Below are 57,671 nucleotides of genomic sequence, written 5' to 3'. Positions count from 1 at the left end.
TGCCCTTGAGACGGCAAACGTTGTACTGCTCCGGGTCGAGCATCGCCTTCCATTCTTCCAGGGTTTTTTCCAACTTTTCCATTGTCACACCTCAGCAGCTGAAAAAGCCCGATCTGTACCTTTTCCACGGATCGGGCGGCACGTATGATTGCGCCTCGTCAAACGCCAGTCTGGCAGCCAGACCACGCGCATTCAAACGGATTTATGGGTGCTGCATCTCAAGGCGTCAGGCCTGTGTGAATACGCAGGATTCCCAGTACGGTAGTTCACAAGCCGCCTGGATCGTTCATTTTCGGGAACACATCGCCATGCAGGTCAGCAAATCGAACAAGCTCGCCAACGTCTGCTATGACATTCGCGGCCCAGTGCTCAAGCACGCCAAACGCCTGGAAGAGGAAGGCCATCGCATCCTCAAGCTGAACATCGGCAACCCGGCGCCTTTTGGTTTCGAAGCGCCGGACGAAATTCTTCAGGACGTGATCCGCAACTTGCCGACCGCCCAGGGCTACAGTGACTCCAAAGGGCTGTTCAGCGCGCGCAAGGCCGTCATGCAGTACTACCAGCAAAAGCAGGTGGAAGGCGTCGGTATAGAAGACATCTACCTGGGTAACGGCGTTTCCGAGCTGATCGTCATGTCGATGCAGGCTCTGTTGAACAACGGCGACGAAGTGCTGGTGCCGGCTCCGGATTACCCACTCTGGACCGCTGCGGTGAGCCTCTCCGGCGGTAACCCGGTGCATTACCTGTGTGACGAGCAAGCCAACTGGTGGCCGGATCTGGCTGACATCAAGGCCAAGATCACGCCTAACACAAAGGCGCTCGTGATCATCAACCCGAACAACCCGACGGGTGCGGTGTACTCCAGGGAAGTGTTGCTGGGGATGCTGGAGCTGGCTCGCCAGCACAACCTGGTGGTTTTTTCCGACGAGATCTACGACAAGATTCTGTACGACGATGCCGTGCACATCTGCACCGCGTCCCTGGCGCCAGACCTGCTGTGCCTTACCTTCAACGGTTTGTCCAAATCCTACCGGGTAGCCGGCTTCCGTTCTGGCTGGATCGCCATTTCGGGTCCGAAACAACACGCCCAGAGCTACATCGAAGGCATCGACATGCTGGCCAATATGCGCCTGTGCGCCAACGTGCCGAGCCAACATGCGATCCAGACGGCTCTCGGGGGTTATCAGAGCATCAACGACCTGGTATTGCCGCAAGGACGGCTTCTGGAACAGCGCAATCGTACCTGGGAGCTGCTCAACGACATCCCGGGCGTCAGCTGCGTCAAGCCGATGGGCGCGCTGTACGCGTTTCCGCGGATCGACCCGAAAGTGTGCCCGATCCACAACGATGAAAAGTTCGTCCTCGACCTGCTGCTGTCGGAAAAACTGCTGGTGGTTCAAGGCACAGCCTTCAACTGGCCATGGCCTGATCATTTCCGTGTGGTGACACTGCCGCGAGTTGATGACCTGGACATGGCCATCGGCCGCATCGGCAACTTCCTCAAGTCTTATCGCCAGTAATTGGCCTTCACCGTGCGATGCTGGTCGAGATCGCACGGTGATCAATTCAGCAACATATCTTTGCTTCCCGCCCTGCGCCGGTATCTACTTCGCTGACTGACGTCCGATTTCGGGCTCGCGTCTAATAACGACGGGGCCGCGACATGCAAAATGACGGACAACCACTTCCCCTGTCGTCCTCGGAAATGTCCTTCAAGCAGCTACTCTTTTGCTGTAGGACACAGTTTGAAATAGTCACCCGGTTGAATAGCCCGGTGCAGCACCTTATATACCCCGCAGTACGCTATATCTTTAGCTTGAGGAGATTTCTACAACCATGATGCGCATCCTGCTGTTCTTGGCCACTAACCTGGCGGTCGTGCTGATTGCCAGCATCACCCTGAGCCTTTTCGGCTTTAACGGGTTCATGGCGGCCAATGGGGTTGATCTCAACCTCAATCAGCTGCTGATTTTCTGTGCGGTCTTTGGTTTCGCCGGCTCGTTGTTCTCGCTGTTCATCTCCAAGTGGATGGCGAAGATGAGCACCAGCACCCAAATCATCACCCAGCCGCGCACACGTCACGAGCAATGGCTGCTGCAAACCGTTGAGCAACTGTCCCGCGAGGCCGGCATCAAGATGCCCGAAGTCGGTATTTTCCCGGCTTACGAGGCAAACGCCTTTGCCACTGGCTGGAACAAGAACGACGCACTGGTCGCGGTCAGCCAGGGTTTGCTCGAGCGCTTTTCGCCCGATGAAGTCAAGGCGGTGCTGGCCCACGAAATCGGTCACGTGGCCAACGGTGACATGGTCACGCTGGCGCTGATCCAGGGCGTGGTAAACACCTTCGTGATGTTCTTTGCACGGATCATTGGCAACTTCGTCGACAAAGTGATTTTCAAGAACGAAGAAGGCCAGGGCATTGCCTACTACATCGCGACCATCTTTGCTGAACTGGTCCTGGGCATTCTGGCCAGCTCCATCGTCATGTGGTTCTCGCGCAAACGTGAATTCCGTGCTGATGAAGCCGGTGCCCGCCTGGCCGGTACCGCCGCGATGATTGGTGCCCTGCAGCGCCTGCGTGCCGAGCAAGGGTTGCCGGTACACATGCCCGACACACTGAACGCCTTCGGCATCAACGGTGGCATCAAACAAGGGTTCGCTCGCATGTTCATGAGCCACCCGCCGCTGGAAGAGCGTATCGACGCATTGCGTCGTCGGGGCTGAAAGGCTTCGCAATACGCGCAATAAAAGAAAAGGCCCGCAGCGATGCGGGCCTTTTTTTGTCTGGCTGATAGGTGTGTTGTTCACACCCTAACGGCTGGAAATCCTGTAAACACGTTCTTCAAGCCGCGTAACACCTGCCTCCAGAAACCTCCCGCTCTCGCTCAGTACATCCTGGTCTTCCAGAATTTTCAGCGCCCAGAAATTCCCGAACAATTGCTGCACTTCATCATCCAGCACAGCAAATGGCGGTCCGTCCATCTGTGCCTGATCGTAATCCAGGGAGATCAGCAGGCCCATGGAATCTTTCGGCAAAATCCGGTTCAGGTGCGCAGCGTATTGCTGACGCATCGGCGGCGGCAAGGCAATTAAGGCAGCTCGGTCGTACAGCGCGGTGCAATCGGCAACATCGCCTGCTGTCAGCTCGAAGAAGTCACCACACCACAGCTCTATTGAGCCAGCGCGATAGACTTTGAACGGCCCCTGTTCACTGACGTTCGGGTCGAAATGATGCTCGTCGAAGAAATCCTCTACCGCTTTTTCCGACAGTTCGATACCGAGGACCTCATGACCTTGGTGAGCAAGCCACAACAAATCCAGACTTTTCCCACACAACGGCACCAGCACGCGCGCGCCTTCTTCCACACCCAGTTGTGGCCAGAACCGTTGCAGATAGGGATTAACCTCGGGCAAATGGAAGCCGATCTGATTCGCCTGCCACCGCTTGTGCCAAAAATCCGGCTGCATAAATAATCCTGATTATTCGATCAAAAGACCCTAAAACTTATATTAGATTTAGATCGATGATCTGACTGAAGATGGCCCATCTTAACTCTCAGGAGCTCATCCATGTTCCCCAGCCTCTATATATCCCATGGTTCTCCCATGTTGGCGTTGGAACCAGGCGCTAGCGGCCCGGCCCTGGCGCGGCTTGCCGCTGAGATGCCAAGGCCAAAAGCCATCGTGATTGTATCGGCGCATTGGGAAAGCAACGAGTTGCTGGTGGGTGGCGCTGCTCAGCCTGAGACCTGGCATGACTTCGGCGGCTTCCCCAAGGCCTTGTTCGAAGTGCAATATCCGGCTCCCGGGGATCCGCAACTGGCGCAAGAGGTCGCCCAATTACTGGTGTCCCATGGCCTCCCCGCACGCATCGATGCTGAGCGGCCATTCGACCATGGCGTCTGGGTACCACTGTCGTTGATGTACCCACAGGCGGATATTCCGGTGATCCAGGTCTCGTTACCCACCCGTGGCGGCCCCGCCCTGCAAACCCGAGTCGGTCACGCCCTCTCCAGCCTGCGCGAACACGGCGTGCTGCTGATTGGATCAGGCAGCATTACCCATAACTTGCGTGAGCTTGACTGGCATGCCGGTCCGGACAGTGTCGAGCCGTGGGCCAGGGCTTTTCGTGACTGGATGATCGAGAAGCTCGAGACGAACGATGAAACTGCGCTGCACGACTATCGCCAGCAAGCGCCAAATGCTGCGCGCAACCATCCGAGTGATGAACATTTGTTACCGCTGTTCTTCGCCCGCGGCGCCGGCGGTGACTTCAGCGTGAGCCATAAAGGTTTCACCCTGGGCGCCCTGGGCATGGACATTTATCGCTTCGGGTAAGACTTCAAGGACGCAGCAAGGAGGCTGCCCCATTTAAACCACATCGACGCCGACATGAATCGCGTCATGCCGCCAGAACTCCAGGTCGCAATCGATCAGCCGCCCATGCTGATCATAGTTGACCCTGGCAATGCGCAAGCCCGGACTGCCCACCGACACCCTTAAGGCAGCCGCCGCATCCACCGACAACGCTGTCGGCACGATCTCGAAGCGTACCCGGCCGTAGTGCAGGTCGTAATGACGCGCGTAGAGCTCAGTAATTGACTGGTTCAGATCGAAATCAAGAATCCCCGGAAAGAACTGCGGGTTCAAATAGTGTTCGACATACAGCACCAGACGCTCATCAATTCGTCGCGCCCGGCAAATCTGAATCACGCTCGACAACGCCGGCAACTGTAACCAGGCACAGACCGCCGCAGAGGCCGGCTGCAGCCTTGCAGAAATCACTTCGGTTGACGGCACTCGCCCTTGGGCACTCACCATCGCGTGAAAATGACTGCGCTGCATCAGGTTATAAGCCAGCCGCGGAGGCGAGACGAACCAGCCCCGGCGCTCTTCCCGATAGATCTGGCCTTGAGCCTCCAGCTGCAACAACGCTTCACGCACAGTGATTCGCGTAGTCCCGAACAGCTCACTGAGCTTGCGCTCGGCCGGTAGTTTGCTGCCTTGCGCCAGCAACCCATGATCGAGTTGATCCTGAAGCACCTGGCCGATGGCTGTCACCGCCTTTGTTGTCTCGATGCGCATCAACGTTACCTATCTGGACTAGACCAGCACTGTCTCGGGGCAGAACCACGATCAAATCGGCTCATTATTTTCCTGACAAGCCTAGGCACTGCAGATGACTGGCAGATGACAAAGCCGCCGAACGGTTAGATCAGCGGCGTGCAATATCATGGCCAAGTCCTTTCATATCAGCCCTTTAGCCATGGTCTACGCTTATCTCGCACCCAGAGTATTACCTCGCACCAAAATCAGGCCGCTGGCTCGTCGACATCAAAATGTCATCCAGGACGCCTAGATTGGCTCAGGTATTGCTGACCTAGACCAACATAACCGCAATCGCAGCGTTGAAAACGCCCAAAGGAGCTTCGGATGAAAAAGCTTTTCCTGGCATCACTGTTAGGCTCGACCATTGCCATGTGCACCGCTGCCATGGCAACTGATGATTTGAAAACCCTGGAAGCCGCAGCGAAAGCGGAAGGTGCGGTCAATAGCTTAGGCATGCCCGACAACTGGGCAAACTGGAAAGGCACTTGGGATGACCTGGCCAAAAACTACGGACTGAAACACATCGACACCGACATGAGCTCGGCGCAGGAAATTGCCAAGTTTGCTGCGGAAAAAGACAACGCCAGCGCGGATATCGGCGACGTCGGTGCTGCCTTCGGCCCTATCGCCGTGAAGCAAGGTGTAGTGCAACCCTACAAGCCAAGTACCTGGGATCAGGTTCCGGATTGGGCCAAGGACAAGGACGGTAACTGGGCATTGGCCTACACCGGCACCATTGCTTTTATCGTCAACAAGAAGCTGCTGCATGGTTCTGAGGCACCGACCAAGTGGGCCGACCTCAAGACGGGCAAATACAAAGTATCCATCGGTGACGTGAGTACCGCTGCCCAGGCTGCCAACGGTGTTCTGGCCGCAGCACTGGCCAACGGTGGTGATGAAAAAAATATCCAGCCTGCCCTGTTGCTGTTCTCGGACATCGCCAAGCAAGGTCGTTTGTCGATGGCCAACCCGACGATTGCCACCATGGAAAAGGGTGAGGTCGAAGTGGGCGTGGTCTGGGATTTCAACGGCTTGAGCTACAAGGCCAAGATGGCCAACCCGGATGACTACATCGTGTTGATTCCGTCGGATGGCTCGGTAATTTCCGGCTACACCACCATCATCAACAAGTACGCCAAGAATCCGAACGCCGCCAAGCTGACCCGCGAATACATCTTCAGCGATGCGGGCCAGATCAACCTGGCCCGCGGCAACGCCCGTCCGATCCGCGCCGAGCACGTGAAACTGCCTGACGACGTCAAAGCCCAGCTGCTGCCAAACGAGCAGTACAAAGGCGTGACACCAATCAAGGACGCGGATGCCTGGGAGAAGACCTCCAAAGGCTTGCCGCAGAAGTGGCAGGAAGAAGTCATTATCAATATGCAGTAATCCTGCATCTGCAGGAGCAAAGCTTGCTCGCGATGCAGCCAACACGGTCTGCAACTCGGTCCGCAACGCAGTCCGCAACCCGGTCTGTTTGATGACCAAGGTGATGCCATCGCGGGCAAGCCTTGCTGCTACAGGTTTTCGACGAAACCACAGGAGCTTCGCCCCCTATGAAGCACAACGTCATCCTTGTCGTGCTTGACGGCCTCAACTATGAAGTCGCACGCCATGCGATGGGGCACCTGCAGGCCTATGTCGGCGCGGGACGCGCAGCGCTCTACAAGCTGGAGTGCGAATTGCCGGCCCTGTCCCGACCACTTTACGAATGCATCCTGACCGGCGTTACCCCGATCGACAGTGGCATCGTCCACAACAACGTTTCGCGCCTGTCCAATCAGCGCAGCATCTATCACTACGCCACCGACGCGGGTCTTAAAACTGCCGCCGCGGCGTATCACTGGGTCAGCGAGCTCTATAACCGCTCGCCCTTCGTGGCCGCACGGGACCGTCACACTGACGACGCCGATCTGCCGATCCAGCACGGTCACTTCTACTGGAGCGATCATTATCCGGATTCGCACCTGTTCGCAGACGCCGAAAACCTGCGCCTGCGTCATGCGCCAAACTTCCTTCTGGTGCACCCCATGAACATTGATGACGCCGGGCACAAACACGGCCTCGACACCCCGCAATACCGAAACAGCGCTCGCTCCGCCGACATCATCCTGGCTGATTACCTGCAAGGCTGGCTCGATGCCGATTACCAGGTGCTGGTGACCGCCGACCACGGCATGAACAACGACCGATCCCACAATGGCCTGCTGCCGCAAGAGCGTGAAGTGCCACTGTTCGTCCTCGGTGACGCCTTCAGTTTGAATGCCGACGCCACGCCTAAACAGACGGACATCTGCGGCACTGTTTGCGAACTGCTCGGCGTAGCCCACGACAAACCTGTTTGCCGGGAGCTGTTCAAGTGAACGCCATGACCCGCGGCAAATGGTTGGCAGCGTTGTGCCTTATCCCTTTCGCCTTGTTCTTTATCGTCTTTCAGATCGCCCCGCTGTTCTGGGTGATGATCAACAGCCTGCAGTCGGAAGAGTTCGGTTGGGGCCTGGCCAACTTCACAAAAATCTTCAATTCGAAGTTTTATTTACAAGCGATCCAGTACAGCCTCGAGATCAGTTTCTGGTCCAGCGTATTCGGCATCATCATCGCGGTGCTCGGGGCCTATTCCCTGCGTCGGGTCGATTCGAAACTGCGCAACTTCGTGAATGCCTTTGCCAACATGACCAGCAACTTTGCCGGTGTGCCCCTGGCCTTTGCTTTCATCATCCTGCTCGGTTTCAACGGCAGCTTCACCATCATGCTGAAACAAGCAGGGATCATTCAGGATTTCAACCTGTACTCGAAAACCGGGCTGATCATCCTTTACACCTACTTCCAGATTCCGCTGGGGGTGTTGCTGCTGTACCCGGCGTTTGATGCCCTGCGCGAAGACTGGCGAGAATCCGCCGCGTTGCTCGGCGCCAACGGTTGGCAATTCTGGCGCCACATCGGTTTGCCGGTGCTGACCCCCGCGCTACTCGGCACCTTCGTAATCCTGTTGGCTAACGCGCTCGGCGCCTACGCCACGGTGTATGCACTGACGACCGGCAACTTCAACGTGCTGCCGATCCGCATCGCGGCAATGGTTTCCGGCGACATTTCCCTCGACCCGAACATGGCCAGTGCGTTGGCCGTCGTGCTCGTCGCGTTGATGACCCTGGTGACCATCGTGCATCAGCTGCTGTTGAAGAGGAGCTACCATGTCTCGCGCTGAATTGGGGCCCGTCGGTGTCTATCACCGCGTCGTGGTGTACCTGTTGTTTGCCATTCTGCTGCTGCCGCTGCTCGGAACGCTGATCTACTCGATCGCCAGCAGTTGGTCGGCAACGATTTTACCCAGCGGTTTCACGTTCAAATGGTATGTGCAACTGTGGAGCGACCCACGATTCCTGAATGCGTTCGGGCAGTCGCTGCTGGTGTGCGTCGGGGCGTTGATTCTGTCGGTGGTACTGATTCTGCCGCTGCTGTTCGTGGTGCATTACCACTTCCCGAAGCTCGACGCGCTGATGAACATTCTGATCCTGCTGCCCTTTGCGGTGCCGCCTGTGGTGTCCTCGGTAGGACTGTTGCAGCTCTACGGTTCCGGACCGTTCGCCATGGTCGGTACGCCGTGGATTCTGATTGGCTGTTACTTCACCGTGGCATTGCCTTTCATGTACCGCGCGATCACCAACAACCTGCAAGCGATCAATCTGCGCGACTTGATGGACGCGGCCCAACTGCTGGGCGCCAGCACATGGCAAGCCGCTTTTCTGGTGGTGCTGCCGAATTTGCGTAAAGGGCTGATGGTAGCGCTGCTGCTGTCGTTCTCATTCCTGTTCGGTGAGTTCGTGTTTGCCAACATCCTCGTCGGCACCCGCTATGAAACCTTGCAGGTTTACCTCAACAACATGCGTAACAGCAGCGGCCACTTCACCAGTGCGCTGGTAATTTCCTACTTTTTCTTCGTGCTGGTTCTGACCTGGGCGGCCAACATTTTGAACAGGGACAAAAGCGAATGAGCTATGTGAGCGTCCAACATCTTCAGAAAAGCTACCCCTCATTGAAGCAAGCCGGCACCCCAGTGTTCAGCGACATCAACTGCGAGATCCACAAAGGTGAATTCGTCACCCTCCTCGGCCCTTCCGGCTGCGGCAAGTCCACGTTGCTGCGCTGCATTGCGGGACTGACCTCGGTCGATGGCGGAAAGATTTTCCTCGATGGTCAGGATCTTGTGCCGTTGAGCCCGCAAAAGCGCGGGATCGGCATGGTATTCCAGAGTTATGCGCTGTTTCCGAACATGACTGTCGAGCAAAACGTGGCGTTCGGTTTGCGCATGCAGAAAGTCAATTCCGATGACAGCCACAAGCGGGTGGCCGAAGTGCTCAAGCTGGTGGAGCTCAACGACTTCGCCGCGCGCTATCCGCATCAGCTGTCCGGCGGACAGTGCCAGCGTGTCGCCCTCGCCCGGTCCCTCGTTACACGGCCACGCCTGTTGTTGCTGGATGAACCGTTATCAGCCTTGGATGCGCGGATCCGCAAACACCTGCGCGAACAGATCCGTCAGATTCAGCGTGAGCTCGGCTTGACCACCATTTTTGTCACACACGATCAGGAAGAAGCACTGACAATGTCTGACCGCATTTTCCTGATGAATCAGGGAAAAATCGTACAAAGCGGCGACGCCGAAACGCTGTATACCGCGCCGGTCGATGCCTTCGCCGCCGGCTTCATCGGCAACTACAACCTGCTGGATGCCGACAATGCTTCGAAGCTGCTGCAACGGCCGGTGACCGGACGCATCGCGATTCGCCCGGAAGCCATCGAGCTGAGCCTCAACGGCGAGCTCGATGCGCAGGTTCGAAGCCATAGCCTGTTGGGTAACGTGATTCGCTACCGGGTTGAAACCCGGGGCGTGGAACTGGTGGTCGATGTGCTGAACCGCTCGGCGGCCGATCTGCATCCCGACGGTCAGCGCCTGGCGCTTTCCATCGATCCGACGGCCCTGTGTGAGGTAGCCTGATGCCTTTGCTGACGTTGAAGAGAGAACTGCACTGATGGCCCTGGCAATTTTTGATCTGGACGAAACCCTGATCCATGGCGACTGCGCCACCCTCTGGAGCGAGCAAATGGGCCGCCTGGGATGGGTCGATCCCGAGTCGTTCATGCGTCAGAACAACGAACTGATGGACGCCTACAGTCACGGGAAATTACGGATGGAGGACTACATGACCTTCAGCCTGGAACCCATGATCGGGCGTACACCTGAAGAGATCGATCATTTGGTCGGGCCGTGGGTGGAAGACTTTATCGAGCCGATCATCTTCAGTGACGCCACCAAAACCATCGCCGCCCATCGCAAGGCTGGCGACCGGATTCTGGTGATCTCGGCCTCGGGCACGCACCTGGTCAGACCGATTGCCGATCGCCTGGGCATCGACGAGATACTTGGCATCGAGCTGGAAGTGGTACACGGGGTGTACAGCGGCCAAACCGTCGGCACCCTGACCTACCGCGAAGGCAAAATCACGCGCTTGCTGGAATGGCTGGATGCAGAGGAGGAAAATCTCGAAGGCGCGAGTTTCTATTCGGACTCACGCAACGATTTGCCGTTGCTGCTGAAGGTAGATTTCCCACACGTTGTGAATCCGGACCCGGTACTGCTCGAACATGCCGAGAAGGCTGGCTGGCCAATCCATAACTGGAAGTAACCGAGATCCCCTGTGGGAGCGTGGCTTGCCCGCGATGAACGATAACGCGGTTTGCCTGACACACCGCGCCGCCTGAATCGCGGGCAAGCCACGCTCCCACAAGGATTGCGCCGGACCAGGCTTCACGCCAGACTTTCGTCGATGACCAACACCAGCTTCCCCGCCACCTTATTGGTCGCCAATTCGGCAAACGCCGCTTCGGCATCCTTGATCTTGAACGTCTTCGCCAGCTGCGGGCTCAACCGACCTTCGGCGAATAGCGGCCAGACATGCTGGCTGAGATCACTGAACAGATCAGCCTTGAACTGATCGTCCCGGGCACGCAAGGTCGAACCCAGTAATTGCACGCGCTTGGCCAGCACCTGCGCCAGATCAAGCTTCGCCTCGCGGCCACCCATCAAGCCGATCAGCACCCAACGACCATCCCGGGCCAGCAGCTTGAGGTTCAGCGCGGCATAGTTGCCCCCGACCGGATCAAGAATCACGTCGAACGGCCCCAGGTCATTCAAGCTGTCCAGTTCCCCCGTGCGTACGACGCCGCCCTGCGCACCCAGCGCTTCGCAGTAAGCCAAACGCTCGGCAGAACCGACGCTGACCCAACACGGATTACCAAACGCCTTGCAAAGCTGAATAGCGGCTGAACCGATTCCACTTGCGCCGGCGTGCAGCAGAACTTTCTCACCGGGTTTTAGCCCGGCCAGCTGAAACAAATTCAGCCAAACGGTCGCATAGACTTCGGGCAACGCTGCGGCTTCGACCAGGGACAGACCTTCAGGAACCGGCAGCACATGCCGTCCGTCGACTACCACCTCCTCGGCCATGCCACCCCCGGCCAGCAAGGCGCAAACGCGATCTCCCACCTGCCAGGACGAGCCCGGGCCAACCTCGCTGATCACTCCGGAACACTCCAGACCCAGCACCTGACTGGCTCCCGGTGGTGGCGGATACAGACCCGCCTTCTGCAACAAATCGGCGCGATTGAGGCCCGCTGCCGCCACTCGGATGCGAACTTGTCCTACATCACACGTAGGACTCGGCTCATGCGCCCACTCCACTTGACCTTCAACGCCTTGCAATGCTTTCACAGTGCCTCCATAGTGAGTCTGGACTGAGCCCGTAGCTGTAGCGTCGGGCTTTCTTGCATTATGTGACCGGCCCTTTGTGGAACCGGCGACTTCAAAGACGGCCTAATATGCGTGATCAATTGTCCCCGCGTCGAATCAGCATGAAGCATCTGTTCCCCAGCACCGCCCTAGCCCTATTTATCGGGATCGGCTTGATGCCGATGTCGAGCAATACATTCGCAGCCAACAGCTGGGACAAGCTTCAGCCAGATCGTGACGAAGTGATCGCGAGCCTGAACGTTGTCGAATTGCTCAAGCGCCATCACTACAGCAAGCCGCCGCTCGATGACGCGCGCTCGGTGATTATCTACGACAGCTACCTCAAGCTGCTGGATCCGTCGCGCAGCTACTTCATGGCCAGCGACATCGCCGAATTCGACAAGTGGAAAACACAATTCGACGACTTCCTGAAAAGCGGCGACCTCAACGCCGGGTTCACCATCTACAAGCGCTACCTGGACCGCGTCAAATCGCGTCTGGACTTCGCCCTTGCCGAGCTGAACAAGGGCGTCGACAAGATCGACTTCAATACCAAGGAAACCTTGCTGATCGATCGCAAGGATGCGCCTTGGCTCAAATCCACCGCAGAGCTCGACGACCTGTGGCGCAAACGCGTCAAGGACGAAGTATTGCGGCAGAAGATCGCGGGCAAGGACTCCAAGCAGATTCAGGAGACCCTGACCAAGCGCTACAAGAATCAACTGGCGCGACTTGACCAGACCCGCGCGGAAGACATCTTCCAGGCGTACATCAATACCTTCGCCATGTCCTACGACCCGCACACCAACTATCTGTCGCCAGATAATGCGGAGAACTTCGATATCAACATGAGTCTGTCCCTTGAGGGCATCGGCGCCGTGTTGCAGAGCGACAACGACCAGGTGAAAGTCGTGCGTCTGGTGCCAGCAGGCCCTGCCGACAAAACCAAAATGGTCGCGCCGGCCGACAAGATCATCGGCGTTGCCCAAGGCAACAAAGAGATAGTTGACGTGGTTGGCTGGCGTCTGGATGAAGTGGTCAAGCTGATCCGCGGTCCGAAGGGCACTATCGTGCGCCTGGAAGTGATCCCGGCCAGCAATGCGCCAAACGACCAGACCAGCAAGATTGTCCCGATTACTCGCGAAGCGGTGAAGCTTGAAGACCAGGCGGTCAAGAAGTCGGTCCTCAACCTCAAGCAGGATGGCAAGGACTACAAGCTCGGCGTCATCGAGATCCCGGCCTTCTATCTGGACTTCAAGGCCTTCCGTGCCGGCGATCCTGACTACAAGAGCACCACTCGCGACGTCAAGAAGCTGCTGACCGAGTTGCAGAAAGAGAAGGTCGACGGCGTGGTCATCGACTTGCGCAACAACGGCGGCGGTTCCCTGCAGGAAGCCACCGAGCTGACGAGTCTGTTTATCGACAAAGGTCCCACCGTTCTCGTGCGTAACGCCGATGGCCGGGTCGATGTGCTGGAAGATGAAAACCCGGGCGCGTTCTACAAAGGCCCGATGGCGCTGTTGGTCAACCGCTTGTCTGCTTCGGCTTCGGAGATTTTTGCCGGCGCCATGCAGGACTACCATCGCGCGCTGATCATTGGCGGCCAGACTTTCGGCAAAGGCACGGTACAGACCATTCAGCCTCTGAATCACGGCGAGTTGAAATTGACCCTGGCCAAGTTCTATCGGGTTTCCGGCCAGAGCACCCAGCATCAGGGCGTACTGCCGGACATCGATTACCCGTCGATTATCGACACCAAGGAAATCGGCGAAAGCGCGCTGCCTGAAGCCATGCCATGGGACACCATCAAGGCCGCCATCAAGCCTGCGGTTGACCCCTTCAAACCTTACATTACGCAGCTCAAGTCCGAGCATGACGTGCGTACGGCCAAGGATGCTGAATTTGTCTTCATCCGCGACAAGCTGGCTCTGGCCCAGAAGCTGATGGAAGAAAAAACCGTCAGCCTGAACGAAGCCGAGCGTCGTGCGCAACATGCGGACATCGAAGCCAAACAGCTGGTGATGGAGAATATCCGTCGCAAGGCCAAAGGCGAAGAACCGCTCAAAGAGCTGAAGAAAGAAGACGAAGACGCCATTGCGGCTGAGCCGGACAAGACCAAACCGGAAGACGATGCTTACCTGAGCGAGACCGGTCGTATTCTTTTGGACTACCTGAAGCTCAACACGGCGGTGGCCAAGCACTAAGATGATGGCAATTTAACGGCGACGCTCTACGGAGCGTCATCAAACAGTCATCATTCTGTCGTGAAATAAAGGACCGGGCGGGCTCTATACCAAGAGCCCGCCCGGTCCTTTTTTTATCGCCAGAGATTGCCATGACCACGACAGAACAGCTGACCGCACTGAGCTCAATACTGACTCAAGGCGGGTTACACAGCCTGTTCCAGCCGATCATCTCGCTCTCGGAACGACGCATCATCGGCTACGAAGCCCTCAGCCGTGGCCCCTCCAACAGTCCGCTGCACTCCCCGATCGCACTGTTCGCCGTTGCCCGCCAGGCCGCTCGCCTGAGTGAACTGGAAATGGCCTGCCGCAAAAGTGCTTGCCGTCGTTTCAACGAACAGCAACTGCCTGGCAAACTATTCCTGAACGTCTCGCCGGAATCCTTGCTCGAAGCCGCCCACCAGCCCGGACGGACGTTACAGCTGCTGGAGGATTTCGGGATTGCCCCCAGCCAGGTAGTGATTGAACTCACTGAACAAACTCCGACCGATGATTTTCAGCTGCTGCAAACCGCGCTCCATCACTACCGTGCAATGGGGTTTTCCATTGCGCTGGACGATTTGGGAGCGGGTTATTCGAGCTTGCGGCTCTGGTCGGAATTGCGACCGGATTACGTGAAGATCGACCGACATTTCATCGATGGTATCCATCAGGATGCGCTCAAACGTGAGTTCGTCGGTTCGATCCTGCAAATCGCCAAGGCCTCACGTGCCCAGGTCATTGCCGAAGGGATTGAGCTACCGGAAGAGCTGGCGGTGCTCACCGAAATGGGCGTTGATCTGGTGCAGGGGTATTTGCTCTGCCGTCCTCAAGAACATCCCCCACGGGAAGCCCGAAACCTGATGCCCAGGCACGACAGCAATGCATTGGTGCTGAGTGAAGAAGGCAGTGACCTGAGCGCCCTGCTCAATGATCAGGCGGCCGTGCCCCGGGAAACGCCGACCGCTACCGTACTGGAAGCGTTTCGTCGCCAGGCCAACCTGAACTCCCTGGCGGTGCTGGACGAGCGAGGCCAGCCTTGCGGCATCGTCCATCGGCATTCGCTGTCGGACGTGCTCCTCAAGCCCTTCGCCACCGATCTTTTTGCCCGCAAGCCGATCAGCCGCTTGATGAGTGACGATTTTCTCGCGGTCGAGATGAGCCAATCCTTGCAGCAGGTCAGTCGCCTCATCACCAGCCGTGCGCGGCAGCGAATCGAGGAGGACTTCATCATCACCCTCAACGGCGAATACCTGGGACTGGGACGGGTGATCGATGTGCTCAAGCTGATTACCGAACTGAAGATCCAGCAGGCCCGCTACGCCAATCCTCTTACGCTGTTACCGGGGAACGTGCCGATCCAGCAATGCCTGACGCGCCTGCTGCAACAGAAACGGGAATCGGTGATCTGCTACGTCGATATCGACAGCTTCAAACCGTTCAACGACATTTACGGCTACGGGCGTGGCGACGAAGTACTGCTGTGCCTGGCGCAATGCCTGAATGATCGCGTCGACCCATCCCGCGACTTTGTCGGGCATATCGGCGGTGACGACTTCCTGCTGGTGCTCGGGCCGGAGGACTGGCGCAAGCGTTTGAACCAGTTGCTGGACGACTTCCAAAGTCAGTGCCGGCGCTTTTACCGTAGCGAGCACCTGGAAGCCGGTTGTTTCATCGGCCCGAACCGTCAGGGTTTACGCCAGGAGTTCGCATTGCTGTCACTGTCGATTGGCGTGGTGCATTTGTACCCAGAGGCTTGCGAGCAACTCGATGCCAGCCAGTTGGCCGAGATGGCATCGCAAGCCAAGCATCACGCAAAAAATGTGCCGGGGTATAGCTTGCATGTGATTGATAGCCTGGCGGTGCCGGTTGAGGATGCGCGCGTAGGCCAGCGATGAGTTCAGCTCAGATCGAGGGTGGAACCCCGGAGTCGCGGGACGCCAGCTCTTTTAGCTTCATCTCTGCCAACGGATGCCCCGCCTTTGCCGCCAGGTTCCACCATCGTGCCGCCTCGACTGGATCTGGCGCCTTGCCCAGCGTTCCGGCCAGACTGATCACACCCACCTGATACGCCGCCTTGCCATCGCCCGCCAACGCTGCCAGGCGCAACAATCTCACACCTTCTTCACGAGCCCCAAGGCCCACACCACGAAACGTCAGAATGTGGCCATAGAAGCTCTGGGCGCCAACGTCGCCGAGATTGGCCATGCGCGCAAACTGGCCTTCAAGCCAGCTCCAGCCTCGAGGCTGGCGAACAAACCATGACCAGTGAAACAACCGACGGGCCAGCCAATATCCGGCCCGCGCCTTGAGTTTTAAAAACACTCAGGCTTCCGCCGATTCGGGGTATTCGTATTCGAACACACGAACCACTTCTGACGCGTGCCAAGACGCAGCGGCGACACCATCGGACGGTCCGGAAAAACGTCCCAGTCGTTCCACACATTCGAAAAAACCGGTACGGGGCAGGCGGCTGGCGCCCTGGCTGATCACCAGCGAACTGCGCAAAGGCTGTTCGGCCTTGGCGTCCAGCGCGGCCAGATGCTCGAGAGCAGCCGTCAGGGTTTGCATGGCCGGCGTGGGTAGCTGCAATCGCTCCAGCAACGCGCGGTAAGTCAGCAGATGTCGCTGTCGGCGTGCCTGATCCAGTTCACCCAGCAATCCGTCCCAATGTTGACGACTGATGCGTACGCTCACGATTCATCCCTCCAACCTGGCACCGTCAATTCCCAGGCCAGGCTTCGGCGAATCGCCGCGTCGGGTAGACGCTCGCCACTTTCAATCAAGGCCAGATAAGACGGACTGATGCCTACCGTGCGGGCCAGCGCCTCAATGGCGATGCCCTTTCCTTCGCGCAAACTGCGTAGTTGATCCAGACCGGGAAGAATCTGGTCTGGCGTTGTCGCGGGACGCTCCGGAGCGACTCGCTTTGGTTGTTGATCAATGCCTGCTGCTTTCAATAAAGCCTGATACTGAGCCCATGGTACAACCGCATACTCGGGCTCGCCTTCGCGTGTGATTATCTGAATATCCATGACTTCCCCGTAGGACAACGACACTTAGCGAGTCGGCACTTTTCCCTAGAAGTGTAATCCTAACAGCGGCCAAGGTCGCGGGGGGTTTGAATATAAGGATGAACTTGAATCGGCTCAGGTTTTCTTCGGACCTTGCAGTTGAAGTTGTTCAGGGTTATCCGGAAGCCGCTCGACTACAGCAAGTTTCTCTGGCAATTGACGCTTGCGCCACGCGCGGAAGGCATTGAGCTCGTCATCGAGGACTTTCATTAACCAGGCCAGCACAGCAATGTCATCGAGCATGCCGAAAACCGGTATGAAATCGGGAATCGCATCCACCGGACTGAGGAAATACATCAACCCCGCCACCACCGAAATCAATGCTTTCGGGCTGATGGCACGGTACTCCCCGCGCCAGTAGGCCAGACAGAGTGCCTGCAACAGGCGGAGATCGTCTTTGAGCTTGCCGAGCCGGTTGCCTTGGCTCGCGCCTTTACTGGCGACAGCGAACAACAAGGTCGGCAAACGCCCTCGTGCGAGCAAACGCCCGGCCAGTGGCAGGAAACGAGCAAAATTCCAGGGTGCTTTCATCATTCCTCCCGCTGAAATGTTATCCACACAAATTGTGGATAACCTTGTGAACAGAGCTGCATTTCACGGCTGAGAGCCCCGTTTTATAAGGGCTGAACTCAGATCGGGCGTTTTTTACTCACATAAAAAAACCCAATATTTCATTGACTTGGCGAGTTCGCGCGGCTAGCACGTACGCCCTTACAGCCTATGACTTCAGCCTACAGCATCCGTTCGCTTTGTTTACCCTTGCCAAATGCCAGATGCAACAACGCCCCGCATGAGCGAGGCGTTGTTTCAAGGCAGACGCAAATTACTTGGCAGCGTCTTCTTGCTTGGCTGGATCCTTTATCGCCAGCAGTTCCAGGTCGAATACCAGCACCGAATTGGCTGGAATCGCCGGGCTTGGGCTTTGCGCGCCGTATGCGAGTTCGCTAGGGATGTACAGTTTGTACTTCTCGCCAACATGCATCAGCTGCAGACCTTCAACCCAGCCTGGAATCACACCGCTAACCGGCAGATCGATCGGGCTGCCACGCTCGACGGAGCTGTCGAAAACGGTGCCGTTAGTCAGGGTACCGGTGTAGTGAACGGTCACTACGTCGGTCGGCTTAGGCTGTGCGCCATCGGCCTTCTTGACCACTTCGTACTGCAGACCCGAAGCGGTGGTGGTTACGCCGGCTTTCTTGGCGTTGTCTTCGAGGAATTTCTTGCCAGCGGCTGCCGACTCTTCGCTCATCTTGGCCATGCGCTCTTCAGCACGCTTTTGCAGTGCGGCAAAAGCTTCGACCAGTTCGTCATCCTTCAGCTTTTGCTCTTTCTTGCCGACGGCATCTTCGATGCCTTGAGCTACGGCTTTGGAATCCAGATCATCCATGCCTTCCTGAGCCAGGCTTTTGCCCATGTTCAGGCCAATCCCGTAGGAAGCTTTTTGCGCCGGGGTTTTCAGCTCTACGCTGGTTTGCGAGTCACAACCCGCAAGTACCAGGCTAACCAGGGCCACCGCCGCCGCCAACCGATGCTGTTTCATGCTATTTCCTTGTTCATGCGCCTAAAGGGCAATCGAGTAAAGCCGCGAGCTTATCAGGCGGCCACGACCAATGGCTACCGGCATGAGAGCAGGAAACATCTGATAAGTTCAGGTGTTTTAACGCATTTCGGGATTCTGAGGATGAAGCTTCTGTCATCTGCTTCCGATAGAAGCGGATGACACACGCTGAGGTATTAAAGTTGGCGGTTGAAATGCCAAATTCCGGACAAAAAAAAGCCCGCTTTAAGCGGGCTTTTCCGTGGTTACCTGGCGTTCAGCGTTCCAGGTTACCGAATATGGCGCAGCGGACGGGACTCGAACCCGCGACCCCCGGCGTGACAGGCCGGTATTCTAACCGACTGAACTACCGCTGCGCGTAACAATGAAAGTAATGGTGGGTGATGACGGGATCGAACCGCCGACATTCTGCTTGTAAGGCAGACGCTCTCCCAGCTGAGCTAATCACCCTTTACCTTCGTTGCGGGGCGCATTATGCCACAGATTTTCATAACATGTTGATTTAATTGAAATATTTTTCAAATAAAATCTGAAAATCTGAAACTTCACACATCCTGCAGGAACTACGGACAGAAAAAAACCCGCGTAAGCGGGCTTTTCCGTGGTGACCTGGCGTTCAGCGTTCCAGGTTACCGAATATGGCGCAGCGGACGGGACTCGAACCCGCGACCCCCGGCGTGACAGGCCGGTATTCTAACCGACTGAACTACCGCTGCGCGTAACACTGAATGCGAATGGTGGGTGATGACGGGATCGAACCGCCGACATTCTGCTTGTAAGGCAGACGCTCTCCCAGCTGAGCTAATCACCCTTCACGTTCGGTGTGGCGCGCATTCTACGGAGCGACCCAACCTCTGGCAAGCACTTTTTTAAATAATTTTTGCAGGCCTTCCAAAGGCTTAGGGAAGGGTTGGCCTATGGCGCCGCGAAGAGAATAATGCCCCCCTTTGTATAAAGGAGAGACTCACACCATGTGGTTCAAAAACCTGCTTATCTATCGCCTGACCCAAGATCTGCCTTTTGATGCCGAGGCGCTGGAAACTGCACTGGCCACTAAACAGGCGCGTCCATGTGCAAGCCAGGAGTTGACCACCTACGGTTTCGTCGCGCCGTTCGGCAAGGGCGAAGATGCCCCTCTGGTTCACGTCAGTGGAGACTTCCTCCTGATCTCGGCTCGCAAGGAAGAACGCATTCTTCCGGGCAGCGTCGTTCGTGACGCGGTGAAGGAAAAAGTCGAAGAGATCGAAGCCGAGCAAATGCGCAAGGTCTATAAGAAGGAACGCGATCAGATCAAGGATGAAATCATCCAGGCCTTCCTGCCGCGCGCCTTTATCCGTCGCTCGTCGACCTTCGCGGCCATCGCACCGAAACAGGGTCTGATCCTGGTGAATTCGGCCAGCCCGAAACGCGCCGAAGACCTGCTGTCCACCCTGCGTGAAGTGATCGGCACACTGCCAGTGCGTCCGCTGACCGTTAAAATGTCGCCGACCGCGACCATGACCGAATGGGTCACCACCCAGAAAGCTGCGGACGATTTCTTCGTCCTGGACGAATGCGAGCTGCGTGATACCCACGAAGATGGCGGTATCGTGCGCTGCAAGCGTCAGGACCTGACCAGCGAAGAAATCCAGCTCCACCTGAGCACCGGTAAAGTAGTCACTCAGCTGTCGTTGGCATGGCAAGACAAACTGTCTTTCGTCCTTGACGACAAGATGGTGGTCAAGCGCCTGAAGTTCGAAGACCTGCTGCAGGATCAGGCGGAACAGGACGGTGGCGAAGAAGCCCTCGGCCAACTGGACGCCAGTTTCACCCTGATGATGCTGACCTTCGGTGATTTCCTTCCAGCGCTGGTGGAAGCGCTGGGTGGGGAAGAGACTCCGCAGGGCATCTAATCCCTGCCGGGCGCCGCCCCTGATGGGCGGCGCCAATCAGCCTATAAAGAGATCGCCGCCTTCGGCAGCCCCTGCAGTGTGGAATTCATTCCCCGCAGGAGCCACCGAAGGCTGCGATCTTTTTGCAGTCAACGTATGCTTAGGTCCCTAACGCTTTCATACAATAAGGATCAGGCCATGCGTGCACTGGCTGCATTGAGCCGCTTTGTCGGCAACACCTTCGCCTACTGGGTTTTGATTTTCGCCGTCGTGGCGTTCCTGCAACCGGCGTGGTTCATCGGCCTCAAGGGCGCCATCGTGCCACTGCTGGGCCTGGTGATGTTCGGCATGGGGCTGACGCTCAAGCTGGAAGATTTTGCGGAAGTCGCACGCCATCCCTGGCGTGTAGCGTTGGGCGTCGTCGCCCATTTCGTGATCATGCCCGGTGTGGCGTGGTTGCTCTGCCAGGCGTTCCACTTACCCCCGGAAATTGCCGTCGGCGTGATCCTGGTCGGTTGCTGCCCAAGCGGCACCTCGTCGAACGTGATGACCTGGCTCGCGCGTGGCGACCTGGCGTTGTCAGTCGCCATCGCGGCTGTCACCACCCTCCTCGCTCCGCTGCTGACACCCGCACTGATCTGGCTGTTGGCTTCGGCCTGGTTGCCGGTGTCCTTCATGGAGCTGTTCTGGTCGATCCTGCAAGTGGTGCTGTTACCGATCGTGCTTGGGGTAGCGGCCCAACGCGTGCTCGGTCACCGGGTGCGCCACGCCGTGGAAGTGCTGCCTTTGATCTCCGTGGTGAGCATCGTGATCATAGTTACGGCAGTGGTGGCGGCCAGTCAGGCAAAAATCGCCGAATCGGGCCTGTTGATCATGGCCGTCGTCATGTTGCACAACAGCTTTGGCTATCTGCTGGGCTATTTCACTGGCCGCCTGTTCAAGCTGCCATTGGCCCAGCGTAAATCGCTGGCACTGGAAGTGGGTATGCAAAACTCAGGTCTGGGTGCGGCGCTGGCCAGTGCGCAGTTCTCGCCTCTGGCGGCGGTGCCGAGCGCCTTGTTCAGCGTGTGGCACAACATCTCCGGGGCACTGCTCTCGACCTGGTTCCGCCGAATGAGTGAAAAAGAGGACCGGGAAACAGCCACTCAGCAGGCAATCGACTGATCTGAAAACTTGATCCCCGGGTTAATGATGGGCACTCTATGGCGCAACGCGAGGACGACCTCGCGGCTCGATCGAGTCATTAATCTGGGGACGACCCCGTCAATCGATGGAGGTCTTCAATGTCCTGGATCATTCTGTTTTTCGCCGGTCTGTTCGAAGTCGGCTGGGCTGTTGGCCTGAAATACACCGATGGCTTCAGTCGCCCTCTCCCCACCGCTCTAACCATTACCGCGATGGCCATCAGCCTGGGCCTGCTGGGCCTGGCCATGAAGGAATTGCCGCTGGGCACCGCCTACGCCATCTGGACAGGCGTGGGTGCGGTCGGAACCGTCATCGCCGGGATCATTCTGTTTGGTGAGTCCATGGCGCTATTCAGACTCGCCAGTGTCGCACTGATCATTGCCGGCCTCGTTGGCCTCAAGATCAGCGCCTGAATTCGCTGCCGGAACCAAAAAAGCCCGCCCTCCCTGAACAGGAGGTGCGGGCTTTTTCATTGCTGCGTAATAACGACTCAGCTTTCAGCGAAAGCCATGCGCTCACGCGGGACTTGAGCCTTTTCAGCGTGTTCCAACTGCATGCAACGCTCCAGGAAGAGGTACATGTAGTCGTAACTTTTACAAACGGCCTGGCGCAACTCTACCTGCAACGCTTTGCTCGGATTCATCCCCGCTAATGTGCAGATGATTTCCAGCGCTTCCCAGGGATGCGCATCATCATATTGCGCGTGCATCTTCAGCCACTTCATTGCCCGCTTGCGATCTTCCTCGGGGAACGATGCTGCGTAGATGCCATTGGAGCAAACCACCGCGGACCACTCCCCCGTTGCGCCCTCAATGGCGTAGTTGGTCGCGGCAATGGCGACGATCAGCGAGTCCGACGAACTGGTGTGCCAGCACCAATGGCTGAGGGCGTGAAGTTCTGGCGCAACAGGCTGCGCTTGCAGATCTTCCAGGCTGACACCATGAGCCCGACTCCAGTGCACCCAATAGTCGGCGTGATTGAGTTCAACGCGAATATTGCGCATCAACCAGCGACGCGCCATGTCTTCTCCGGGATGACGGGCGAAACGGGTCTTGGTCAAGTTCTGCGCCATATACAACGCAAACTGTTCAACCACCGGCCAGCCACCAATAAGGTAATGGCGCATGGTCTTTGCACTGAGCTTGTTATCGCGCAGCCGTTGATACAGCTCATGTTCGACGACCCTGCGTTTGCTCTCGCTGCAATCATGGATCAGGCGTTGGGCCCAGTCAGGATAACTTGCAGCTTCCATGAGTGGGCCGGTTCGAATAAATGTGTCGATCACTGTCGAGCTCCTTTTGATTGTGATTAAGGATCAGCAAGAGTTTCAGCGGAACGTGCCTGGCGCCTTGAACAACAAAGGCTGAGGCCTCGCAGGACGACTTTGTAAACTTTCGCAAGTAAACAGATGCGGGCGTTCTATGACATACCCTTGAGCGTAATCGACCCCAATCTCCAGCAGTGCCTGCTCGATCTGGGGTGTTTCTACAAACTCGGCAATCGTGCGCTTACCCATTACATGACCAATGTGATTAATCACTTCGACCATGGCGAGGTTAATCGGGTCGTCCAGCATATCCTTAACGAAACTCCCGTCGATCTTCAGGAAGTCTACAGGTAAATGTTTCAAGTAGGCGAACGAGGACATACCGGCACAAAAGTCATCTAATGAAAAATGACAACCTAAGCCTTTGAGTTCATTAATAAATCTGATTGCACTGCCTAAATTTGATATCGCACTGGTTTCAGTAATTTCAAAACAAATCATTTCAGGTGGTATGTCGTAAACAACAAACTGTTGACGCAGGAAGTCCAGGAACGCGTCATCTCCTATAGTAATGCCTGACAGATTAATCGCACACATCGCCAACGGACCTTTGTGTTTCTCCGATATGCACTGAGCAATGATCTTAAAAACGTTCTCCACTACCCAGCGATCTAACGAAGTCATAAGACCGTATCGTTCTGCTGCCGGAATGAAACTGTCCGGAAGAATCATGCGACCTGCTTCATCGTGCAGACGCAACAGGATTTCAATATGTCCGCCACCCTGTTCGATATGCCCCAGCGGCGCGATTTGCTGGGCATATAAACAAAAACGGTTATCTTCGAGTGCCATGTGCAGACGCTGAACCCAGGCCATCTCTCCAAAGCGCAGGGACAGTTCCGAATCGTCGGCGTGATAGACCTGAACCCGGTTACGGCCCTTTTCCTTGGCCATGTAGCAGGCCATATCAGCGGCGCGCAGGGAGACTTCGAGGGAGGTCGGGTTTTGCGCGATATGCACCAGGCCGATGCTCACAGTGGTGACAAACGGCCGGCCCTTCCAGACAAAGTGCAGGTTCTGCACGGTCTGGCGCAGACTGTCGGCAATCTTTTCCGCCGCATCGGGCGAGCAGTTTTCCAGGAGGATGCCAAATTCGTCACCGCCGAGCCTGGCCAAGGTGTCGCCTTCACGCAAACCTGATTGCAACAAGGCGCAGATGTGCCGCAACAGTTCGTCACCCGCCGCATGACCGCACGTGTCATTGACCAGCTTGAACTGGTCCAGATCGAGAAACATCAGCGCATGACGACCCGACTGCCGCGTCAGATTGTGCAAAGCCTGATCCAGGCGGAACTCGAATTCACGGCGGTTGGCCAGGCCGGTCAAGGCATCGTGGGTCGCCTGCCATGACAGGTTGGCAATGTACTGCCGCTCCTGAGTCATGTCGTGCAACACCAGGACCGCGCCACTGACCTTGCCGGCGTTACGAATCGGCGCCCCGACCAGGGTCACTGAAACGGTGCTGCCATCCAGGCGCTGGATCAGCTTGGAATGCTCGCTGCCACCACCCAACTGGCCACTTAAAATATGCTCGATGAGGGTAAAACCGTCAGCCTGGGCATTTTCGTCCAGCAAATTGAACAGGGCTGCCAACGGCACACCCGCTGCCTGCTCAGCCTTCCAGTGGGTCAAAGCCTCGGCAGCCGGGTTCATAAAGGCAATTTCGCCGTCGACGTTAGTGGTGATCACCCCATCGCCAATCGATTGCAGGGTGATTTGCGCCCGCTCCTTCTCCAGCTGAAGCGCATCGGCGAACGCGTGGCGCTGCTTGAGAAGTTTATGGGTACGCATCAACGCCAGTGCTATAAGGCCGAGCGCGGTCGCCAGGTTAATGACCAACAACAGCCGCAGGATGACCCTCGATCCCTCACCCAATGCATCACTGAACGCTCTGGCCGCCGGTGTCACGCCATCGTTGATGGCAAAGATCCGCTCTTTCCAGCGAGTAACGTCGTCGCTGGTCGCTCGATTTTCCTTAATGTACTGGTGCATTTCCCGGGCGACATTATCGAGTTGCACCAGGTAGGAATCGCCGACGGTCCACAGGTCGATGGCCTTCTCCAGGTAACTGAAATGGCGGAAATTGAGGTACAGCCAGATCACGCTTGAAACGTCGTCGGGGTGATTTCCACCTTTGAGGATGGCCCTTCTCGCCTCTTCCAGTTTCGGTGGTCTGGCATCCAGCGCAACACGCAGCTCATGGCCGCCTTGGGGTACGGCAATTGCGTTCTGGTACTTGAGAAAAATCGTCTCGTCGCGACTGTCGGCGTAGAGGTTGAGGTAATAGATGGCGTCTTTCTGGCCCTTGGACCATAGGCTTTCACCCGCCACGTATCCCCGCACAGCGGAAAGAACGTACAGACTCACGCCTCCCAGCAACGCTTGAAATAATACGACGGCAATAAAAGGCCATACGATGCCCAACAACCGTGGCGTTCCGAGAGTCCGCGTTTGATTCATGAGGTCCCTTGCATTAGCACTGCCAGATCATCATCCAACGTGATCGCTACAGCTAGACTAGGGTGCGTTCACTCTTCCGGCAAGTCAGCGTAAAAATTTCCGGTTTTTTCTGCGCCCCTCACGCACGGCGTAGTTATGTGCACAAAAAAGCATTGCATAACCTGTAAAAGAAAGTTCAGCAATGCCTGACAGCCACACACTAAGAATTTCAATCGCATTAACACCCACTCACTTAAATCAATATTTATTGCACTCTCCAACCTCGCCATCAGCAAAATAATTGATCTCTCCAAGTCTCCAGACTTACCGATAAACAACCAGAACTCACACCATGAGACATACATCAACATGAACTCACCGACATCGACACTTGACGTTTCACGCAACGACCAAGCCGCACTTGGTACTGTTGCAATGGAGCATGAAGGCATACTATCGGACTATGACGCGATGATCAGCCATCTGAACAGACCCGGCATTTCATCAACCGATTTATCCAGCACTTTCCTACAGCCTCATGCTCACTCCCCGCTCACTATTAACTCTACGATAACCGTGGACGGTGAAGCCCGCACGGATGGCAAGATCCAGCTTCTCGATATGATTAATTATTATGGCATTGCTCCCTGGGATCCGGACATCCTCAGCCAACACCGCACGGCCATTAAGACGATAAAAAAGAAACGCGCACGCCACTCCCTTCAACTGGACGGCGGCATCGACATTGTTGCCTTATACCGCTCACCCACTAGAAGCGATAGGAGTGCACTAAAAAAGATCAAGAGCACCCGCCCCAACGACTCCACAACTTTGAAAGATATTGTTGCCCAACTTACAACTCGCGACATGGTTGATATCGTAAACCGATTCTTGCCACAAACAGAAACCTCTCTTCTCTCTTACCTCGCGAATAATACTTCTCCACCGTTGCAAACCGATCAGTTTTCGTTAACGCCTATGATTGTCCTCGAAAAAATCCTGCGTTCCCCCGAAGCGCAAAGACTGGGGAACGCACTACTTAAAGGCTTGAACTGGTACGGCGGGCAACCTGATGAAAATGCCTCTCCAACGGTTAGTATCAAGCTCATCAGTAAGGCCATTCGTCTACAGGCAGATACAGCCAAAAGCAGCATGCCCAATGATATCGGTGGATATGCCTGGTACCAGCAGTCAAATTGGGGGAAGAGCTATCAGAACATTTGGGCCGCGTTCGAGCAGCACCTGGTCGATACAAATCGAGCCTCGTCACCAACTGAAGCCATCCTGCTGGCTCGTTTGTACCAACCCCAATTTCCGAGCGACTTTCAAATTTGCAACATTCCTTCTGGCCTTCCGTACAGAAGCTCAATGGTTTGGGTGAACTTTGCCCACGGTGTCTCGCTCGCCGATGCAATAGAACCCGGATTGCCCCAGCGGATGACTTTCCAACAACTGGTGGACTTTCCAATCAAGCTGGCTATGCAAGCGACTCAAAAACAACTGGAGCTTATCGGGCTAAGCAGAATACCCCCAACCCTTGAGTGGGCCATTACCAATGGCATCATTCCTGCGAGTGCCGATTCGGACTACTCACAAGAGGAAGTAGATCGCGCCATAAACGCGCTCGACGAGCAAGCAGATGCATTGAGTAACGCAATCCTTCAACTGGACGCCGATCCTCCGCAACGATCAGCTATCGCTGAACGGGAAATGGAAAAGTATTTCAAGGGGAGTCAAGTGCGAATCAATGGGGAGTGGAGAACCGTGTATGGAAACCCGACCCCCTTCATGGGGGATGGGCGAAAATTGATTGAGGATTTCTCGCACGTCAGGACAGGTGGATTAATAAAGGGACCACCGCTAGCAGACAAGATCTATTCTTTTCGGGATGTCTACATGTCGCACAGGCTGACCCAAAAGAAATCCTGGCACATCACGATGAAGGATGGCATTCGCAAAACCAGCTACACCCTCTGCATCAATGCTGATAGAACGATAACCACCACGGCAACCTGGCTTGATGGTACTACGACGCGAAAGCCCTTGCCCGATACGAACGAATTGTTCCGACTGGAGTTCGATAGTTACCTGAAAAAAACCAAAACCGCCTATGAAACAGTACTGAAAAACCTGTTCGCGTCACTTCCCTACGACGACCGGCAGGCCATCGAGCAAGGTGAAGTGAAGATCTATACGTTGAGGAAATCGACCGATGGGGTTGAACTGAGACAAGAGACACCAGCAATAACGCTACCACTTCGCCTTCGCATGGGTTTTTTATTGCAGATCACCTGCAATGCAAATACTTTTTACTACGAATGTTTACCTCGCGCAGGAACTATTCGAAGACGTGCTGACGTTTCATCTGACATGTTTAATGGTCAGGACTGTCCCGCGGATCGCGCACGGGGACTTGGCAAGAACCACTCCACCCGGGATCCGGACTTCATCATGCGCGTCGGAAAAGAAGTCCCTTTTGATTTTCAAGCGCATGAACAAGGCAGTATCCCGAAAGATAATGCAACGTGCGAAGCCATCATTGATCAGTTCGGCGAGAACTTCCCAGCCCCTCTGCGTCGTTTAAACAGTGAATACTCATCGCTCGCACCGCAAACATATTCTCGGGCCGCGGGCATTGCCCAGTACATTGCCAACAATTTTTTCTATTACGATGAAGAATTATTAACCGCCCAGGCCAGAGGCGACACAGAGATAGAACAAAAAGCCGCACGCCCACACTGGACAGATAAAATCAAAGGGTTTATTCCATTTTGGGGAAGTATCAGCGATCTGCTTTCGGGTAGCCCGGAAAAGAGAGTGTCGGCAATTTTTGGCTTGATTTTCGATGTGCTCTCATTTGCCCTACCACTTGGCAAGTTTGTATCGGGTTCGGTGAAGCTGATCTCAACAACGGTCCGATCCGGTATCCGGACGGCCCTTCCGCAATTTGGCAAACTTTCCCAAAAGCTGCTTATTTCATCAATACAGAACATGATTCCCTTCTATGGCCTCCCGACGTTAGCACTACGGCTCTCAGGTGGGCTTATAAGGGGCCTATATGCGGGGGTCAGGATTCTGGTGAGAACATCGTTAAATGGCATAAAGAACATAGTTCCAAGATTAAACAACTACGGCATTATCAGCGGCTTGCCTCAAGTCACTCATCCTGGTAGCTGGATTCCTTCCTCTCCTACTGACCGACTGGCTACCTGGCGGGGGCTCGAAGACGTTCCGGTACGCAATATCGGTTCGACCACCAAACCGATCCACCATCTAATCGATCCTTTTTCCGCCAAACCTTGCGGGCCTGTACTAAAAATCTCCGAGAATGGACTGTCCATTGGGCCTTCTTTGTATCCAGCCGTTGGAAAAAACAGCGACGATGCCTTGTTCTCCATCCCGGAAAAAATACGCGTCCGTGACATGCCTGAAGTGGATGGTCGAACAACGGTGTATCTCGATGACGTCGCCTATCGACTGGACGACGGCATCTTGCGCCGCGCCAACCTGATCGATGACAGCGAAGCCCTGAAACTTGTCCCTTGCCGTATCCGTGGAGTGATACCGGAAACCCTCTGCCTCAACAGTTTCGTCGGCGCAACTGCCGCTCCGACCCCCGCAATGGGTTCGGTCGACGAAACCAAGGGTTACGCACCTTGGTTTGGCGACATTCACTCGGTAGAGGAAATCTGGCAAAACAAGAAATACATCACACGCGACGGCGGGCTTTACGAGGTGATCAACAATAAACCTCGCCGCTTTCATGGTGATCTCAGAAATATGGGTTTTGCCGAACACACTCTGGTACCGCGCAGGAACTTCACCGCGACCATAGAGTTTCGAAAAGGTATTTACGCTCGCATTAACATTCCCGGTACCTATCAGGACGCCACCGATACACAGCGGGTCGGAGCTATCATGATTCCCTCCTTTGATGAAACGGCCGTTCATATTTTTACCCGGGTTAACACCGACAAGTACTATCTCGCGACGCTGCCCAAAGGCGGCAGTCTGAGTGGACCCTTGGTCTTCAATCGGCTGACGTCAGCCCAAATGGCCCAAGGTACACTCGGAAACGAACTATTACGGGTCTACACTGGCTCGCTGCATGCGAACAACACGACCCGTATCCACGGAATAGAGGCCGTCGAGCGCGCCATGAGAACCATGGAAGCTATCGCGATCCCGCTCGGCACAACGTCTAACCCTGCTGGCAACATGCGATGGCTGATGGTGGATACCAGTCCGGGAGAGGCCTTGATGTTCGATCATTCGACCCGAATGATTGTTACCCAACTACCAGCAGGTGCGACTAGCTGGACTCGCAGCAAAGAAGCATCCGAAGTTTTTCGGCGAAAAACAGTAGAAATATTCGATACGCTGTTTCTGTCACCCACCATCAAGCCCTCCTCGCCCAACACTGCATTGCAAATACAAGATTCAATGGACAAGCTGCAAAGACTGCTGCCCGCAAGTGAGCGCCCGGCCAATGCCAGAAACATTGCGTTCGCCGAAGTGACGACGACTACGGGGCATAGAGAAATCTACGTCAGCGTTTCCGGAGCTCAGGGCAGCACCACTCGTTTACCGTTGTTCCGGCATCTGGGCGCCAGTCACGTACGGATTGGCAAAACGACATACATCAACGTCGACTTCGATCAGTTTTACCCTAAAACGGGCCTCAACGTGACGCCCGAGGGTAAGATATTGGCCGTTCCGCTCACTATTAAAGACATCGGCACCTATACGCCAAGGCAGGTGACACGGCCGACGTCACTCGACAGCGAAAGCAAGTTGATCGGCATTATTCGTGAAAAGTATCCCGACTCTGCAGACATTCACTCCGTTGATATTGCGACGACCATGCGCCCTTGCGAGTCGTGCTCAGTGGTCATGAAACAGTTCGGACATGATGGAGGAACTGACGCACTGCAAGTGCTCTGGAACTGACCTACATTTGCTGCAAATGCCCATATAGCTTGGCGTATAAACCACCATCGGCAATCAGTTGCTGATGGTCGCCATCTTCGGCAATTTGCCCGCCATCGAACACCAGCACCCGGTCGGCCTGCTTCACCGCAGACAACCGGTGCGCAATGATCAAGGTAGTGCGCTGACTCAGGAAACGCGTCAGCGCCTGATGCAGGTTGTATTCAGTCGCGGCGTCAAGGGCAGAGGTTGCTTCGTCAAGAATGACTACTTTAGGGTCCGCCAGCACCATCCGGGCAATGGCCAGGCGTTGGCGTTGCCCACCCGACAACCGCACACCAGAACGCCCGACGATGCTGTCCAGACTATTGGGCAACTCACGAACCGTGGCATGCAGCTGTGCAATTTCCAGCGCTTGCCAACAGGCCTCGTCACTGCGTTCGCGCCCCATTGTCAGGTTGGCGCGTATGGTGTCGTTGAACAGCGCGGGGTGCTGCAGGACCACGGCGACGTTTTCCCGAACCGTTTCCAGGCCGATCTCCTGCTGTGTCGAACCGCCGAAGCGAATCGTCCCGGCCAGCGGCGTGTACAACCCCAGCAGCAACTGCACCAACGTACTTTTGCCGCCTCCGCTGGCGCCCACGATCGCAACTTTTTCACCCGGCGCAATGGACAGGTTCATCTGGTTCAGCACCAGCTCATCGCCATAGCTGAAGCTCAACCCCTGAACTTCAATACCCACCGTGTCGCGGCCCTGGAACGGGTCGACACCGCCTTCGTACTGGGGCTCATCCGCCCGGGCCAGCAACTCGTTGATCCGCGACAAGGCGCCGCCGGCAGCGTAGTAAGCGTATTGCAGGTTCAACAACTGTTCGACCGGACCGATCATGAACCACAAGTAACTGAAGACCGCGAGCATCTGGCCGATGGACAGGTCGGAAAACAGCACCGTGAGCATCGCGGCGGCGCGGAAGATATCGATACCGAACTGGAACAACAAGCCGCTGGCCCGGTTGGAGGCATCGGTTTTCCACTGGGAGGTGATCGCGTAATCGCGCACTTCCCGGGCTCGCTGGCCAAGGCGTCCGAGGAAAAAGCCCTGGCGGTTGCCGGCGCGCACTTCCTGAATTGAATCGAGGGTTTCGGTCAGTGCCTGGGTAAAGCGCGACGTGCTGTCATTCTCGAGTTTCTTCAGGTGTTTGACCCGCTTGCCCAGCAGCACCGTGGCATAGATCACCAACGGGTTGAACAGCATGATCAGCAGCGCGAGCTTCCAGTGCATCCACACCAGAATGCTGGCGGTGCCCACCAGCGTCAGCATGGCCACCAGAAAACGACTGAGGGTTTCACCGACAAATTTGTCGAGGGTATCGAGATCAGTGACCAGATGCGTGGTGACCGTGCCACTGCCCAGGCTTTCGTATTCGCCGAGGGAAATGCGCTTGAGCCGTTCGATCAACCGTAAGCGAATGCGGTACACGATGTCCTTGGCCAGCGCAGCGAACAATTTGGCCTGTACGACGTTGAACAGCAATGCACCACAACGCAGGGTCAAGGTCACCGCCAGCATCAGACCGATATAACCGGCGGCTTTCTGCCAGCCTTCGGGCAGTGCATGGTTCATGATCTTCAGTGCCGTGTCGCCATGCCCCAGCAGCACTTCATCCACCAGTAATGGCAGAAGCAATGGAATAGGTACGCTGCACAGCGTCGCCAATACGGCTACGCCGTTAGCGATCCACAGCGATTTTTTATGTTGCAGGGCCAGTCGGCGGATTTCGGCCCAGCTCAGCCGATCGACACGCTTGGGCGCTGGCGCGTCATCGGGCAAGTCATGCACAGGCGGCGCGCTCCAGCCAGCGACTGAGCAGCGGCGACAATTCACTCAAGGGTTGATAACCATTCGTCAACAAAGCCAGTTGACCATCACGCTCGGCCAACAGCGTAGGAAAGCCGGCAATCCCCAGGTCCTGAACCCAGGTGAAATCGGCCGCCGTGGCGGCGTGCTGATCGGCCCGGTCAAAGGCTGCGGCGAATTCGATACGCGGTACACCCGCCTGTTCCGCCAGCTCCACCAGGACACTGGCGTGGGTGACGTCGCGGCCCTCGGCGTAGAACGCGTGCTGAATCAACCCCAGCAGTTTCCACGCACAATCCGGTGCCAGGCTACGCGCCGTGACCAGCGCCCGGCAGGCAGGCTCGGTGTCGTAGACAAACCCTTCGGGCAACGCGCCTTCAACCTTGAAAGGCTGGCCGGTGGCCTCGGTGACCGCCTGCCAATGTTCAAGGATGTAGCGCCGCGTAGTCGGTTCCAGGGCCGATCCGCTACCGGTACGCAATCCGCCCACCACCAGATGCACTTCAACCCCCGCTGCTTGCGCCTGTTCTACCAGTGATTCGGCCACCGGCGCGAAGCCCCAGCACCAGGAACACATCGGATCCATCACATAGAGCAAGCGGCACGCAGACATGGGTTCAAGCCTCGGAAGGTGTTTGCTTGTAGTTGTAGCCGATCGGATGAGGCATGTTGCGCGCCTTGGCCAGTTCGATCTGCTTTTGCCGGTCGATGGCACTTCGACGGGTCTTCTCGCTCAGCTTATCCCAGCAATGCGGGCAGCTGATGCCGGCGACGTAATGCTCGGATGCGCGGTCTTCCACGCTGATCGGCGTGCGGCAGGCATGACATTGATCGTAGTCGCCTTCACTGAGGTCGTGGCGCACGGTGACGCGGTTGTCGAATACAAAGCAGTCACCCTGCCATTTGGTTTCTTCCTGCGGCACCTCTTCGAGGTACTTCAGGATGCCACCCTTGAGGTGGTAGACCTCATCGAAACCCTGGCTAAGCATGTAGCTCGAGGCTTTTTCGCAGCGAATGCCACCGGTGCAGAACATCGCGACCTTCTTGTGTACCGCCGGGTCGAAGTGCTCTTTGATGTAGTCGGGGAACTCGCGAAAACTGGTGGTCTTCGGATCGATGGCGCCTTCAAAGGTGCCAATCGCGACTTCGTAGTCGTTGCGCGTGTCGATCAGCAGCACCTCAGGGTCGCTGATCAGGGCGTTCCAGTTCTCTGGATCGACGTAGGTGCCAACCTTTTTGTTCGGGTCCACGCCTTCGACGCCGAGGGTGACGATTTCTTTCTTGAGTTTGACCTTGGTGCGATAGAACGGCTGATCGTCGCAGTACGATTCCTTGTGATCGATATCGTCCATGCGCGGGTCGTTCTTGAGCCAGGCCATCAGCCCGTCGATGCCTTCGCGGCTACCGGAGACGGTGCCATTGATGCCTTCTTCGGCGATCAGCAACGTGCCTTTGATGCCGTTGTCGACCATCGCCTGCAGCAAGGGCTCGCGCAGGGCGACGTAATCTTCGAGCGTGACGAACTTATACAGTGCCGCCACGACAATCTGTTGTGTCATGGGTGTTTCTCCAGGTGGCTACCCTCGTAAAGGGTGAACCGGATGCGAAAAAAAACGCGCCGGGTTAGCGGCGCGTTGCGGATTCTAACAAAAAACAGCAGCGATTGGCTTTAGATGGCCAAGATCGCAGCCTTCGGCAGCTCCTACAAAAGCACGGCCTTGCGCAACCCTGTAGGAGCTGCCGCAGGCTGCGATCTTTTGATCTGCTTAATGCTTGCTGCCGCCCGCACAGGTCGGCGAAGCCGGGGCCGCGTCGATCTGTGCCCATTCTTCAGGCGTATAGGTATGCAGCGCCAACGCATGAAATTCGCCCATCAGCTCACCGAGCGTGCCGTAGACCTTCTGGTGACGCTTGACTCTGTTGAGCCCTTCGAACTGCTGACTGACCACCACTGCCTTGAAGTGGGTTTGCAACCCGCGACTGTGCATGTGGCTTTCATCCAGCACCTGCAAGTGCTCGGGCTGTAACAGGCCCAGCGTCGACTCAATGCGTTGTTGCATGCTCATACCGAACTCCGCTTACGGCTTTTTCTTGGCAGGAGCGGCGCCTTTAGGCTCCAGCTCGGCCGTCATGTCAGCCAGCAGCTTGTTGACCACAGGCACCGCGCTTTCCAGCTTGGCCTGAGTCATCTGAGCCGATTGCTGAGTCAGCTGAGGCATTTTTTCCAGGACTTTCTTGCCCAGTGGGGACTTGTAGAACGCTACCAGGTCCTTGAGCTCGGATTCACTGAAGTTGGTGGTGTAGAGCTTGACCATGTCCGGCTTCAGCTTGTTCCAGCCAATGGCTTGGTCAAGCGCAGCGTTGGCCTTGGCCTGATAGGTTTCCAGCAGCGCTTTTTTCGATTCAGGTGCTTTGGTTTGTTCAAAGCGCTGAGCGAACATTTGCTGCACTTGCATGTACACCGGAGTGCCCAATTTGTCAGCGTGCGCCAGGGTCAGGAAAGCCTCGGCACTGGCGTTGTGGCTGGCGGTATCGGCAAAAACAGGGCCGCTGGCGCAAACCAGTGCAACCGCGGTACAGATGGCACGAAGACGAGTCATCGAGTTTCCTTTTCTAGCAGGCGAGGTAAAACCCCAAGGGCGTCCATTCTGCGCCTAAAAAAGTGTGTCACTCAACCCCAAGCCTTGTGGGGCCTTATTTAGAGGGGTTTAACAGGCAAATTCGAGACGGATGGAACCACGGCGGACGATCACGGCCTAAACTGCGCTATCAGACCTACAGGAGTGTGCATGATGAGCCGTATCGAAACCGACAGCCTTGGCCAGGTTGAAGTCCCGGATGAAGCCTATTGGGGCGCTCAGACGCAACGCTCGCTGATCAACTTTGCCATTGGCACTGAACGCATGCCGCTGGCGGTGCTGCACGCCCTGGCCCTGATCAAGAAAGCCGCTTCTCGGGTCAATGACCGTAATGGCGACGTGCCTGCCGACATTGCCCGCCTGATCGAACAGGCCGCCGACGAAGTGCTCGATGGTAGCCATGATGATCAATTTCCCCTGGTGGTCTGGCAGACCGGCAGTGGCACCCAGAGCAACATGAACGTCAACGAAGTGATCGCCGGACGTGCCAATGAGCTGGCCGGCAATCCGCGCGGTGGCAAATCCCCCGTGCATCCCAACGATCACGTTAACCGCTCCCAGAGTTCCAACGATTGCTTCCCTACGGCCATGCACATTGCGGCAGCCCAGGCCGTGCAGCAGCATTTGTTACCAGCCATCAGTGAACTGTCTGGCGGTCTGGCCGAGCTGGCCGCGCGCCACATGAAGCTGGTCAAGACTGGCCGGACACACATGATGGACGCCACGCCGATCACCTTCGGCCAGGAAATCTCGGCATTCATCGCCCAGCTGGATTACGCCGAACGAGCGATCCGCAGCGCGCTGCCGGCCGTCTGCGAACTGGCACAGGGCGGCACGGCCGTCGGCACCGGTTTGAATTCGCCGCACGGTTTCGGCGAAGCCATCGCCGCTGAACTTGCGGCCCTCTCCGGTTTGCCGTTCGTCACCGCTCCCAATAAATTTGCCGCACTGGCCGGCCATGAGCCGCTGACCACGCTGTCCGGCGCGCTGAAGACCCTCGCGGTCACCCTGATGAAAATCGCCAACGACTTGCGCCTCCTGGGTTCAGGGCCGAGAGCCGGTTTTGCCGAAGTCAAACTGCCCGCCAACGAACCCGGGAGCTCGATCATGCCCGGCAAGGTCAATCCGACCCAGTGCGAAGCGTTGTCGATGCTGGCGTGTCAGGTCATGGGCAACGACGTGGCGATCGGTTTCGCCGCGAGCCAGGGCCACTTGCAGCTAAACGTGTTTAAACCGGTGATCATCCACAACCTGCTGCAATCGATTCGCCTGCTGGGCGATGGCTGCAGCAACTTCCAGCAGCACTGCATTGCGGGCCTTGAGCCGGATGCGGCGAAAATGGCTGAACATCTGGAGCGTGGTTTGATGTTGGTGACGGCGCTCAATCCGCACATCGGCTATGACAAATCGGCGGAAATTGCCAAGAAGGCTTACAGCGAGGGCCTGACCTTGCGTGAGGCAGCGCTGCAGCTGGGTTATCTAACGGATGAAGAGTTTGATGCCTGGGTGCGGCCGGAGAATATGCTGGAGGCGGGTGCCAAGGGGTAAGATTTCAGGCGTCTGACGGTCAGTCATCGCGGGCAAGCCCGCTCCCACAGGTGATCGCATATCTCTGTGGGAGCAAGGCTTGCCCGCGATGAACGATGACGCGGTCTAACGATCCACCGCCATCCGCACCCGCCGCGCTTTCAGTCCTGCGATCAACGAAGGTCCCAACGCCACCAGCGCCGAGCCCAGCACTACCAGCACCGCCCCGCCATACCCCAGGCCATTGATCGTTTCAGCGTGCACATACTCCGGCCACATCCAGGCCGCGAACGCCACCGCGACAAAGGTCACCAGGGGTGTAATCGCCAGGGTCGCACTGACCCGCGACGCTTCCCAATGGGCCAACGCCTCGGCAAATGCGCCATAGGCAATCAGGGTATTCATGCAGCACGCCAGCAACAGCCATCCTTGCAGCGGCGTCAGTTGCATTACTTCCAGCGGATGCACCCAGGGTGTCAGCAATGCCGCGCAAAACAGGTAGATCACCATCATCACCTGCAACGAATTCCACACCGTCAGCAGCTGTTTTTGCCCCAAGGCATAAAACGTCCAGACCGTGGACGCCAACAACACCAGTAGTACGCCGGCCGTGTAATCCGTCAGGGAAGTGAGCAATTCACTCAAACGCTGGTTAAAAAACAATGCAAAACCGATCAGCAGTACCAGCAGGCCAATCCCCTGCCCCACGCTAAAGCGTTCCTTGAACACAAACAGGCTGGCGATCAACAACATGATTGGCCCCATCTGTACGACCAACTGCGCAGTGCCCGGGCTGAGCAGGTTAAGCCCCATCAAATACAGCACATAGTTGCCGACGAGGCCGAGCACGGCCATTAACACCAACCACCCACCGCGGGGACCGAGCACTTTGTAGCTCGGCAGGCGTCTGGTTGCCGCGAGATAAATGAACAGGCATCCGCCGGAAACCGCCAGGCGAAACCAGGTGACCGTGACCGGATCCATCACCTGCAGCACTTGCTTGAGCTTGATCGGCAGGATTCCCCACAGCACTGCGGTCAGCAAGGCGAGGAACAGACCGTATACCCAGCGACCCGATGAAATGTGCATGCGAACCCCGAAGCCAATTGGCGAGAACCGTCATTCTAGGCGCAACGCCTGACCCCACACAGGGACAGTTACCCCCCGGCCGCGAATGCAACTGTGCAGGTCGTTTCGTTTGACGGGCCTAAGCCGTCGATCAGATGGTCGGGCGCTTCAACAGGTTCAGACATAAGCTGATTGGATCCGCCCACAGGAATACAGCGTCAGGAGAACTCCATGTACGGCATGCGCGCCCAGGACAACGCCCCCGCTACGCACTTTCGCAGCGACCGGATATGTCGAATCAACGGGGAGTTGTATTTCAGTACCCGGGAAAACACCCAGGAAGGGCCGTTCGAAAACCCCGAGCAAGCGGCGCGGGAGATTCAGGCGTATATCGAGCGGATGCAGAATTTAAGTGCCAGGCGGTAGACCGGGGCGCTGCCATCGTCGGAATGCCGCCCAGACCAAGCTCGGCTCCCACACTGGATCATCGGCGCACACCAAATCCCTGTAGGAGTGAGCCTGCTCGCGATGGCTATTGAGCAGGCAACACAAATCTTTCGAGACTCAAAGCACCGCCTCAAACAACCCCGTCGCGCCCATCCCGCCACCCACGCACATGGTCACAACGCCGTAACGCAGTTTACGCCGCTGCAACTCACGCACCAGATGCCCGACCTGACGCGACCCGGTCATACCGAAAGGATGGCCGATGGAAATCGAGCCGCCGTTGACGTTGTATTTTTCGTTGTCGATTTCCAGCCGGTTACGGCTGTACAGGCACTGTGACGCGAACGCTTCGTTGAGTTCCCACAGATCAATGTCGGCAATCTGCAAACCCTTGGCCTTGAGCAATTTAGGCACCGAAAAAACCGGGCCGATGCCCATCTCGTCAGGCTCGCACCCGGCGACGGTAACACCACGGAAGAAGGCTTTGGGTTTGAGCCCAAGTTCCAGGGCTTTTTCCAGGCTCATCACCAGGGTCATCGAAGCACCGTCGGAGAGCTGTGAAGAATTGCCCGCGGTTACCGAACCGTCTTCGGCAAATACCGGCTTCAGCCCGGCCAGGCTTTCCAGCGTGGTATCCGGGCGATTGCAATCGTCACGATCGACGATGCCGTCGAGTATCTGCACCTGGCCGGTCGCCTTGTCTTCAACGCGGTATTTCACCGCCATCGACACGATTTCGTCATCGAACAATCCCGCAGCCTGAGCCTGGGCGGTGCGCAGCTGGCTCTGCAACGCATACCGGTCCTGCTCTTCGCGGCTGACGTTGTATCGACGAGCGACGATCTCGGCGGTTTGGCCCATCGGAAAATAAATCCCCGGTACCTGCTCTTTCAGTAGCGGATTGATCAGGTTGTCGGTGTTGACACTTTTCATGGTCAAGCTGATCGACTCGACACCACCGGCGACGATGATGTCGCTGCAACCCGAAGCGATCTGGTTGGCGGCGATGGCGATCGCCTGCAAGCCAGACGAACAGAAGCGATTGAGGGTCATGCCGGCAGTGCCTATGCCCAGACGGGACAGCACGGCGACGTTGCGTCCAATATTGAACCCTTGGGCACCTTCGTTTGATCCGGCGCCGACAATACAGTCCTCGACACTGGCCGGATCAATGCCTGAGCGGGCCAGCAGCGCATTGACGCAATGGGCCGCCATGTCGTCGGGGCGGGTCTGGTTGAATTTGCCGCGAAAGGATTTGGCCAGGCCGGTCCGCACGCTGTCGACGATCACCACTTCACGCATGGCATACCTCATTGTTGTTGTCGGTTGAGAGTGGACTGAGCATAAGTCCACCCCTTCACCGACTGCGACAATCATTCACCTCGCGTATGCGCAGCCATCGACTCAATCCTTGTGTTTCTTTGCCTTCTTGTCCGACTTTTCGAAGGCTTCTTCCAGCGCCAGATTGATCGTGCGCAAGACTTTGACCCGGGCCCAGCGCTTGTCATTGGCTTCCACCAGGGTCCAGGGCGCGATCTCGGTGCTGGTGCGGTCGACCATGTCGCCAACTGCCGCGCGGTAGGCGTCCCATTTTTCGCGGTTGCGCCAGTCGTCTTCGGTGATCTTGAAGCGTTTGAATGGAATCTCTTCCCGGGCCTGAAAGCGCTCCAGTTGCGTCTGCTTGTCGATGGACAGCCAGAATTTGACCACGATCACTCCGGCGTCGGTGAGCTGCTCTTCGAAATCATTGATTTCGCTGTAGGCCCGCAACCAGTCCGCCGGTGGGCAGAACTCTTCGACACGCTCCACCAGTACTCGGCCGTACCACGAACGATCAAACACGGTGAACTTGCCCTTGGCCGGGATGTGCCGCCAGAAACGCCACAAATAGGGTTGTGCCCGCTCCTCTTCAGTTGGCGCGGCAATCGGCACAATGCTGTATTGACGTGGATCCAGCGCTGCCGCAACGCGGCGAATCGCACCGCCCTTGCCCGCCGCATCATTGCCTTCGAACACAGCCACCAAAGCATGGCGGCGCATGCGCTTGTCACGCATCAGCCCGGAGAATCGGGCTTGCTCGGTAATCAGCTGCTCCTCGTAATCGTCCTTTTCCAGATGCTGGGTCAAATCCAGGCTGTCGAGCAGGTTCAAATGATCGACACTCAGCGGCAACGGTGCGGCGCTGACTTTATCGGGGTGAATCGTCTGACGTTTCAGAGCGTTTTGCAGGCCCTCAAGCAGAATCCTGCCCACCGTCAAGCTGCGGTAATGCGGGTCAACGCCTTCGATCACATGCCAGGGCGCGTAGTCACGACTGGTGCGGCGCAACACGCGCTCGCCGTATTTTACGAATTTGTCGTACGTCTTCGATTGCTGCCAATCCAGCGGGCTGATGCGCCAGCTGTGCAGCGGATCATCCGCCAGGGCTTTGAGGCGCGCGTTCATTTGTTTTTTGGACAGGTGAAACCAGAATTTGAAGATCAGCGCGCCTTCATCGCAGAGCATCTGCTCCAGTCGTTCGGCAGCATTGATGCCTTGGTCGAGCCTTGGGTCTTTAATCAGCCCGTGAACACGGTCCTGCAACATCTGGCTGTACCAGTTGCCGAAAAAAACCCCCATGCGGCCTTTGGCCGGAAGCATCCGCCAGTAACGCCAGGCGGGCGGGCGTGCCAGTTCCTCGTCGGTTTGCTGATCAAAGGTACGGACCTCGATCAGGCGCGGGTCCATCCATTCGTTCAGCAGCTTGACGGTCTCCCCCTTGCCGGCCCCTTCGATGCCGTTGATCAGGACGATGACCGGAAACCGGCATTGCTGTTGAAGTTCGAACTGAGCGTCGAGCAAGGCTTCACGCAAGGCCGGCACTTCGGCGTCATAGGTTTCTTTATCGATGGCGTGACCAATTTCGGCAGATTCGAACATGGATGGTTCCCTTTCCAGATTGAGCAAGACTAGCGGATTGAGTAGTTTCCCGCGGGAGAATTCCATTTGCCGAGCCTGCCGCAGAATTTTGTGCGAGGTGGCGAAGGTTTGCATTGCCATGGATCAGGCTCCGCCCCGGTGATCAGTTAGAATGGCCGCCTTGCCGTTGCCGAGCCTGCCATGAAACCTGTATTGCCCCACGCCCAGCTCGATTGGGACGACCAGGGACTCCCGCGTTCGCGGGTGTTCGATGATGTGTATTTTTCCGATCTGTCGGGACTGGACGAAACACGTTACGTATTCCTCGAGCAAAACCGTCTGCAAGAGCGTTTTGCCGCGCTGCCGGTTGGCGGTCGATTAGTGATCGGTGAGACCGGTTTCGGCACCGGGCTGAATTTTTTATGTGCCTGGCAACTGTTCGAGCAGCACGCGGTGGCGGGTGCGCGGTTGCATTTTGTCAGCGTCGAAAAGTACCCCTTGAGCTTGCCCGATCTGCAACGCGCACTGGCGTTATGGCCGCAGCTCAAGCCCTTTGCCGATCAATTGCTGGCCCAGTACGTGGCAATCCATCAAGGGTTCCAGCGTCTGGTGCTGGATAACGGCCGCGTCACCCTGACCCTGCTGATCGGCGATGCGCTGGAGCAACTGCCACAACTGGACGCACAGATCGATGCCTGGTTTCTCGACGGCTTTGCTCCGGCGAAAAACCCCGACATGTGGACCGCCGAACTGTTTGCACAATTGGCCCGCCTGGCAGCGCCTGACTCGACCATCAGCACCTTCACCAGCACCGGTTGGGTACGTCGGCTGTTAAATGCCGCAGGCTTCAAGATGAAGCGCACCCCTGGCATTGGACACAAGTGGGAAATCCTGCGGGGCACCTTCCTCGGTTGGCCGCAAGATGCTCCGGCACTGGAGACCGCCAAGCCCTGGTTTGCTCGTCCGGCGCCACCGACTGGCGAGCGTCGTGCCTTGGTGATCGGCGCCGGCCTGGCTGGTTGTGCCAGCGCCGCCAGCCTCGCGGCGAGGGGTTGGCAGGTCAGCCTTTTGGATCGCCACGATGCGCTGGCTCGAGAGGCCTCGGGCAATCCCCAAGGCGTGTTGTACCTCAAGCTTTCCGCCCACGGCACCGCACTGTCGCAATTGATATTGAGCGGCTTCGGCCACACCCGACGTCTGCTTGAACACTTGCAACGGGGCGTCGATTGGGATGACTGCGGGGTACTGCAGCTGGCGTTCAATGCCAAGGAAGCAGAACGACAAGCGCAGCTGGCTGCTGCCTTTCCTGACAATTTATTGCACACGCTGGATCGGGAGCACTGTGAGCTTCTCGCCGGCATCGCGTTGCAATCCGGAGGCCTGTTTTACCCCGAAGGAGGTTGGGTGCACCCACCCGCCCTGTGCGAATGGCAAGCCGCGCATCCGAACATACAGGTCCAGACCCATAACGATGTACTGGAGCTGCGCCGCACAGACGGTCAGTGGCAAGCCTGGGATGGCGATACCTTGTTGGCCGAGGCACCGGTGGTGGTGCTGGCCGGCGCCGCCGAGATCAATCGTTTCCCCTACAGCGCCGACCTGCCCCTCAAACGGATTCGCGGACAGATCACCCGTTTATCCCAGACCTCTGCAAGCAGCAGTTTGAGCACGGTGGTCTGCGCCGAAGGCTACGTCGCAACCGCTCGCCTGGGTGAACACACGCTGGGGGCCAGTTTCGATTTCCACAACGATGACCTGACACCTACCGCCGCCGAGCATGCCGGCAACCTGAAGATGCTCGAAGAAATTTCGCCAGACCTGGTTACACGTCTCGGCGCGGACACCCTGCAACCAGAAGCGCTCGAAGGTCGCGCCGCCTTTCGCTGCACCAGCCCGGATTACCTGCCGATTGTCGGCCCGCTGGCGGATGCCGAGGCGTTCACCGACGCCTACAGTGCCTTGAGCAAGGATGCCCGGAAAATCCCGGACATCCCTTGCCCCTGGCTGAACGGCTTGTATGTCAACAGCGGCCACGGCTCAAGAGGGTTGATCACTGCACCGATTTCAGGCGAATTACTAGCGGCCTGGCTCGACGCTGAACCCCTGCCACTGCCCAGGGCCGTGGCCGAAGCCTGTCATCCAAACCGCTTTGCCTTGCGGCGATTGATCCGCGGCAAGGCTTGAGGCGCTTAATCCAGAATGAAACAGGTCTTCATTTTTTCTGCTTCCATGGCTTGCTCGGTGAGGCGTTTCAACAGACCTGTTTCAGCCAGCTTCAGCTCATCGGCGATGCCGTCGACATGCGCACGAAGCCCTGTTCCCAACTTCGCCTCGTTTTCAAAGGCCGTCTGTACTCGCTCCTGAAAGGGAGCGGCAAGGTCGGTGAATTTCTTGCCATGTTGCTCACGCAAAAATTTCCCCCAGAACTCGCGGTTGCTCAAGTCAGCTGACAGTTCGGAAGTCGCTTCGGCAGCAATGACCTTGTTGTAGGCAGCATTCAGGTCCGCCGTTTTAACGCCACTCAGCGATGCATAGCGCATATGCCTGGGCTGGCCGATAAGCTCGAGCTTGTCGGCCAGGCCGGTGCGATAGGCCAATTCCACTTCCACGGGATCGCGTTTGGGGTTGGCCAACACATCATCCCGGGCGAGCTTGGCGAGATAATCCTGGCGAAACAGGCGCCGTCCCAATTTGAGTAGCCGGGCAGCCTGATCATGAGTATTGGCGGACTGGCGAACCAACGTGTCGATGTCGACGGTGACTTCAAGGTTACTGAAAATGGTCGCCGCCGAATCAACGCAATTACTTTTGACCGCCATCGGTAATAGCTGATCGCGCAACATCGAGTCAGCCTTGGCCGCCTCGATAACTCTCCAGACCCGATCACTCATGTCCTCATGCACATAGCGATTATCGGCGGTGCTTCCCACCTCGGCCAGCAATCTGAAAAAACCGTCGGACCCGGGTTCGTTCTTCAGTGCAACCCATGTGCGATTACGACTGGCGTAAAGTTCTTCGCGACTATCAGGCATCCACAGTTCTCGAGCTTTTTGCTCGTTGATCACCGCATGATCATCTTCAAGAAAGCCCATCCCGATGCCGGTATTGCCACGATAAGTTTCAAGCTTCGTACGGCTCGCTGCGGACAATGGGTTGTGCCGCAAATTGATCCTTCGGGCGAATCGCCGCGGAACATCGAACAACCACGCGGGCAGTTCTTGAATGTCGTTACCGCGCAAATCCACCATGTCCAGGTAAGGCAATCGGGCAAGCCCCACAGGTAACTCCGTGGCATGGGTGTCGCCGAGGAACAGGGCTTGCAGATCCAGCATTTTGCTGACATCCACCGTGGCGCCCAACCGGTTACCGCTCAACCCGAGCGAACGCAACTTGCGCATATCGCCTAGTTTTTTGAGGGTATGTTCGGTCAATGCCAACTTGTTGCGGTTCAAGATCAAATGTTCAAGGTCGGGCATGTGTGACACTGCTTCAGGCAGTCGTGTCAGTTGATTGCCATCCAGTTCCAACCTGACAAGATTTTTGAAGGGCCTCAGGAAGTACGCCAGCTCATCACCTGCGTTCATGTCTCTGATGATGAGGCTGCGCACATGAGCGACGTCGTGTTCGGTCAGCGCCGGCAGTTGGCCAGCGAAGTTGCGCTCGATTTTGAGCGTTACAGGCTGATCCCGCGGTGTTCGCGGCGCAGTTACCCGACGCCAGCAGTTTTCGATGGTTTGAGCTATCTGGCGACGGCTGACGCGCACATCATTGAACTGTCCCGGTAGCTTCTTCATCTCCACCTGGTCGTTGCTCCAGGTCTGCAGCACTCCACGCAATTTCTCCAACTGCTGCTCCAGTGCCTTGATTCGATTTAACCGCAACGTGTGGGTAGTGCCCGCGTCATCAAGAAAGGCTGAAACCTGGGCATCGGTGAACAGCGGGTACAGCTTTCGAACTTTACGAATCAAGGCTTTTTCGTAGACGGTCGCCTCGGCAGGGTCAGCCTGGATCCCACAGGAAGAAAGGTGTTCGGGGACCTCGCTGTGCTCACCTCGCAATACCCGAGCGGTGCGTGCGCGGTCCGCCGTGGCAGCCGAGCCCAGGCGATCGCGCAGTAAGGTCACATTAACGTCATCGGCACCTGTAAGCCCCATGCGGATGCGTCGGGCTGCAGGCAGTGCGTGGAATATCGATTCGCCGAGCGTGGCGCTTGCTTTGTCGGCTATCAACGTGCCGGTCCCCCGGTTGACCTGATAGCCCGTCGGCGTTTTGATGATGACCCCGCTCAACGGCGCATCTGCGGAACCGACACTGTCCAGCAACTTTCCGGTGGTTGACCCTTCTCGCAACTCCAGTCGATAACCCGTCTCCCAACCTTGCACGCGATCCAGCAGCCTGAGGCTCAGCGTGTTCGTATCGGCATTGGCCAGCTCTGGAAAATGCAGTCCGGTGAGTGCACGGTCCAGCCTGAGCGAACGCTGTGCCTCGCTGACCTGCTCCGATAAATCAAATCCCGGGAACTTGCGGTCGCGAAAAAACACACGATCTCGTTGACTCGCTTCGTCAAGCAACTTGCGAGCTACCCGGGTGGGAATGTCGGCAGCGTGCTCACGCAATGTCGCAACACCACCCGTGGCTTCGCCGTCATAGGCTTTGTAGAGCCACTCGAACAGTGGTTGGCGATTACTTTTAACGGATGACGCAATCTTTCTGGCCAGCAACGTTGATTGCGAATCGGTCGTCCCTTTGCCGACAATGGCCTCAACTTGTTTCGAATAAAGACCATCGATCACAGTATCCAACAATTTCCCTGCATTCAGTTGCGCTTGGGTAACGTCCACGCTGTTAACGTCGTCGCTACTTTTTGCAGCCCCGTCAGGAAAGCGAGAAACGACTGCGCCGTCCGCATCGAACACCTGGATGAATCGTTCTTCAGGCCAGCCGGACAGCCTTGGCAATGTATGCAGCTGCGCCTGCAGAAAATCGGTGCTCGCGGTATCCCCACGTTCCATGGCCAACACCACTGCAGTGATGCGCCGATTCAGTTTGAAGCGTTCGACGCAATCATATAGCCGTGGTGGCAAATCCAGATTGCCCAGATGCAATCGGTGAAGCTCGGCAGGCGACATACCTACGATATCGGCGATTTTTGTCAGGTCACTGCCGGAAAAACCATGTAAACGGGGATCTGTACGTTTCAACGCATACCCACTGCTCGGCCACTCAAGCGCGTGCTCATGCACATGCCGCCAGCCGCCTTCGACGCTTCGTTCAATGGCTGGCGCGAATGCGTCCTGGCGAACCGGGTGGTTTATCTGCCACGCATATTTCTCAGCGTTATGGGTGACGCGATAGACCTTATCCTCCATGACGACAGAGGTGTGCCCGCCGTGCTTGTAAATGCCCTTCGCATCCGGCTGCACTGTTTCCGGTAGCGCCAATGTCTGCTGATAGGGCTCAAGATCTGGCTTCCACAGCCTTTGTTTACCATCGGCGCGCGTCACTGCTTCGAAACCATCAAAGAACGCCGCTTGCTCTTTCGCCACCCGACGCAAGGCGATCGACGCCACTTTGCCGACCGCCGCGAACGCCGCCATCTGCGCAATGTTCTCGACAACATTCAGCAAATGCGACAACGCTTTGTGCGGCTCGCCGTGCGCCCAGTCCTGCACACCTTCATAGACCTCGCTGACAATGTCGATGAGTGCCACAGCCATCATCAATTCGCCCAGTACCGGTACGAAAAAAGAGGCTGCGTTCAAGAACAGAAGACCGCCATCGAGCAGCCTCTGAACGGTTTTTTCCCGTTGTACTTCGTCCACTTCTTCGGTCGTGACCGCGAGAACCCGGGCATCTCGCTGGGTCTTGCTGATGAATGCGCCGAAGAAGAAATCAGCAACACAATCCGCGGGTGTCGCGACAAGCGTGCCCAGTACTTTGTCTTCGTCAAATGCAGTAAAAAAATCGGATTTATCGTGCCCGGGAAGGAATTGGCTGGCGAAGTACGCCCTGTAGGCTTTGGTTTGCAACTGACGAGAGAGGTAAGCCTTGAAGTCATCCAGCGAGGCGTATTCATACAGCGGTCGCTCGGGGTCGTTCGGCAGGTACACCACGCATTTCGCCGTCGGCGCGGTGTCGATCGAGGCTTTGGTGAACACCAGCGCCCCGCAGATGCATGCATCATCGATCATCAAGCCTTGCCAGATTACCGACGCACCGTCGAAGACGGCGCCTTTGGTTTGTGCCGCAGGGAGTTTTTGTGCAATGACGCTCAGCATCATTGTGTAAACGGCTTCGGTGATGTGCTTTTTCAGGTAGGCAATATGAACGGCGATTTTCAGATCAAGCAGCTTCAACTGCCGGATGTCGGCCGCTGAGGCGTTTGCACTGCTTGCAGACGTGGCCGGCAATGCCAATACCTCGGCGATATGGCGCTGATAACGCGCACCGAGGTCAAGCTCGCGACAAATCAGCGCGAATTTGGTCGGGGTAATCGCTGCACCGGTCTGGGCTTGTCCATTGATTCGTATCAACGAGTCTTTCGGGATGCCGCCGCTGCTGGATTCCTCAAGGGTGAAGTTCTCCATGGCCGCGTGCAGCAGGCTGCGAGAAGTGGTGCTGAATTTTTCCTGGAAGCTGACAGGGAACGGCGCACCAATGCCAATTATCGATCTTTTAACAATCTCCAGGGTGTCCCGCTCAACATCGAAATCGACAGTCCATTTGCTCTTGAGGAAAAGGGTCAATTGCTCCTTGCAAAACACGTCCAGCGGCTTGAGCCTCTCGAGCACCGCTGCAGCCTTGGTATAAGTGAGATCACTTTGCTCAACCGCCGCTTTCAGACCCTGCACCACCGCAAGGTCGGCATTGGCCAGCCAGGTCGGGATGTTTTTTTGCAGTACCTCGGCCTTGTCCAGATCGGCAGTATGATCGACAAAAGCAGCGCTGCGTTGCGCGGGGGTAAACGTCGTGGCCGCAAGTGTCACGTCGGATGTAGACAGCATGTGCAATATCCTTATTGCATTGAGAAGGCTTCAGTCTATTAAGCTCGTCAGGCAATTAAAAACGCGAATACCGGGTCGGATTTCCGGGCTTTCAAGCAACTACTCCTATGCATCAGATCAATAATTACCGCCCCGGCAATGCACACTCGTGCAGCGCGCACCATTCGTCAGCCAATACCCACTTATAACTTATCGATCTAAAACTCCCGCGAATCGCTCGGGTCAGTTTCTGAGTACCCGCACTTTTGTTGCGGTATCGATAGACCCTCCCCAACGGAAAAACCGGTAAGGACTTTATGTGCGGATTAGCTGGCGAGTTACGCTTTGATCATCAACCTGCGGACCTTGCAGCCGTTGAACGAATCACCCATCACCTGGCACCTCGCGGCCCTGACGCGTGGGGCTTTCACAGCCAGGGGCCGATTGCCCTGGGCCACCGTCGCCTGAAAATCATGGACCTGTCCGACGGCTCGGCGCAGCCGATGATCGACAACCAGTTGGGCTTGTCCCTGGCCTTCAATGGCGCGATTTACAATTTTCCCGAGCTGCGCACCGAACTCGAAGGCCTCGGCTACGCCTTTTACTCCGGCGGTGATACCGAGGTGTTGCTCAAGGGCTATCACGCCTGGGGTGAAGCGCTGCTGCCGAAACTCAACGGCATGTTCGCCTTCGCCATCTGGGAACGCGACGCTAAACGCTTGTTCATCGCCCGCGACCGTCTGGGCGTGAAGCCGTTGTACCTGTCGCGCACCGGTCAGCGCCTGCGCTTCGCCTCGGCACTGCCGGCACTGCTCAAAGGTGGTGATATCAATCCGATCCTTGATCCGGTGGCGCTCAATCACTACCTGAACTTCCACGCGGTGGTTCCAGCGCCGCGTACCCTGCTGGCGGGCATCGAAAAACTGCCACCAGCCACCTGGATGCGCGTTGAAGCCGATGGCACCACCGAGCAGAAAACCTGGTGGACCCTGCCCTACGGCCCACACGCCGATGAGATGAACCTGACGCTCGAAGACTGGCGCGACCGAGTACTGGACAGCACGCGTGATGCTGTCGCCATTCGCCAGCGTGCGGCGGTTGACGTGGGTGTCCTGCTGTCCGGTGGTGTGGATTCGAGCATGCTCGTGGGCCTGCTGCGTGAAGTCGGCGTGGAAAACCTGTCGACCTTTTCCATCGGGTTCCAGGATGCCGGCGGCGAGCGTGGTGACGAGTTTCAGTATTCGGACCTGATCGCCAAGCATTACGGCACTCAACATCACCAACTGCGAATCGACGAAAAAGAGATCATCGAGCAACTGCCAGCGGCATTTCGTGCCATGAGCGAGCCGATGGTCAGCCACGATTGCATCGCCTTTTATCTGCTGTCCCGGGAAGTCGCCAAGCACTGCAAGGTGGTGCAAAGCGGCCAGGGTGCGGATGAACTGTTTGCCGGTTATCACTGGTACCCGCAGGTCGACGGTGCAGCCGATCCGTACGCCGCTTATCGCGACGCGTTCTTCGACCGCAGTTACGACGACTACGCCGCCACCGTGCAACCCAAATGGCTGACGGCGAATGACGCTGCCGGCGACTTCGTGAAGGAACATTTCGCACAGCCGGGCGCCGACGCAGCGGTGGACAAAGCGCTGCGTCTGGACAGCACCGTGATGCTGGTGGATGACCCGGTCAAACGCGTCGACAACATGACCATGGCCTGGGGCCTGGAAGCACGAACTCCCTTCCTGGACTATCGACTGGTGGAATTGTCGGCACGTGTGCCGGGCAAATTCAAACTGCCGGACGGTGGCAAGCAAGTCTTGAAAGAAGCGGCGCGACTGGTCATTCCAAGTGAAGTCATCGACCGCAAGAAAGGTTATTTCCCGGTGCCCGGCCTCAAGCATCTGCAGGGCGATACGTTGAACTGGGTGCGTGAGTTGCTGCTTGATCCAAGCCAGGATCGCGGCCTGTTCAACCCGGCGATGCTTGACCGTTTGCTGACCGATCCGCAAGGCCAACTGACCCCGCTGCGCGGCTCCAAGCTGTGGCAGCTGGCGGCGCTGAACCTGTGGCTCAGTGAACAAGGAATCTGATCGATGAAACCCCACGCCACGGCTTATAGCCAACGCTTGTTGCGCGGTCAGGCCCCTTCCTACGAACGTTTGCAAGCTCGCCTGGCCGAAGACGGCAGCGAGCTCGGCGCTGCGCCGATCGCGGTGCATTGCGGCTGGGGCCGACTGCTGATCGGCCACACCTTTGCGGACCCGGCGAGCCTTGCTCAGGAACTGCTCAACGAAAAGCCCGGTGAGCGCGATATTGCGCTGTACGTTGCCGCGCCTCAGCAGATACTGGGGTTGGAGCCTGCGCAGTTGTTTCTGGATCCCTCCGACACCCTGCGCCTGTGGTTCAGCGATTACCGCCCGTCCACGCGCGTATTTCGCGGTTTTCGCATCCGTCGGGCCCAGAGCGACTCGGACTGGCAGGCGATCAATCATCTGTACCAGGCGCGCGGGATGTTGCCGATCGATGCCAGTTTGCTGACCCCGCGACATCTGGGCGGCCCGGTGTACTGGCTGGCGGAAGATGAGGACAGCGGTGCGATCATCGGCAGTGTCATGGGCCTCAATCATCACAAGGCATTCAACGATCCGGAAAATGGCAGCAGCCTGTGGTGCCTCGCCGTGGACCCGCAATGCTCGCGGCCAGGTGTGGGTGAAGTGCTGGTGCGACACTTGATCGAGCACTTCATGAGTCGTGGGCTGAGTTACCTGGACTTGTCCGTGTTGCATGACAATCGGCAGGCGAAAAGTCTTTACGCCAAGCTCGGTTTTCGCAACCTCTCGACCTTCGCCATCAAGCGCAAGAACGGCATCAATCAGCCGCTGTTTCTGGGCCCGGGCCCTGAGGCCGATTTCAATCCGTATGCGCGAATCATCGTCGAGGAAGCTCATCGCCGTGGCATCGAAGTACAGGTCGATGACGCCGACGCCGGGATGTTCACGCTCATTCATGGTGGGCGTCGAGTGCGTTGCCGCGAGTCCCTGAGCGACCTCACCAGCGCCATCAGCATGAGCCTTTGCCAGGATAAAAGCCTCACGCACAAGGTGCTCAAAGCTGCCGGACTGAACTTGCCCTCCCAACAACTGGCCGGCAACGCGGATGACAATCTGGCGTTTCTCGACGAGCACTCACGGGTGGTCGTCAAGCCGCTGGATGGCGAGCAGGGTCAAGGCGTGGCGGTAGATTTGCAATCCATCGAGGACGTACAGCAAGCCATCGAATCGGCGCGCCAGTTCGACAGTCGGGTGTTGCTGGAAAGCTTCCACGAAGGCCTTGACCTGCGGATCCTGGTGATCGGTTTTGAGGTCGTTGCGGCCGCAATTCGGCGCCCGGCCGAAGTGGTGGGTGACGGTCAGCATTCCATCGGTGCGTTGATCGAAGCCCAGAGTCGGCGACGTCAGGCAGCGACCAGCGGCGAAAGCAAAATCCCGCTGGATCATGAAACCGAACGCACGTTGCAAGCGGCGGGTTACGACTACAGCAGCATTTTGCCGGCTGGCGAACATCTGTTCGTGCGTCGTACGGCGAATCTTCATACAGGCGGCGTTCTTGAGGACGTCACGGCGATCCTTCACCCGACACTGGTTGATGCCGCCGTGCGGGCTGCACGAGCGCTGGACATCCCGATGGTCGGGCTGGACCTGATGGTGATGGCGGCGGATCAGCCTGAGTATGTGTTCATTGAAGCCAATGAGCGTGCCGGGCTGGCCAACCATGAACCGCAGCCAACGGCAGAGCGGTTCGTGGATTTACTGTTTCCGCACAGTCAGCCCGCTGCGTCATAGCAGGCCGGTGTAGCAGCTGCCGAGGCACGAGGCTGCGTTGCGTGTCCGCAGGACCGCCCTTTGGGGCCGCTGCGCAGCCCAACGCAGCCTCGTGCCTCGGCAGCTGCTACACCGGGCTTGGCCAACCGTCTAATCACTTCATCGAAACCATCGATGTTCTTTACTCATCAGGAGTTTCCATGACCAGCAAAATCCCCGAACCAGATCTCAACTACCTGCAAAAAGTCCTGCTTGAAATGCTCGCCATTCCAAGCCCCACCGGTTTCACCGACACCATCGTGCGCTACGTCGCCGAGCGCCTTGAAGAGCTGGGCATTCCCTTTGAAATGACCCGCCGCGGGACCATTCGCGCCACGCTCAAGGGCAGGAAAAACAGCCCGGACCGAGCGGTCTCCGCGCACCTGGACACCATTGGCGCGGCCGTTCGTGCGGTGAAAGATAACGGGCGCCTGACTCTGGCGCCGGTCGGCTGCTGGTCCAGCCGATTTGCCGAGGGTAGTCGGGTCAGCCTGTTTACCGACAACGGAGTGATCCGTGGCAGTGTGTTGCCGCTGATGGCTTCCGGGCACGCCTTCAACACCGCGGTCGATGAAATGCCGATTAGCTGGGACCACATCGAATTACGCCTCGACGCCTACTGCGCTACCCGTGCCGATTGCGATTCGCTGGGCATCAGTGTCGGTGATTTCGTGGCCTTCGACCCGTTGCCTGAATTCACTGAAAGCGGGCACATCAGCGCCCGTCATCTCGACGATAAAGCCGGCGTTGCCGCGCTGCTGGCGGCACTCAAGGCTATTGTCGACAGTGGCGAAGAGCTGATGATCGACTGCCATCCGCTGTTCACCATCACCGAAGAAACCGGCAGCGGTGCTGCGGCGGCATTGCCGTGGGACGTCAGTGAATTCGTCGGCATCGACATCGCGCCCGTCGCTCCCGGGCAGCACTCCAGCGAACACGCAGTCAGTGTGGCGATGCAGGATTCGGGCGGGCCGTATGACTATCACTTGTCCCGACATCTGTTGCGATTGGCCAGTGACAACGAACTGCCCGCGCGGCGCGACCTGTTTCGCTATTACTTCAGCGATGCCCACTCGGCCGTCACTGCCGGTCACGACATTCGCACCGCCCTGCTCGCCTTCGGCTGCGACGCCACCCATGGCTACGAACGGACCCACATCGACAGCCTGGCCGCCCTCAGCCGGCTGCTCGGTGCCTACATCCTCAGCCCGCCGGTGTTCGCCAGCGATGCGCAACCGGCCAAGGGTTCGCTGGACCGGTTCAGTCATCAGATCGAACACGAGACGCAGATGGAAAGCGACACGCGGGTGCCGTCGGTGGACAGCCTGGTGGGGCAGCGTAACGATAGCTAGCGCGAACGCTGGTGGTGTGTTGATAACAGCCGTAGCATCGCGACATTGTTTTTGCCGAGGTGACTATGCTGATTCCCTACGACCAACTTGAAGTCGACACCCTGACTCGCCTGATCGAAGACTTCGTGACCCGCGACGGCACCGATAACGGTGACGACACCCCACTGGAAACACGGGTTTTACGCGTCAGGCAGGCGCTGACCAAGGGCCAGGCACTGATTGTTTTCGACCCTGAGAGCGAGCAGTGCCAGTTGATGCTCAAGCATGATGTGCCCAAGCATTTGTTCGACTGAAATGCAGGGGAGCAAGAACGATCATCATCCCGCGGCCCGTGCCGCGGCGATGATCACTTCTTGTCTCTTTTTTCAGATTGAATACGCTCGTAGATTTCGGCGCGATGGACCGTCACGCACCTGGGTGCCTCGACCCCGATTCGTACGCTGTCGCCATTGACGGCCAGTATGCGTATGGAAATGTTGTCGCCAATGGCGATCAACTCGGGGACAACGCGACTGAGCACTAGCATGGGGGGGCCTTCAAGATGGACTGGACCTCGAAGATGCCCCGCCCGCGACAGGTCTTCAATGCGGTGTAGGAAATACAGTCATGCCCTACAACCTCAAGCGAACGACACCTTCGGAAAATTCTTACAAAACGGAAAAATGCAGGATTATTCCTTCAGGAAGCGGAGAAGCGCGGCCCGAAAAGGATGACGGTCGCGCCGATGACGCACAGCGCCACGCCGATCCAGTCCGAGCTCAGTGGACGAATCCGTTCGACCACGGCGAGCCAGCCAATCGAAGCAATGATGTAGATGCCACCGTAGGCGGCATAGGCGCGGCCGGCGTAGGTCGCTTCGACACGGGTCAGTAAAAGCGCGAACAGCGTCAAGCTGAGCAGTGCCGGTACCACCCACCAAGCGCTTTTGCCTTGGCGCAGCCACATCCAGAAAGCAAAGCAGCCTGCGATTTCGAACAGCGCGGCGAGAAAGAACCACAAATAATTGAGCATGTGCATGTCTCGCGAGGATGACCGATGGCGGCCACCCTAGCGACGGCATAGCATTCGGGCAAGTTCAGCCTGCGGTTTGCTTGGCCTTGGCGCGCATTTTATCGGCCATCACGGTCATTTCGTTGTAGAGCAGTTGCGGGTTTTTCTGCTTGATCGCCCACGCCATACGGCCTTGTTCGTGGGGCAGAATCATGAATTCGCCGGCCGCGACCTGCTGATAGATGTAGTCAGCAATGTCGGCAGCCGTGATCGGCGAACTTTCCAGCAGCTTGCCGACCTGTGCTTTCATGGCAGGCGTCGGGCCACGGAACGAATCCAGCAGGTTGGTCTGGAAAAACGACGGGCATACCACGTGAACCCCTATCTCCTGCTGTGCCAGTTCGATCAGCAGGCTCTCCGACAACGCCACGACGCCGGCCTTTGCCACGTTGTAGTTGCTCATGGCGGGGCCTTGCATCAGCGCGGCCATCGAGGCGATGTTGATAATCTTGCCTTTGCTGACTTCCAGCAACGGCAGGAATGCCTTGCAGCCTTTGACCACGCCCATCAGATTGATCGCGATCTGCCAGTCCCAGTCCTCAAGGGACAGCTCGTTGAAGAACCCGCCCGACGCCACGCCAGCGTTGTTGAAGATGACGTCGATACCGCCGAGCTTCTCTTCACAGGCCTGGGCGAATGCCGTCAGCTGACTGTAGTCGCGCACATCACAGCGCTGGGTAAACCCATCGCCACCGGCTTCACGAACCAGCTTCAACGTTTCCTGCAGGCCGGGCTCGCTGACATCCGACAAGGCCAGTTGCCAGCCTTCACGCGCCCAGCGCAGCGCGATTTCGCGACCCAAGCCCGAGCCTGCACCAGTGATCATCATGCGATTTTGCATAGCAAACAGCCTTGTTGTTCCGGGAAAGATCTGTCGAGTGTAGCGAAGGACCCGGGCCGACCCACGCTCCATCAGATTGCTGAATGGGCTGCTCAAACCGCGACCGTGGGCGCATCAACTAGTGCTGCATAAAAAGAAATAAGCCTGTCTTCGAAAAACATTAAAAAAAGTTGGAATTTTCTCTCACACGCCAGAGTCGGATCTTTTAAGCAGCTCGGATTTATTGCATTCCAGCTGACAGTTAAAGCTAGGTCATTCCGGAACACTTCCAACAAGGAAATAGACAATGGGCACTATTCTTATCGTTATTCTGATCCTTCTGCTGGTAGGCGGTTTACCGGTCTTCCCACACTCCAGAAGTTGGGGTTATGGCCCGTCGGGTATCATCGGCGTGGTGTTGGTGGTGCTGTTGATCCTGCTGTTACTTGGCAAGATATAAAGAATTAGCGAACAAAAAAAAGAGGCCCTTGAAAAAGGGCCTCTTTTTTATTGCCTGAACAGTTAGTCCGGCTTGCCGTCAACGACACCGGCGGTGTTGTCGATCAGGCTTTTGGTCGCCGTCTGCAGGAATGCTTCGAGTTTCTGCTTGAGTTCAGCGGTACGCGGTGCGTCCGGAATTACTTCCGCACGAGGCGATGCGCCCAGCTCGTACCGGTAAACCTTCGGCGCCATTTCCTTTTCCTTCGGCAGGACCAGGATCTGATCGGCCGTGATGATGGCGGTGGTCTGCTCACTACCCGATGGCTTGATCACACCGAAACCGGTGTCGCCTGCAGGCAGGTTCAGCAAGTCACGTCCCCAGCACTGATGGCGCACTTCGCCGCCGATCCGCCCCATGATGGTCGGCACGATATCGATCTGGGTGCCCACGGTGTGGTCGCGCTCGCCGAATTTTTCCTGGATGCCCGGTGCGATCAGCAGCATCGGCACGTTGAAGCGGCCCAGGTCCATTTCGGTGATCTGACGCTCGTTACCAAAGCCGTGGTCGCCCACGATGACGAACAGGGTTTCCTTGAAGTAAGGCTCTTTACGCGCTTTCTCAAAGAATTGACCCAGTGCCCAATCGGCATATCGCATGGCCGTCAAATGCTCGTTCAGGCTGCCACGATCGGTCACACGCTCCACCGGCAATGGCGTCGGCAAAGCGTAAGGCGTGTGGTTGGACAGGGTTTGCAGCAATGCATAGAACGGCTTGCCGTTTTCCCGGCCCTTGAGCTCGATCAGACCACGGTCGAACATGTCCTGGTCGGACACGCCCCAGGTCGGATCGGAGAACACCGGGTTCACGTAATCATTGCGACCGATGAAGTTGGTCATGCCTTGGCTGCTGAAGAAGCCCGACTGGTTATCCCAGGCGAAGTCGCCGTTGTAGACATAGACATCGTCATAGTCACGGGCACTGAGCAATTGCGGCAGGCCGGACAATTTGTGGCTGCCTTCAGGCGTCTGCATCAGGTATTCGAAGCCTGGCAGGTTCGGGAAGCAGGCCATCGTGGCGAACATACCCTGGTGGGTGTGCGTGCCGTTGGAGAAGAAACGATCGAACAACAGGCCTTCCTTCGACAGTTTGTCGAGGTACGGCGTAATGTTGCCCGAGGCGCCCAATGCGCCGACCGAGTGACCGGCCATGCTTTCCATCAGGATCACGACGACGTTCTTGATCGGCAAGGTCTTGTCAGCGGGCGGCGTGTAATCACGACGCACGGCGGCGGTGTCGGCATCGACCAGTTTGTCGTCCGGCATCACCAGCATGTCACGCACAATCTTCTGGGCTTCAGGCTGTGGCAGCGTGGCCTTCCAGATGTTGTCGCGGTCTTCGGACATGCGGCTCTTGGCTGCAGCGATCAGCGACAGTGTGCCGTTAATGCCCAGCTGGTTGGCGAAGTTCGAGTCGGTGGTGTAGACATCACCCCAGCGCAGCGGCGGCCCTTGGCGCAGCGTGCCACGCGCTGCGACCACGCAGATCAGCAGGCAAAACACGAACACGGCAATGCGCGTGTACCACGGAGCGACCTGGCGAGTGCTGATGGTGCCACCGCTGAATGGCCCACGTGGACGGGTGGCACGGTCGGCACCCTTGAACGCGAGGGTCAGGATGATGGTGCCTGCGACCCACGCCAACAGGTAACGAACGACCGGGAAACCGTACCAGAGCATGCTCGTCACGGTTTTCGGGTCTTCTTTCACGTATTGGAACACCAAACCGTTGAGGCGCTGGTGAAACTCACGGTAGAAATCCATCTCCATCAGGCCGAGGAACAACGCGATGCTCGAAGCAACGGTCAGCCAGAAACGGAAGAAGCCGCGGGCGGCCATGGCGCGGACACTGAACAGCGCCAGCACCAGCGGAATGCTGAGGTAGACCACGAGGCGCAGGTCGAAACGCAGGCCATTGACGAACGCTTCCACGAAGGTCGAGGCCGGGGTATCGAGGATCATCTCGCTGTTGTAGACCAGCAGCGCGAGGCGCAGCAGGCTGAACATGACCATCATGATCAAAGCGCACAGCAGCGTGTAGGCCAGATGCGATTTGACGGTCGGTTGCAGCAGGCGACTAGAAGCTCGCTGCTGTTTCAGGGCGTCCGGGTTTGCCATGTCGTTTTAGGACCCATTGGAAGTTGAAGTTTCAAAAATACAGCGGCGCCTTGCC

The 57,671-nt window shown here is 57.2% G+C and carries 47 protein-coding genes, 4 tRNA genes and 1 pseudogene (1 of these 52 only partly in view); 23 read left to right on the top strand and 29 right to left on the bottom strand.

Annotation, left to right across the window (positions count from 1 at the left end; all coding sequences use genetic code 11):
• A protein-coding gene (gene msrB, locus GBC55_RS06060; RefSeq protein WP_162436347.1) for a peptide-methionine (R)-S-oxide reductase MsrB crosses the window boundary here: on the bottom strand, positions 1 to 82 show its beginning. It extends 314 nt beyond the left edge of the window; the window shows 82 of its 396 coding nt (coding positions 1-82); it begins with the start codon at positions 80 to 82; the stop codon falls past the left edge of the window.
• A gap of 226 nt (positions 83 to 308) precedes the next feature.
• Between msrB and GBC55_RS06055 the strand changes: the two genes are divergently transcribed.
• Together GBC55_RS06055 and htpX are read left to right on the top strand one after the other, a co-directional pair.
• On the top strand, positions 309 to 1,520 hold the full coding sequence (locus GBC55_RS06055; protein WP_162436440.1) for a pyridoxal phosphate-dependent aminotransferase: 1,212 nt from the start codon (positions 309 to 311) through the stop codon (positions 1,518 to 1,520).
• A 316-nt stretch (positions 1,521 to 1,836) separates the two neighbouring features.
• Positions 1,837 to 2,724, top strand: a complete 888-nt coding sequence (htpX, locus tag GBC55_RS06050; protein WP_162436348.1) for a protease HtpX — start codon at positions 1,837 to 1,839, stop codon at positions 2,722 to 2,724.
• A gap of 87 nt (positions 2,725 to 2,811) precedes the next feature.
• Here the strand turns inward: htpX and GBC55_RS06045 are convergent, their stop codons facing one another.
• Complete coding sequence (locus GBC55_RS06045) at positions 2,812 to 3,468, bottom strand: thiopurine S-methyltransferase (RefSeq protein ID WP_162436349.1); 657 nt, start codon at positions 3,466 to 3,468, stop codon at positions 2,812 to 2,814.
• Positions 3,469 to 3,570: 102 nt separating this feature from the next.
• Between GBC55_RS06045 and GBC55_RS06040 the strand changes: the two genes are divergently transcribed.
• Positions 3,571 to 4,338, top strand: a complete 768-nt coding sequence (locus tag GBC55_RS06040; RefSeq protein WP_162436350.1) for a class III extradiol ring-cleavage dioxygenase — start codon at positions 3,571 to 3,573, stop codon at positions 4,336 to 4,338.
• Between the two features lie 33 nt (positions 4,339 to 4,371).
• On the opposite strand, the gene GBC55_RS06035 is transcribed toward GBC55_RS06040, so the two are convergent.
• Positions 4,372 to 5,085, bottom strand: coding sequence for a UTRA domain-containing protein (locus GBC55_RS06035; RefSeq protein ID WP_162436351.1), 714 nt, complete (start codon positions 5,083 to 5,085; stop codon positions 4,372 to 4,374).
• Between the two features lie 348 nt (positions 5,086 to 5,433).
• On the opposite strand from GBC55_RS06035, the gene GBC55_RS06030 reads away from it, so the two are divergent.
• The 6 genes from GBC55_RS06030 (at position 5,434) to GBC55_RS06005 (ending at position 10,790) form a co-directional block, all read left to right on the top strand.
• Complete coding sequence (locus GBC55_RS06030; protein WP_162436352.1) at positions 5,434 to 6,498, top strand: ABC transporter substrate-binding protein; 1,065 nt, start codon at positions 5,434 to 5,436, stop codon at positions 6,496 to 6,498.
• 167 nt (positions 6,499 to 6,665) lie between these two features.
• Positions 6,666 to 7,472, top strand: coding sequence for an alkaline phosphatase family protein (locus GBC55_RS06025; protein WP_162436353.1), 807 nt, complete (start codon positions 6,666 to 6,668; stop codon positions 7,470 to 7,472).
• A gap of 5 nt (positions 7,473 to 7,477) precedes the next feature.
• Positions 7,478 to 8,314 (top strand): ABC transporter permease subunit, encoded by an 837-nt coding sequence (locus GBC55_RS06020; RefSeq protein ID WP_162436441.1) that lies wholly within the window; start codon positions 7,478 to 7,480, stop codon positions 8,312 to 8,314.
• Positions 8,301 to 9,101, top strand: a complete 801-nt coding sequence (locus GBC55_RS06015) for an ABC transporter permease (protein WP_162436354.1) — start codon at positions 8,301 to 8,303, stop codon at positions 9,099 to 9,101. The genes GBC55_RS06020 and GBC55_RS06015 overlap by 14 nt, the downstream gene beginning before the upstream one ends.
• Positions 9,098 to 10,102 carry an ABC transporter ATP-binding protein gene (locus tag GBC55_RS06010; protein WP_162436355.1) on the top strand — a complete coding sequence of 335 codons (1,005 nt, stop codon included), beginning with the start codon at positions 9,098 to 9,100 and terminating at the stop codon, positions 10,100 to 10,102. Before GBC55_RS06015 ends, GBC55_RS06010 begins: the two co-directional genes overlap by 4 nt.
• Before the next feature lie 34 nt (positions 10,103 to 10,136).
• The gene (locus tag GBC55_RS06005) at positions 10,137 to 10,790 is read left to right on the top strand and encodes an HAD family hydrolase (protein WP_162436356.1); all 654 of its coding nucleotides are present in this window, start codon (positions 10,137 to 10,139) and stop codon (positions 10,788 to 10,790) included.
• Positions 10,791 to 10,912: 122 nt separating this feature from the next.
• Here the strand turns inward: GBC55_RS06005 and GBC55_RS06000 are convergent, their stop codons facing one another.
• Positions 10,913 to 11,875 (bottom strand): zinc-binding dehydrogenase, encoded by a 963-nt coding sequence (locus GBC55_RS06000; RefSeq protein WP_162436357.1) that lies wholly within the window; start codon positions 11,873 to 11,875, stop codon positions 10,913 to 10,915.
• A 140-nt stretch (positions 11,876 to 12,015) separates the two neighbouring features.
• Between GBC55_RS06000 and GBC55_RS05995 the strand changes: the two genes are divergently transcribed.
• Both GBC55_RS05995 and GBC55_RS05990 read left to right on the top strand, forming a co-directional pair.
• Positions 12,016 to 14,097, top strand: coding sequence for a carboxy terminal-processing peptidase (locus tag GBC55_RS05995; protein WP_178114274.1), 2,082 nt, complete (start codon positions 12,016 to 12,018; stop codon positions 14,095 to 14,097).
• A gap of 131 nt (positions 14,098 to 14,228) precedes the next feature.
• Positions 14,229 to 16,013 carry a bifunctional diguanylate cyclase/phosphodiesterase gene (locus GBC55_RS05990; RefSeq protein ID WP_162436359.1) on the top strand — a complete coding sequence of 595 codons (1,785 nt, stop codon included), beginning with the start codon at positions 14,229 to 14,231 and terminating at the stop codon, positions 16,011 to 16,013.
• A gap of 7 nt (positions 16,014 to 16,020) precedes the next feature.
• Here GBC55_RS05990 and GBC55_RS05985 read toward each other — a convergent pair whose 3' ends face one another.
• The 9 genes from GBC55_RS05985 to GBC55_RS05945 all read right to left on the bottom strand — a co-directional run bounded on the left by GBC55_RS05985 (position 16,021) and on the right by GBC55_RS05945 (position 19,558).
• Entirely contained in the window at positions 16,021 to 16,440 is a 420-nt protein-coding gene (locus GBC55_RS05985; protein WP_162436360.1) for a sel1 repeat family protein, read from the bottom strand.
• On the bottom strand, positions 16,441 to 16,812 hold the full coding sequence (locus tag GBC55_RS05980; RefSeq protein WP_003223109.1) for a hypothetical protein: 372 nt from the start codon (positions 16,810 to 16,812) through the stop codon (positions 16,441 to 16,443). It lies immediately after the preceding gene.
• Complete coding sequence (locus GBC55_RS05975; RefSeq protein ID WP_162436361.1) at positions 16,809 to 17,150, bottom strand: helix-turn-helix transcriptional regulator; 342 nt, start codon at positions 17,148 to 17,150, stop codon at positions 16,809 to 16,811. Before GBC55_RS05975 ends, GBC55_RS05980 begins: the two co-directional genes overlap by 4 nt.
• Before the next feature lie 114 nt (positions 17,151 to 17,264).
• A complete protein-coding gene (locus GBC55_RS05970) occupies positions 17,265 to 17,720 on the bottom strand; it encodes a YkvA family protein (protein WP_162436362.1) in 456 nt (151 codons plus the stop codon).
• A 292-nt stretch (positions 17,721 to 18,012) separates the two neighbouring features.
• The gene (locus tag GBC55_RS05965; RefSeq protein ID WP_162436363.1) at positions 18,013 to 18,729 is read right to left on the bottom strand and encodes an FKBP-type peptidyl-prolyl cis-trans isomerase; all 717 of its coding nucleotides are present in this window, start codon (positions 18,727 to 18,729) and stop codon (positions 18,013 to 18,015) included.
• 297 nt (positions 18,730 to 19,026) lie between these two features.
• Positions 19,027 to 19,103, bottom strand: a tRNA-Asp gene (locus tag GBC55_RS05960).
• 18 nt (positions 19,104 to 19,121) lie between these two features.
• Positions 19,122 to 19,197, bottom strand: a tRNA-Val gene (locus tag GBC55_RS05955).
• Between the two features lie 189 nt (positions 19,198 to 19,386).
• Positions 19,387 to 19,463, bottom strand: a tRNA-Asp gene (locus tag GBC55_RS05950).
• 19 nt (positions 19,464 to 19,482) lie between these two features.
• A tRNA-Val gene (locus GBC55_RS05945) sits at positions 19,483 to 19,558 on the bottom strand.
• 160 nt (positions 19,559 to 19,718) lie between these two features.
• On the opposite strand from GBC55_RS05945, the gene rdgC reads away from it, so the two are divergent.
• The 3 genes from rdgC to sugE all read left to right on the top strand — a co-directional run bounded on the left by rdgC (position 19,719) and on the right by sugE (position 22,216).
• Entirely contained in the window at positions 19,719 to 20,639 is a 921-nt protein-coding gene (gene rdgC, locus GBC55_RS05940; protein ID WP_045061665.1) for a recombination-associated protein RdgC, read from the top strand.
• A 177-nt stretch (positions 20,640 to 20,816) separates the two neighbouring features.
• Positions 20,817 to 21,782 carry a bile acid:sodium symporter family protein gene (locus tag GBC55_RS05935; protein ID WP_162436364.1) on the top strand — a complete coding sequence of 322 codons (966 nt, stop codon included), beginning with the start codon at positions 20,817 to 20,819 and terminating at the stop codon, positions 21,780 to 21,782.
• A 119-nt stretch (positions 21,783 to 21,901) separates the two neighbouring features.
• Entirely contained in the window at positions 21,902 to 22,216 is a 315-nt protein-coding gene (gene sugE, locus GBC55_RS05930; protein WP_162436365.1) for a quaternary ammonium compound efflux SMR transporter SugE, read from the top strand.
• A gap of 77 nt (positions 22,217 to 22,293) precedes the next feature.
• Here sugE and GBC55_RS05925 read toward each other — a convergent pair whose 3' ends face one another.
• Together GBC55_RS05925 and GBC55_RS05920 are read right to left on the bottom strand one after the other, a co-directional pair.
• Positions 22,294 to 23,088 (bottom strand): iron-containing redox enzyme family protein, encoded by a 795-nt coding sequence (locus tag GBC55_RS05925; RefSeq protein ID WP_162436366.1) that lies wholly within the window; start codon positions 23,086 to 23,088, stop codon positions 22,294 to 22,296.
• 42 nt (positions 23,089 to 23,130) lie between these two features.
• Entirely contained in the window at positions 23,131 to 25,590 is a 2,460-nt protein-coding gene (locus GBC55_RS05920; RefSeq protein WP_162436367.1) for an EAL domain-containing protein, read from the bottom strand.
• Positions 25,591 to 25,938: 348 nt separating this feature from the next.
• On the opposite strand from GBC55_RS05920, the gene GBC55_RS05915 reads away from it, so the two are divergent.
• Entirely contained in the window at positions 25,939 to 30,519 is a 4,581-nt protein-coding gene (locus GBC55_RS05915) for a hypothetical protein (protein ID WP_162436368.1), read from the top strand.
• A 1-nt stretch (position 30,520) separates the two neighbouring features.
• Here GBC55_RS05915 and GBC55_RS05910 read toward each other — a convergent pair whose 3' ends face one another.
• The 5 genes from GBC55_RS05910 to GBC55_RS05890 all read right to left on the bottom strand — a co-directional run bounded on the left by GBC55_RS05910 (position 30,521) and on the right by GBC55_RS05890 (position 34,956).
• Positions 30,521 to 32,338 carry an ABC transporter ATP-binding protein gene (locus GBC55_RS05910; protein WP_162436369.1) on the bottom strand — a complete coding sequence of 606 codons (1,818 nt, stop codon included), beginning with the start codon at positions 32,336 to 32,338 and terminating at the stop codon, positions 30,521 to 30,523.
• On the bottom strand, positions 32,331 to 32,969 hold the full coding sequence (locus GBC55_RS05905; RefSeq protein ID WP_162436370.1) for a DsbA family protein: 639 nt from the start codon (positions 32,967 to 32,969) through the stop codon (positions 32,331 to 32,333). The genes GBC55_RS05910 and GBC55_RS05905 overlap by 8 nt, the downstream gene beginning before the upstream one ends.
• 4 nt (positions 32,970 to 32,973) lie before the next feature.
• A complete protein-coding gene (locus GBC55_RS05900) occupies positions 32,974 to 33,915 on the bottom strand; it encodes a rhodanese-related sulfurtransferase (protein ID WP_162436371.1) in 942 nt (313 codons plus the stop codon).
• Between the two features lie 207 nt (positions 33,916 to 34,122).
• Positions 34,123 to 34,422 (bottom strand): BolA family protein, encoded by a 300-nt coding sequence (locus GBC55_RS05895; RefSeq protein ID WP_014337210.1) that lies wholly within the window; start codon positions 34,420 to 34,422, stop codon positions 34,123 to 34,125.
• A 12-nt stretch (positions 34,423 to 34,434) separates the two neighbouring features.
• The gene (locus GBC55_RS05890) at positions 34,435 to 34,956 is read right to left on the bottom strand and encodes a DUF2059 domain-containing protein (protein ID WP_064676461.1); all 522 of its coding nucleotides are present in this window, start codon (positions 34,954 to 34,956) and stop codon (positions 34,435 to 34,437) included.
• A 192-nt stretch (positions 34,957 to 35,148) separates the two neighbouring features.
• On the opposite strand from GBC55_RS05890, the gene GBC55_RS05885 reads away from it, so the two are divergent.
• The gene (locus GBC55_RS05885; RefSeq protein WP_162436372.1) at positions 35,149 to 36,543 is read left to right on the top strand and encodes a class II fumarate hydratase; all 1,395 of its coding nucleotides are present in this window, start codon (positions 35,149 to 35,151) and stop codon (positions 36,541 to 36,543) included.
• A gap of 105 nt (positions 36,544 to 36,648) precedes the next feature.
• Here the strand turns inward: GBC55_RS05885 and GBC55_RS05880 are convergent, their stop codons facing one another.
• Entirely contained in the window at positions 36,649 to 37,611 is a 963-nt protein-coding gene (locus tag GBC55_RS05880; protein ID WP_162436373.1) for a DMT family transporter, read from the bottom strand.
• Between the two features lie 210 nt (positions 37,612 to 37,821).
• Between GBC55_RS05880 and GBC55_RS05875 the strand changes: the two genes are divergently transcribed.
• Complete coding sequence (locus tag GBC55_RS05875; protein ID WP_162436374.1) at positions 37,822 to 38,016, top strand: DUF6316 family protein; 195 nt, start codon at positions 37,822 to 37,824, stop codon at positions 38,014 to 38,016.
• Between the two features lie 138 nt (positions 38,017 to 38,154).
• On the opposite strand, the gene GBC55_RS05870 is transcribed toward GBC55_RS05875, so the two are convergent.
• Complete coding sequence (locus GBC55_RS05870) at positions 38,155 to 39,339, bottom strand: thiolase family protein (protein ID WP_162436375.1); 1,185 nt, start codon at positions 39,337 to 39,339, stop codon at positions 38,155 to 38,157.
• A 102-nt stretch (positions 39,340 to 39,441) separates the two neighbouring features.
• On the bottom strand, positions 39,442 to 40,956 hold the full coding sequence (gene pap / locus GBC55_RS05865) for a polyphosphate:AMP phosphotransferase (protein ID WP_162436376.1): 1,515 nt from the start codon (positions 40,954 to 40,956) through the stop codon (positions 39,442 to 39,444).
• A 180-nt stretch (positions 40,957 to 41,136) separates the two neighbouring features.
• Here pap and mnmC point away from each other — a divergent pair, with 180 nt between their 5' ends.
• Positions 41,137 to 43,119: a bifunctional tRNA (5-methylaminomethyl-2-thiouridine)(34)-methyltransferase MnmD/FAD-dependent 5-carboxymethylaminomethyl-2-thiouridine(34) oxidoreductase MnmC gene (mnmC, locus tag GBC55_RS05860; RefSeq protein ID WP_162436377.1), complete on the top strand. Its 1,983-nt coding sequence runs from the start codon at positions 41,137 to 41,139 to the stop codon at positions 43,117 to 43,119.
• A 5-nt stretch (positions 43,120 to 43,124) separates the two neighbouring features.
• Here the strand turns inward: mnmC and GBC55_RS05855 are convergent, their stop codons facing one another.
• Both GBC55_RS05855 and GBC55_RS29870 read right to left on the bottom strand, forming a co-directional pair.
• Positions 43,125 to 46,757, bottom strand: a complete 3,633-nt coding sequence (locus tag GBC55_RS05855) for an NEL-type E3 ubiquitin ligase domain-containing protein (protein WP_247266867.1) — start codon at positions 46,755 to 46,757, stop codon at positions 43,125 to 43,127.
• A 225-nt stretch (positions 46,758 to 46,982) separates the two neighbouring features.
• Positions 46,983 to 47,939: pseudogene (locus GBC55_RS29870) on the bottom strand (DUF6543 domain-containing protein); the annotation flags it as partial.
• A 296-nt stretch (positions 47,940 to 48,235) separates the two neighbouring features.
• On the opposite strand from GBC55_RS29870, the gene GBC55_RS05840 reads away from it, so the two are divergent.
• The 4 genes from GBC55_RS05840 to GBC55_RS05825 all read left to right on the top strand — a co-directional run bounded on the left by GBC55_RS05840 (position 48,236) and on the right by GBC55_RS05825 (position 53,423).
• Positions 48,236 to 50,008 (top strand): N-acetylglutaminylglutamine amidotransferase, encoded by a 1,773-nt coding sequence (locus tag GBC55_RS05840; RefSeq protein WP_162436379.1) that lies wholly within the window; start codon positions 48,236 to 48,238, stop codon positions 50,006 to 50,008.
• A gap of 3 nt (positions 50,009 to 50,011) precedes the next feature.
• A complete protein-coding gene (ngg, locus tag GBC55_RS05835; protein WP_162436380.1) occupies positions 50,012 to 51,760 on the top strand; it encodes an N-acetylglutaminylglutamine synthetase in 1,749 nt (582 codons plus the stop codon).
• A 179-nt stretch (positions 51,761 to 51,939) separates the two neighbouring features.
• Positions 51,940 to 53,130: an osmoprotectant NAGGN system M42 family peptidase gene (locus tag GBC55_RS05830; RefSeq protein ID WP_162436381.1), complete on the top strand. Its 1,191-nt coding sequence runs from the start codon at positions 51,940 to 51,942 to the stop codon at positions 53,128 to 53,130.
• 65 nt (positions 53,131 to 53,195) lie between these two features.
• Entirely contained in the window at positions 53,196 to 53,423 is a 228-nt protein-coding gene (locus tag GBC55_RS05825; protein ID WP_007945785.1) for a YheU family protein, read from the top strand.
• Between the two features lie 53 nt (positions 53,424 to 53,476).
• On the opposite strand, the gene csrA is transcribed toward GBC55_RS05825, so the two are convergent.
• From csrA to GBC55_RS05810, 3 genes are all read right to left on the bottom strand, one after another.
• Positions 53,477 to 53,656 carry a carbon storage regulator CsrA gene (gene csrA, locus GBC55_RS05820; protein WP_162436382.1) on the bottom strand — a complete coding sequence of 60 codons (180 nt, stop codon included), beginning with the start codon at positions 53,654 to 53,656 and terminating at the stop codon, positions 53,477 to 53,479.
• Positions 53,657 to 53,808: 152 nt separating this feature from the next.
• The gene (locus GBC55_RS05815; RefSeq protein ID WP_162436383.1) at positions 53,809 to 54,141 is read right to left on the bottom strand and encodes a YnfA family protein; all 333 of its coding nucleotides are present in this window, start codon (positions 54,139 to 54,141) and stop codon (positions 53,809 to 53,811) included.
• Between the two features lie 64 nt (positions 54,142 to 54,205).
• Positions 54,206 to 55,021 carry an SDR family oxidoreductase gene (locus GBC55_RS05810; protein WP_162436384.1) on the bottom strand — a complete coding sequence of 272 codons (816 nt, stop codon included), beginning with the start codon at positions 55,019 to 55,021 and terminating at the stop codon, positions 54,206 to 54,208.
• 286 nt (positions 55,022 to 55,307) lie between these two features.
• On the opposite strand from GBC55_RS05810, the gene GBC55_RS05805 reads away from it, so the two are divergent.
• Positions 55,308 to 55,460, top strand: coding sequence for a DUF3309 family protein (locus tag GBC55_RS05805; protein WP_010461760.1), 153 nt, complete (start codon positions 55,308 to 55,310; stop codon positions 55,458 to 55,460).
• A gap of 62 nt (positions 55,461 to 55,522) precedes the next feature.
• Here the strand turns inward: GBC55_RS05805 and GBC55_RS05800 are convergent, their stop codons facing one another.
• A complete protein-coding gene (locus GBC55_RS05800; protein ID WP_162436385.1) occupies positions 55,523 to 57,616 on the bottom strand; it encodes an LTA synthase family protein in 2,094 nt (697 codons plus the stop codon).
• Positions 57,617 to 57,671 lie beyond the last annotated feature (55 nt).

Origin of the sequence: Pseudomonas sp. TNT3 (assembly GCF_010095445.2) — a bacterium.
In the GTDB taxonomy this organism is placed as follows: domain Bacteria; phylum Pseudomonadota; class Gammaproteobacteria; order Pseudomonadales; family Pseudomonadaceae; genus Aquipseudomonas.
The sequence above is the reverse complement of the archived record's forward strand: the minus strand, read 5'-3'. Positions and strand labels throughout refer to the sequence as shown.

Coding starts and splice junctions, on each gene's coding strand:
- rdgC (WP_045061665.1), top strand. CDS start 19,719: ATGTGGTTCAAAAACCTGCTTATCTATCGCCTGACCCAAGATCTGCCT.
- GBC55_RS06005 (WP_162436356.1), top strand. CDS start 10,137: ATGGCCCTGGCAATTTTTGATCTGGACGAAACCCTGATCCATGGCGAC.
- GBC55_RS05970 (WP_162436362.1), bottom strand. CDS start 17,720: ATGAAAGCACCCTGGAATTTTGCTCGTTTCCTGCCACTGGCCGGGCGT.
- GBC55_RS05805 (WP_010461760.1), top strand. CDS start 55,308: ATGGGCACTATTCTTATCGTTATTCTGATCCTTCTGCTGGTAGGCGGT.
- GBC55_RS06055 (WP_162436440.1), top strand. CDS start 309: ATGCAGGTCAGCAAATCGAACAAGCTCGCCAACGTCTGCTATGACATT.
- GBC55_RS05825 (WP_007945785.1), top strand. CDS start 53,196: ATGCTGATTCCCTACGACCAACTTGAAGTCGACACCCTGACTCGCCTG.
- GBC55_RS05840 (WP_162436379.1), top strand. CDS start 48,236: ATGTGCGGATTAGCTGGCGAGTTACGCTTTGATCATCAACCTGCGGAC.
- GBC55_RS06035 (WP_162436351.1), bottom strand. CDS start 5,085: ATGCGCATCGAGACAACAAAGGCGGTGACAGCCATCGGCCAGGTGCTT.
- htpX (WP_162436348.1), top strand. CDS start 1,837: ATGATGCGCATCCTGCTGTTCTTGGCCACTAACCTGGCGGTCGTGCTG.
- GBC55_RS05920 (WP_162436367.1), bottom strand. CDS start 25,590: ATGAATCAAACGCGGACTCTCGGAACGCCACGGTTGTTGGGCATCGTA.
- GBC55_RS06010 (WP_162436355.1), top strand. CDS start 9,098: ATGAGCTATGTGAGCGTCCAACATCTTCAGAAAAGCTACCCCTCATTG.
- sugE (WP_162436365.1), top strand. CDS start 21,902: ATGTCCTGGATCATTCTGTTTTTCGCCGGTCTGTTCGAAGTCGGCTGG.
- GBC55_RS05800 (WP_162436385.1), bottom strand. CDS start 57,616: ATGGCAAACCCGGACGCCCTGAAACAGCAGCGAGCTTCTAGTCGCCTG.
- GBC55_RS05990 (WP_162436359.1), top strand. CDS start 14,229: ATGACCACGACAGAACAGCTGACCGCACTGAGCTCAATACTGACTCAA.
- ngg (WP_162436380.1), top strand. CDS start 50,012: ATGAAACCCCACGCCACGGCTTATAGCCAACGCTTGTTGCGCGGTCAG.
- GBC55_RS05880 (WP_162436373.1), bottom strand. CDS start 37,611: ATGCACATTTCATCGGGTCGCTGGGTATACGGTCTGTTCCTCGCCTTG.
- GBC55_RS05810 (WP_162436384.1), bottom strand. CDS start 55,021: ATGCAAAATCGCATGATGATCACTGGTGCAGGCTCGGGCTTGGGTCGC.
- GBC55_RS05965 (WP_162436363.1), bottom strand. CDS start 18,729: ATGAAACAGCATCGGTTGGCGGCGGCGGTGGCCCTGGTTAGCCTGGTA.
- GBC55_RS06025 (WP_162436353.1), top strand. CDS start 6,666: ATGAAGCACAACGTCATCCTTGTCGTGCTTGACGGCCTCAACTATGAA.
- GBC55_RS05885 (WP_162436372.1), top strand. CDS start 35,149: ATGAGCCGTATCGAAACCGACAGCCTTGGCCAGGTTGAAGTCCCGGAT.
- GBC55_RS05915 (WP_162436368.1), top strand. CDS start 25,939: ATGAACTCACCGACATCGACACTTGACGTTTCACGCAACGACCAAGCC.
- GBC55_RS05975 (WP_162436361.1), bottom strand. CDS start 17,150: ATGGATATTCAGATAATCACACGCGAAGGCGAGCCCGAGTATGCGGTT.
- GBC55_RS05900 (WP_162436371.1), bottom strand. CDS start 33,915: ATGACACAACAGATTGTCGTGGCGGCACTGTATAAGTTCGTCACGCTC.
- csrA (WP_162436382.1), bottom strand. CDS start 53,656: ATGCTAGTGCTCAGTCGCGTTGTCCCCGAGTTGATCGCCATTGGCGAC.
- GBC55_RS05995 (WP_178114274.1), top strand. CDS start 12,016: ATGAAGCATCTGTTCCCCAGCACCGCCCTAGCCCTATTTATCGGGATC.
- pap (WP_162436376.1), bottom strand. CDS start 40,956: ATGTTCGAATCTGCCGAAATTGGTCACGCCATCGATAAAGAAACCTAT.
- GBC55_RS05935 (WP_162436364.1), top strand. CDS start 20,817: ATGCGTGCACTGGCTGCATTGAGCCGCTTTGTCGGCAACACCTTCGCC.
- GBC55_RS05870 (WP_162436375.1), bottom strand. CDS start 39,339: ATGCGTGAAGTGGTGATCGTCGACAGCGTGCGGACCGGCCTGGCCAAA.
- mnmC (WP_162436377.1), top strand. CDS start 41,137: ATGAAACCTGTATTGCCCCACGCCCAGCTCGATTGGGACGACCAGGGA.
- GBC55_RS05875 (WP_162436374.1), top strand. CDS start 37,822: ATGTACGGCATGCGCGCCCAGGACAACGCCCCCGCTACGCACTTTCGC.
- GBC55_RS05890 (WP_064676461.1), bottom strand. CDS start 34,956: ATGACTCGTCTTCGTGCCATCTGTACCGCGGTTGCACTGGTTTGCGCC.
- GBC55_RS05905 (WP_162436370.1), bottom strand. CDS start 32,969: ATGTCTGCGTGCCGCTTGCTCTATGTGATGGATCCGATGTGTTCCTGG.
- GBC55_RS05815 (WP_162436383.1), bottom strand. CDS start 54,141: ATGCTCAATTATTTGTGGTTCTTTCTCGCCGCGCTGTTCGAAATCGCA.
- GBC55_RS06030 (WP_162436352.1), top strand. CDS start 5,434: ATGAAAAAGCTTTTCCTGGCATCACTGTTAGGCTCGACCATTGCCATG.
- GBC55_RS06040 (WP_162436350.1), top strand. CDS start 3,571: ATGTTCCCCAGCCTCTATATATCCCATGGTTCTCCCATGTTGGCGTTG.
- GBC55_RS06045 (WP_162436349.1), bottom strand. CDS start 3,468: ATGCAGCCGGATTTTTGGCACAAGCGGTGGCAGGCGAATCAGATCGGC.
- GBC55_RS06015 (WP_162436354.1), top strand. CDS start 8,301: ATGTCTCGCGCTGAATTGGGGCCCGTCGGTGTCTATCACCGCGTCGTG.
- GBC55_RS06020 (WP_162436441.1), top strand. CDS start 7,478: ATGACCCGCGGCAAATGGTTGGCAGCGTTGTGCCTTATCCCTTTCGCC.
- GBC55_RS05895 (WP_014337210.1), bottom strand. CDS start 34,422: ATGAGCATGCAACAACGCATTGAGTCGACGCTGGGCCTGTTACAGCCC.
- GBC55_RS05830 (WP_162436381.1), top strand. CDS start 51,940: ATGACCAGCAAAATCCCCGAACCAGATCTCAACTACCTGCAAAAAGTC.